Origin of the sequence: Streptomyces sp. CB02056 (genome assembly GCF_001905545.1) — a bacterium.
GTDB lineage: Bacteria > Actinomycetota > Actinomycetes > Streptomycetales > Streptomycetaceae > Kitasatospora.
In genome coordinates this window covers 56,921-114,591 of sequence record NZ_LIPD01000020.1, presented here as the reverse complement: position 1 = coordinate 114,591, position 57,671 = coordinate 56,921, and the positions used below count along the sequence as shown (strand labels likewise).

At 73.9% G+C, this 57,671-nt stretch carries 33 protein-coding genes (2 of these 33 running past the window's edge); 14 read left to right on the top strand and 19 right to left on the bottom strand.

The features are described 5' to 3' along the window. Nucleotides 1-838: the 5' portion of a non-ribosomal peptide synthetase gene (locus AMK13_RS36630; RefSeq protein WP_074005880.1), read on the bottom strand. The gene continues 1,082 nt to the left of window position 1, outside the view; 838 of the gene's 1,920 nt are visible here — the first part of the coding sequence; its start codon is at nt 836-838; the stop codon falls past the left edge of the window. A gap of 796 nt (nt 839-1,634) precedes the next feature. Here AMK13_RS36630 and AMK13_RS36625 point away from each other — a divergent pair. Both AMK13_RS36625 and AMK13_RS36620 read left to right on the top strand, forming a co-directional pair. Further along, entirely contained in the window at nt 1,635-2,969 is a 1,335-nt protein-coding gene (locus AMK13_RS36625) for a hypothetical protein (RefSeq protein WP_074005879.1), read from the top strand. 88 nt (nt 2,970-3,057) lie between these two features. After that, entirely contained in the window at nt 3,058-4,254 is a 1,197-nt protein-coding gene (locus AMK13_RS36620) for an argininosuccinate synthase-related protein (RefSeq protein ID WP_074005878.1), read from the top strand. 79 nt (nt 4,255-4,333) lie between these two features. Here the strand turns inward: AMK13_RS36620 and AMK13_RS36615 are convergent, their stop codons facing one another. Beyond that, complete coding sequence (locus tag AMK13_RS36615) at nt 4,334-5,254, bottom strand: ROK family protein (protein ID WP_074005877.1); 921 nt, start codon at nt 5,252-5,254, stop codon at nt 4,334-4,336. A 121-nt stretch (nt 5,255-5,375) separates the two neighbouring features. On the opposite strand from AMK13_RS36615, the gene dcd reads away from it, so the two are divergent. The 7 genes from dcd to AMK13_RS36580 all read left to right on the top strand — a co-directional run bounded on the left by dcd (nt 5,376) and on the right by AMK13_RS36580 (nt 11,579). Beyond that, nucleotides 5,376-5,903: a dCTP deaminase gene (dcd, locus tag AMK13_RS36610; RefSeq protein ID WP_074005876.1), complete on the top strand. Its 528-nt coding sequence runs from the start codon at nt 5,376-5,378 to the stop codon at nt 5,901-5,903. Further along, the gene (locus AMK13_RS42550) at nt 5,900-6,424 is read left to right on the top strand and encodes a dCTP deaminase (RefSeq protein ID WP_049649173.1); all 525 of its coding nucleotides are present in this window, start codon (nt 5,900-5,902) and stop codon (nt 6,422-6,424) included. The genes dcd and AMK13_RS42550 overlap by 4 nt, the downstream gene beginning before the upstream one ends. Then, nucleotides 6,421-7,518, top strand: a complete 1,098-nt coding sequence (locus AMK13_RS36600) for a glycosyltransferase family 4 protein (protein WP_107418959.1) — start codon at nt 6,421-6,423, stop codon at nt 7,516-7,518. Before AMK13_RS42550 ends, AMK13_RS36600 begins: the two co-directional genes overlap by 4 nt. Continuing rightward, nucleotides 7,515-8,036: an HIT family protein gene (locus AMK13_RS36595; RefSeq protein ID WP_079272842.1), complete on the top strand. Its 522-nt coding sequence runs from the start codon at nt 7,515-7,517 to the stop codon at nt 8,034-8,036. The genes AMK13_RS36600 and AMK13_RS36595 overlap by 4 nt, the downstream gene beginning before the upstream one ends. Before the next feature lie 51 nt (nt 8,037-8,087). After that, complete coding sequence (locus AMK13_RS36590) at nt 8,088-9,407, top strand: MFS transporter (protein WP_074005875.1); 1,320 nt, start codon at nt 8,088-8,090, stop codon at nt 9,405-9,407. After that, the gene (locus AMK13_RS36585) at nt 9,404-10,144 is read left to right on the top strand and encodes a class I SAM-dependent methyltransferase (RefSeq protein ID WP_074005874.1); all 741 of its coding nucleotides are present in this window, start codon (nt 9,404-9,406) and stop codon (nt 10,142-10,144) included. The genes AMK13_RS36590 and AMK13_RS36585 overlap by 4 nt, the downstream gene beginning before the upstream one ends. An 88-nt stretch (nt 10,145-10,232) precedes the next feature. Continuing rightward, on the top strand, nt 10,233-11,579 hold the full coding sequence (locus AMK13_RS36580; RefSeq protein ID WP_074005873.1) for a hypothetical protein: 1,347 nt from the start codon (nt 10,233-10,235) through the stop codon (nt 11,577-11,579). A 102-nt stretch (nt 11,580-11,681) separates the two neighbouring features. On the opposite strand, the gene AMK13_RS36575 is transcribed toward AMK13_RS36580, so the two are convergent. Next, nucleotides 11,682-12,449: a hypothetical protein gene (locus AMK13_RS36575; protein ID WP_198959503.1), complete on the bottom strand. Its 768-nt coding sequence runs from the start codon at nt 12,447-12,449 to the stop codon at nt 11,682-11,684. 252 nt (nt 12,450-12,701) lie between these two features. Between AMK13_RS36575 and AMK13_RS36570 the strand changes: the two genes are divergently transcribed. Together AMK13_RS36570 and AMK13_RS36565 are read left to right on the top strand one after the other, a co-directional pair. Further along, a complete protein-coding gene (locus tag AMK13_RS36570) occupies nt 12,702-13,214 on the top strand; it encodes a SigE family RNA polymerase sigma factor (RefSeq protein ID WP_049649167.1) in 513 nt (170 codons plus the stop codon). Continuing rightward, nucleotides 13,207-14,049, top strand: a complete 843-nt coding sequence (locus AMK13_RS36565) for a hypothetical protein (RefSeq protein WP_074005872.1) — start codon at nt 13,207-13,209, stop codon at nt 14,047-14,049. The genes AMK13_RS36570 and AMK13_RS36565 overlap by 8 nt, the downstream gene beginning before the upstream one ends. Nucleotides 14,050-14,065: 16 nt before the next feature. Here AMK13_RS36565 and AMK13_RS36560 read toward each other — a convergent pair whose 3' ends face one another. The 7 genes from AMK13_RS36560 to AMK13_RS36535 all read right to left on the bottom strand — a co-directional run bounded on the left by AMK13_RS36560 (nt 14,066) and on the right by AMK13_RS36535 (nt 19,740). Continuing rightward, nucleotides 14,066-14,515 (bottom strand): GNAT family N-acetyltransferase, encoded by a 450-nt coding sequence (locus AMK13_RS36560; RefSeq protein ID WP_241853190.1) that lies wholly within the window; start codon nt 14,513-14,515, stop codon nt 14,066-14,068. Nucleotides 14,516-14,663: 148 nt separating this feature from the next. Beyond that, nucleotides 14,664-14,795: a DUF6126 family protein gene (locus tag AMK13_RS45525; RefSeq protein WP_220450012.1), complete on the bottom strand. Its 132-nt coding sequence runs from the start codon at nt 14,793-14,795 to the stop codon at nt 14,664-14,666. A gap of 73 nt (nt 14,796-14,868) precedes the next feature. Continuing rightward, complete coding sequence (locus AMK13_RS36555; RefSeq protein WP_079272852.1) at nt 14,869-16,512, bottom strand: SulP family inorganic anion transporter; 1,644 nt, start codon at nt 16,510-16,512, stop codon at nt 14,869-14,871. A gap of 80 nt (nt 16,513-16,592) precedes the next feature. Then, on the bottom strand, nt 16,593-16,949 hold the full coding sequence (locus tag AMK13_RS36550) for an ArsR/SmtB family transcription factor (protein WP_074005869.1): 357 nt from the start codon (nt 16,947-16,949) through the stop codon (nt 16,593-16,595). 2 nt (nt 16,950-16,951) lie between these two features. Continuing rightward, complete coding sequence (locus AMK13_RS36545) at nt 16,952-17,143, bottom strand: hypothetical protein (protein ID WP_074005868.1); 192 nt, start codon at nt 17,141-17,143, stop codon at nt 16,952-16,954. A gap of 225 nt (nt 17,144-17,368) precedes the next feature. Beyond that, nucleotides 17,369-19,345: a heavy metal translocating P-type ATPase gene (locus AMK13_RS36540; protein ID WP_074005867.1), complete on the bottom strand. Its 1,977-nt coding sequence runs from the start codon at nt 19,343-19,345 to the stop codon at nt 17,369-17,371. Continuing rightward, on the bottom strand, nt 19,342-19,740 hold the full coding sequence (locus tag AMK13_RS36535) for an ArsR/SmtB family transcription factor (protein ID WP_074005866.1): 399 nt from the start codon (nt 19,738-19,740) through the stop codon (nt 19,342-19,344). Before AMK13_RS36535 ends, AMK13_RS36540 begins: the two co-directional genes overlap by 4 nt. 532 nt (nt 19,741-20,272) lie before the next feature. Between AMK13_RS36535 and AMK13_RS36530 the strand changes: the two genes are divergently transcribed. Both AMK13_RS36530 and AMK13_RS36525 read left to right on the top strand, forming a co-directional pair. Further along, on the top strand, nt 20,273-20,629 hold the full coding sequence (locus tag AMK13_RS36530; RefSeq protein WP_049649160.1) for a beta/gamma crystallin domain-containing protein: 357 nt from the start codon (nt 20,273-20,275) through the stop codon (nt 20,627-20,629). Nucleotides 20,630-20,897: 268 nt separating this feature from the next. Further along, nucleotides 20,898-21,368: a hypothetical protein gene (locus AMK13_RS36525; protein WP_074005865.1), complete on the top strand. Its 471-nt coding sequence runs from the start codon at nt 20,898-20,900 to the stop codon at nt 21,366-21,368. Between the two features lie 93 nt (nt 21,369-21,461). Here AMK13_RS36525 and AMK13_RS46185 read toward each other — a convergent pair whose 3' ends face one another. The 9 genes from AMK13_RS46185 to AMK13_RS36480 all read right to left on the bottom strand — a co-directional run bounded on the left by AMK13_RS46185 (nt 21,462) and on the right by AMK13_RS36480 (nt 57,417). Next, nucleotides 21,462-25,535 carry a DUF7507 domain-containing protein gene (locus AMK13_RS46185; RefSeq protein WP_143204716.1) on the bottom strand — a complete coding sequence of 1,358 codons (4,074 nt, stop codon included), beginning with the start codon at nt 25,533-25,535 and terminating at the stop codon, nt 21,462-21,464. A 389-nt stretch (nt 25,536-25,924) separates the two neighbouring features. Continuing rightward, nucleotides 25,925-26,125 (bottom strand): hypothetical protein, encoded by a 201-nt coding sequence (locus AMK13_RS36515; RefSeq protein WP_049649157.1) that lies wholly within the window; start codon nt 26,123-26,125, stop codon nt 25,925-25,927. Nucleotides 26,126-26,133: 8 nt separating this feature from the next. Further along, a complete protein-coding gene (locus AMK13_RS36510) occupies nt 26,134-26,883 on the bottom strand; it encodes an SRPBCC family protein (RefSeq protein WP_074005863.1) in 750 nt (249 codons plus the stop codon). 49 nt (nt 26,884-26,932) lie between these two features. Beyond that, a complete protein-coding gene (locus tag AMK13_RS36505) occupies nt 26,933-28,216 on the bottom strand; it encodes a cytochrome P450 (protein ID WP_241853189.1) in 1,284 nt (427 codons plus the stop codon). Nucleotides 28,217-28,227: 11 nt separating this feature from the next. Beyond that, nucleotides 28,228-28,443: an MbtH family protein gene (locus tag AMK13_RS36500; protein ID WP_074005862.1), complete on the bottom strand. Its 216-nt coding sequence runs from the start codon at nt 28,441-28,443 to the stop codon at nt 28,228-28,230. Between the two features lie 3 nt (nt 28,444-28,446). Continuing rightward, complete coding sequence (locus AMK13_RS36495; RefSeq protein WP_074005861.1) at nt 28,447-52,380, bottom strand: non-ribosomal peptide synthetase; 23,934 nt, start codon at nt 52,378-52,380, stop codon at nt 28,447-28,449. 209 nt (nt 52,381-52,589) lie between these two features. Beyond that, the gene (locus AMK13_RS36490; protein ID WP_241853188.1) at nt 52,590-54,887 is read right to left on the bottom strand and encodes an ABC transporter ATP-binding protein/permease; all 2,298 of its coding nucleotides are present in this window, start codon (nt 54,885-54,887) and stop codon (nt 52,590-52,592) included. Nucleotides 54,888-55,077: 190 nt separating this feature from the next. Beyond that, complete coding sequence (locus AMK13_RS36485) at nt 55,078-55,413, bottom strand: DUF5132 domain-containing protein (protein ID WP_074005859.1); 336 nt, start codon at nt 55,411-55,413, stop codon at nt 55,078-55,080. A gap of 303 nt (nt 55,414-55,716) precedes the next feature. After that, on the bottom strand, nt 55,717-57,417 hold the full coding sequence (locus AMK13_RS36480; protein ID WP_074005858.1) for a DUF885 domain-containing protein: 1,701 nt from the start codon (nt 57,415-57,417) through the stop codon (nt 55,717-55,719). 225 nt (nt 57,418-57,642) lie between these two features. Between AMK13_RS36480 and AMK13_RS36475 the strand changes: the two genes are divergently transcribed. After that, nucleotides 57,643-57,671: the start of an ABC transporter substrate-binding protein gene (locus AMK13_RS36475; RefSeq protein WP_074005857.1), read on the top strand. Its footprint extends 1,555 nt past the window's final position; only the first 29 of its 1,584 coding nucleotides appear in the window; the start codon lies at nt 57,643-57,645; the stop codon falls past the right edge of the window.

Genomic DNA, 57,671 nt, shown 5'->3' with positions numbered 1-57,671 from the left:
CCCGGATGGAGTCCCCGCCGAACAGGAGGGTGTGCACCCCGGAGAGGTCGGCGAGGTGCGCCGGCTCCAGCAGCCGGAAGACGGGGCTGGTCAGGTGCAGGACGGAGACGGCGTCCCGGTGGACCCGGCGGCAGAGGGCGGTCAGGTCGGTGCCGCCGAAGCTGTAGACGACGCAGGTCGCGCCGTTGAGCAGGGGCCCCCAGATCTCGAAGGTGGAGGCGTCGAAGGACAGCGTGGCGAGGGCGGCGACCCGGTCGTCCGGCGCGATGGACACGTAGTCCTGATCGGTCACCAGGTGGACGACGCTCCGGTGCGGAACCAGGACGCCCTTGGGTGTTCCGGTGGATCCGGAGGTGTAGATGACGTTGGCGAGCTCCGGCCGGCCGACGACGGGCGGGTTCCCGGAGGGGTGGTGGGCCGGGTCCTCGTCGAGCAGGACGACGGTCGCCCGGCCCGCGGGGAGCCGGTCGGCGAGCCGGCGCTGGGTCACCAGCACCGGGGCGGCGGTGTCCCGGAGCATGAACGCCAGCCGCTCGGCGGGGTATCCGGCGTCGAGCGGGACGTACGCACCGCCCGCCTTCAGGATGCCCAGCAGCCCGACGATCATCGCCGCGGAGCGTTCGACGCAGATGCCCACGAGCGTGTCGGGCCCGACGCCCGCCTCGCGCAGCCGCCACGCCAGCCGGTTCGCGCGGGCGTTCAGCTCGCGGTAGCTCAGCTGCCCGTCGTCCGCGACCACGGCCGTCCGGTCCGGGGCGAGCTCCGCATGGTGTTCGAACAGGGCGTGCACGGTGGCCCCCGGCTCGTCCCCGGTCGGTCCGTTGTTCCGCTGGATCACTGGCTGACTCCGTCCTCTCGTGCGCTGACCGGGTCGATGGACACGGCGCCGCGTAATGCGTGTTGATGGGACCGACGCCGACGCCGCGCGGGTGGGCGGGAATCCCGGCGGCCGACGGGTCGCGCGGGTTCCCGTGAAGGTCCGGGTCGGCCGGGACGGAATTGTCAGGTGTCCTCACTCCGGCCGGGCCGGGAGGCGGAAAGGGCCGACCGCGGCGCGTCCGGGAATTCCGTCGGATCCCGTTTTCCGCCGCACCGGGCAAGTGCCGGAACCTCCAGGAGCCTAAGCAATCGGAAGAGGTCCCGCCACCCTCTTCCGGGGAATACCGGCAATCATGCGCTATGTCCGATCCGGCCCCGCTTGCCCAGATCGCCGGAGACACGCCCGGTTGTCCGATGGTCCGTCACATGCCCTCCGGGGAAGCCCTGTCGAGCGCGCTGGAGGATCCGACTCCACTTGTGATCCGATGTGAAAATAGACGGCCAAAACGGGTCAAATAGGGACGCCGGCACCGCGAGATGCAATGTGCCATTGCACATCAACTGCTTGTCATGGACTATGGATCAAGAACCACGACGCCATGGTTCCGGAGCCGACCGGGGGGTTCGCGTATCCGTCGGAGCGTGACGGATACGCGGAACGGGACGCATTCCGCGCATCCCCGCAGGCATTCCCCCGGTCATTCGCGCCCGAGGCCCCGGCGAATTCGCCGAAGCGGCGGCATCAGGTGGGGCATTGCCACTGAATCGATGCACGAACATCGTGGGCTGGACCCGCCCCGTTCCAAAGGAGACCCGTGTCTGAGAACCGATCCTCGGCCCTGATCGTCGGAGCGGACCCGTACCTGATCCGGGCCGCGCTCCGCAACGGAATCGAGCCCGTCGTGGTGCACGGCCCCGGCCTGCGCGACTGGGGGTTCATCGGAATTCCGGACGGGGTCGAGACCGTCTTCGCCGAGGACACCTCCAGCGTGGAGAGCGTGCTGCTCGCGCTGCACCGGGCCGGCCTCGCCGACCGGGACTTCCACTGCGTCCACACCGGGGACGAGTTCGCCCTGGTCACCGTGGCGGCCCTGGGCGAGGTCCTGGGCGCCCCGGTCGCCGTGGACCCGGACACCGCCGTGCGGTTCCGGGACAAGTGGCTGCAGAAGGAGGCGCTCGCCGCGGCCGGCATCGAGGTCACCCGGTCCCGCCTGATCGAGGACGTCCACCACCTGGATCCGGCGAGCGTCGAGGACTTCGACAAGGCGGTCCTCAAGCCGGTCGCCGGTGCCGGCACCCGGAACACCTCGGTCGTCGAGGGCCGCGCCGGGCTGATCGCCCGGTGTGCCGAGCTCCGGCGCGCCGGCATGCCCCAACGGACCTTCGTCCTGGAGGAGTTCGTTGCGGGCGACGAGTGGATCGCCGACGGCGTGGTCTTCGACGGAGAGCTGCGGTTCCTCAGCGTCAGCACGTACGGCGAGCCCTGCCTGAGCACGGTGGACTTCAACCGGGCGCTCCAGGTCGAGGTGTTCGACCCCGTCACCGACGCCTCCGCCTACGACCTCGCACGCTCGGTCGTGGAACCAGCCCTGCGCGCGCTCGGCCTGCGGCGCGGCACCTTCCACATGGAGCTCTTCCACCAGCCGGACACCGGGAAGCTGGTATTCGGCGAGTGCGCGGCCCGGACCGGCGGACTGCTCCAACCCGAGCTGGTCGAAGCCAAGTTCGGCGTCGACCTGGCGCTCGCCGGGCTGCGCTGCGCGGCCGGGACCGACCCCCGGATCGAGCCCTCGGTGCGGCCCGACACGATCGGCTCCACCTACCTCAACAACCGTCCCGGCGTCCTGGTCGGCTATCCGACCCCGGCCGAGGTGCGCGCCCTGCCCGGGGTCGAGTACCTGCGGCTCGAACTCCCCTACGGCTTCCGCATGGCGGACGTGCTCGCGAGCACCACCGAGGCCGTCGGCCAGGTCGTGCTGAGCGGCCGCACCCGGGAGGAGTTCCGCGAACGCCGCGACTCCCTGACCGCGTGGTTCGACGAGCGGCTGCTGGTCGTGCCCGCGCACGCGAGCTACCCCGAACTGCGCCGGTGGCAGAAGGAGAACTGGCCGGAATCCGCTTCCTCCTTCGGCACCTACTCGGACGACTGAGGCCGCCCGCCGCCCGGGCCGCGGACCTCACCCGCGGGACGGCCGCCGCACGCGCAGAACCACTTCCCCCACCGCGTCTCGAAGGACCATGATGCAAAGCCGCCACCGCTTGATCCGCTCCTTCCGTCAACTCACCACCGATGCCCTGCCGGCGGAAGCCCCCGTCGTCACGCTCTTCAGCGGAGGGCTCGACAGCAGCTTCCTCCTGCTGCGGCTGAAGAACGCCGGGTTCCGGAACGTCCACGCGTTGAGCGTGGACCTCGGCGAGGACGAGACCAGCGAACAGAAACAGCAGATCGCCGACGAGCTGGGTGTCCGGCTGCACGTCGTGGACGGCCGTGGAGCCTTCGCCGACGAGTTCGTGCGGGCGGCCATCGTCAGCCAGGCGGTCTACCTGGGGACCCACCCGGTGAGTTCGACCCTGAGCCGCCCGCTGATCGCCCGGTTCGCCGCCGAACTGGCGGCGGAGCTCGGGGCGGCGGCCGTCCTGCACACCGCCAACCGCTCCCAGAACACCATGCGCAGACTCAACGGCGCCCTGGAACTGCTCGGCTTCGACGGCGCCTACGGCAGCCCGTACGACCTCGACCCGGTGGGCCGGGAGGTCAAGATCCAGGAGCTGAAGGAGGCCGGCCTCGCCCGGATGAGCGAGCGCGTCGTGAGCGGCGACTCGAACCTCTGGTGCCGCGAGTTCGAGTCCGGGCTCCTGGACGACCCCGAGCAGCACGCGGTGCCGGAGCAGCTGTTCCGGTGGAGCGCGCGCCGACCTGCGGTCACCGAGGACGGCGTCGAGGTCCGGTTCGAGGGGGGCACGCCGGTGGCGGTCGACGGCACCCGCCTGCCGCTGGTGCCGCTGATCGACCAGCTGAACCGGCGGGTCGGCGCCTTCGGCCTCGGGCGGTACAGCGGCCTGGAGCACCTCGCCGGCGGCGAGAAGGTGCTGGAGATCCGGGAGATGCCGGCCGCGTGGCTCCTGCTGCGCAGCTACCGGCACCTCGAGTCGGCGGTGCTCTCGGCCGAGACGATCCGCGAGAAGATGCACCTCGAACAGCTGTGGGTGCGGGAGGCGCTGGAGGGCCGCTGGTTCGGCGAACTGCGGGCGGCCACCCAGTCGTTCATGGACTTCTGCGCCCGGCCGGTGACGGGCTCGGTGCGCTGGCGGCTCACGCCCGGCGGGGCCGAGACCCGGGCCATCGAGGCCGACCGGCCGGTCTACCTGCGCGATCGGGAGAGCTGGGAGCAGCAGTCCGTGAGGGCGGAGCTCGCCGTGCTGGCGGGGGCCTGATGCGCGGCCCGTACCGTCCCGTACCCGCGCCGTCGGCCCGCTGCGGGAGCGGCGGGCCGACGGCGGGGGGCGAAGGACGTCAGCCGCCGAGGAGGTCCCAGGCCAGCAGGCCGGCGCCGAGGCAGCCCGCCGTCTCCCCGAGTGCCGCCGGCACGATCTCCGGCATCCGCTCGAAGGCGAGCCGCTTCCCGACCGCCGCGCGCAGCGGTTCGAACAGGGTGTCCCCGGCCTCGGCCAGCCCGCCTCCGATGATCACGGTGCCCGGGTCGAGCAGGGTGAGGCAGGTGACGAGACCGTCGGCGAGCGCGGCCAGGGCGTCGTCCCAGACCGTCCGGGCGCGGCTGTCGCCGGCCTCCAGCGCCCGGACGCAGTCCGCCGCGTCGGCGGCCGGTCGGCCCGAGGCCGCGGCCCAGGCCCGTCCGACGGCCGAGGCCGAGGCGTACTGCTCCAGACAGCCGCGCCGGCCGCAGGGGCAGGCGGCGCCTCCGGGCCGGACCACGATGTGGCCGATCTCGCCGCCGGCGCCGTGGGCGCCCGCCTCGATCCGTCCGCCGAGGGCGATCGCGCCCGCGATGCCGGTGCCGATGGCCAGGAAGAGGAACTGTTCGGTGCCCCGGCCGGCGCCGATCCGCTGCTCGGCGAGTCCTCCGGTGCGGACGTCGTGGCCGAAGGCGACCGGCACGCCGCCCAGGCGGTCGGCCAGCAGCGCGCCGAGCGGGAGGTCGTGCCAACCGAGGTTGGCCGCGAACACGACGGTGCCCGTGCCGACGTCGACGATGCCGGGCACGGCGACGCCCACCGCGGCCGCGGGCCGGCCGAAGCGGCGCTCGCCGTGGGCGCGCATTTCGGCGGCCGCCTCGAGCACCGATTCCACGACGGTGTCGGTGCCGCGTTCGCGAGGGGTTTCCCGGCGGGCCTGGTGAAGTAATTCTCCGCTGCTTCCGATCAGGGCGGACTTGATTCCGGTACCGCCCACATCAAGGGCTATGACGTGTTTCATGGGGGATGAGTATGGAGCATGCTCGGACGAGCTGGCAAACGTCCTGGAAAACGACCCGTAAAAGCCTCGTCGGTGCGCGCCCGCCGTTTTGTCCGGCAGGCCGGAAGAGTGGGAGCCTCCTGTGATCCTGACGGGACCAGAAATCGTTGAATCCGCCCGCGACGGCAGGATTTCCATATCCCCGTTCAACCGGGACCAGGTGAACCCGAACAGCTACAACGTCTGCCTCGGGGAGACGCTGATCACCTACACGGACAGCGTCATCGACGCGTACCGGCCCAACCGGACCGACGCCACCAAGATCGACTCCAGCGGCTTCGTGCTGGAGCCCGACCAGCTCTACCTGGGGCACACCGTGGAGGAGGTCGGATCCGACGTCTTCGTGCCCCTGCTCTTCGGGCGCTCCTCGGTCGGCCGGCTCGGGCTCTTCGTGGAGATCACCGCCCCGATCGGGGACATCGGCTTCCACGGCCAGTGGACCCTCATGCTGTCCGCGGTCCGACCGCTGCGGGTGTATCCCGGGATGAAGATCGGGCAGATCATGTTCTTCGACACGCTCGGCGATATCGAGCCCTATTCCGGGAAGTACCAGGGCGCGGTCGGTCCTCAGGAATCGCGCTACTGGCGGGACAAGTTGGGGCAGCTGTGATCCTCACCCGGGCGGAAATAGCCAGGTCGATCGACTCCGGTGACATCGTCATAGAGCCGTTCGACCCCCGAAGGATTTCCCCGAACGCCTACGACTGGCGACTCGGCGACACCATCCGGGTGTGCGAGTCCGAACTCGACGCGGCGCATTCCACCGAGTTCGAGGAGCGCACCATCCCGCCGGACGGCATGGTGCTGCTGCCGGGCAGGCTCTACCTCGGGGTCACCCACGAGCGCACCCATTCCGAGCGCTTCGCGCAGATGATCAACGGTGACCGCACGGTGGGCGCGCTGGGCGTCTGGGTGCACGTCTCGGCACCGCTCGGCCACGTCGGCCACGCCATCCGATGGACGCTCGAGATCCGCGTCGTGCGCCCGGTGCGGATCTATCCGGGGATGACCTTCGGGAAGATCATCTTCCTCAAGACCCTCGGCGCGGAGGCCAGTTACCAGAACATGGGCCGGAAGTACACCCGGACCAGCGGCATCGACACATCGCGACTGTACGAGGAGCTCGCGTGAACGTCCTCACCGGGATCGACCTCCCCCCGGACAGCCCCGGCGGCAGCGTCGAGCTGCTGCGCGACCTGTACGGCGGGCCGGAACCGCTCATCCCCGCCGACGTCTTCATGCTCGCCCCGGAGGACCGGCAGGCGCCCGACACCTCCGGTTCACCGGCCCTGCTCGCGGTGCCGGGCAAGACGGTGTCGGGGCCGGCGTTCTGGGCCTACGTGGACCGGCTCGGCGCCGCCGTCCGGGACAGGTACCCCGCCGCCGACCACGACGTGCTGCACCTCCAGCACCTGGCCTTCGGCGCGACGGCCGCCCTGCAGCAGGTCTTTCCCGACCGGCCGAGCATCGCGCTGGTGCACGGCACCGACCTGCTGTTCGCCGAGGACCACCCGACCCAGGCCGCCGTCCTGCGGGAGACCGCGGCATCGGCCGACGCGATCGTCGTCCCCACCCGGGCGATGGCGGACCGGCTGCGCCGGATCGCCCCGGTCCCGTCGGACCGGATCGTCCACATCCCCTGGGGCGTCCCCGACCGGCTGCTGGCCGGCCGGCCCACCGGGCCGGGCCACCGCGCGGAGCGCGAAGCGGGCGTCCTGCGGGTGCTCTACGCGGGTCGGCTCACCGCCGAGAAGGCCACCTCCGGCCTGATCGCGGCGGTGGCCTCGCTCCCCGGGGTGGAGCTCTCCGTGGCCGCTCCCCCGGCGGAGTTCGCGGCCCTGGCCGCACGCTCCGACCTGTCGCGGGTGCGCCGCCTCGGCTGGCTGTCCCGGGAGGACCTGTGGCGCGCGTTCGGCGGACACGACCTCCTGATCGTCCCCTCGCTCCGGCTGGAGGCGTTCGGGCTGGTGACCATCGAGGCGCAGGCGTGCGGCCTGCCGGTCGCCTACCAGCCCGTGCCGGGCCTGACCGAGGTGCTCGGCCGCTCCGCGCTCCCGGTCGACTTCGGGGACTTCACGGCGCTGCGGGGCCGCATCGAGGAGTTCCTCCGCTCGCCGGAGCGGCTGGACGACCTGGCCGCGGCCGGCCTGGTCAACAGCGGGCGCTTCCCGCTGTCGCGGACCGCCGGCGACCTGGCCGAACTCTCCCGCCGGGTCGCGCGATGACGCCCCGGCCGACCACCGCGGCCCCTGCGCCCACCGCGCCCACCGCCGGGCCGGAGCGGGACCGGGGCGACGGCCCGCGGTCCGCGGACTGCGTGTTCTGCGCCATCGTCGGGGGCCGGCTGCCCGCCGCCGTCGTCCACGAGGACGAGCGGACCATCGCCTTCCTCGACATCACCGCGGTCATGGACGGGCACACCCTGGTGATCCCCAAGCGCCACGCCGCCGACCTCTGGGAGATCACCCCGGAGGACGCCGCCGCCGTGATGGCCACCGTCCACCTGATGGCCGGGCGGATCCGGGACGTGCTGGCGCCGGACGGCCTGACGCTGTTCCAGGCGAACCGGGACGCGGGCTGGCAGGACGTGTTCCACCTGCACGTCCACCTGGTGCCCCGGGCGGCCGGGGACCATCTCCACCGCCCCTGGAAGGCCGACCCGGTGCCGCTGGAGCGGCTCGCCGCCACCCGCGCCCGCCTCTCGGCACCGTCCCCCGACCGCCCGGACCGGACCGCGGTGTGACGGCTCCCCGACCAGCTCGATCCCGTCGGGCCAGAACGTGAAAGGCCTTGTGTGCGCGCCGACCTCTCCATCCTCCGAGACCGTTCCTTCCTGCTGCTGTTCTCCGCCCGGTCCGTCTCCCTGCTGGGTGACGCCATCGCACCGGTGGCGCTCGCCTTCGCCGTCCTCGGAATGCCGGACGGCTCGGGTTCGACCCTCGGGATCGTGGCCGCCGCCCGGATCGCCGCCCAGGTCGCGTTCCTGCTGTACGGCGGTGTCCTGGCCGACCGGCTGCCGCGGCACCGGGTCATGGTCGGGGCGGACCTGACCGCGGGTCTCGCCCAGGGAGCGGTCGCGGTCCTGGTGCTGACCGGGACGGACTCCCTGGCGGGCCTGGTCGTCCTGTCGATGGTCAGCGGCGCCGCCAGCGCGCTGTTCACCCCGGCGTCCCGGAGCGTCACGGTGCAGCTCGTGCCCGCCGAGAAGATCCAGTCCGCCAACGCGCTGGTCCAGCTGTCGATGAACGCGGGCAGCATCGGCGGCGCGGCGCTCGCGGGCGTGCTGGTCGTCCTGCTCGGCGCCGGCTGGGCACTGGTGGTGGACGCGGCGACGTTCCTGGTGTCCGCGGTGCTCCTCGCCGGAGTCCGGCTGACCGGCACGGCGGACCAGCCGTCGCCCACGGAGGAAGGCATCTTCTCGCAACTCCGGCACGGGTGGCGGGAGTTCACCGAACGGACCTGGCTGTGGGCGGCGGTGGCACAACTCGCGCTGGTGAACGTGTGCATCGGCGCCGGCTTCATCGTGCTGGGACCGGTCGAGGCCGAGGCGCACCTCGGCGGCGCCTCCGGATGGGCCGCCGTCCTCACCGCGCAGGCGGTCGGCTTCGTGGCGGGCAGCCTGCTGGCCATCCGGCTGCGGCCCCGCCGGCCCCTGCGGGCCGCGGTGCTGTTCACCCTGGGGATCGTGCCGTCCCTGGTCGCGCTGGCCTGCGCCGCGCCGGTCGCCGTCACCGCCGGCGCGATGTTCGTCACCGGCCTGTGCATGAGCCTCAACGACGTCACCTTCCTCACGGCACTGCAGAAGCACGTGCCGGAGGAGTCGATGTCCCGGGTGATGTCCTACGACGCCTTCGGCTCGTTCGTCTTCCTCCCGCTCGGCCTGGCGGTCGCCGCCCCGATCGCGGACCGGGTCGGCAGCGGCGCCGTCTTCCTGGGCGCGGCCTGCCTGGTCGCCGCGACCGCGGGCGTCGTGCTGGCCGTCCCGGGGGTCCGCACCCTGCCGTCCGAGCCGCAGGCCGCGGCGGGGGCGGGGGCGGAGGCGGGGGCAGACCGTCCGCAACAGGCTTCGGCATCAGTGCCGGCATCCGTCCGTACGACCAAGGAGGACCAATGACCGACGACACCCGGCAGCAGGGCACGCACGGTTCCGTGGCGGCACCGGAAGCCGCCGGGCCACCGCGCGACACGCTCCAGGAGACCTTCGCCCGGATCTACGCCAGCGGAGCCTGGACCCTGACCGAGGACAGCGGGGCCGACGACGACGAATCCCGCTCCGGCCTCGGGTCGAACCTGGCCCAGACGGCCGCGCTGCGTGCCGAACTGCCGTCCCTGCTCGCCGAGCTCGGCGTCCGGAGCCTGCTCGACGCGCCGTGCGGGGACTTCTTCTGGATGTCCAGGGTCGACCTGGGCGTCGACCGCTACCTCGGTGCCGACATCGTCCCCGCGGTGGTCGAGCGCAACCGGGCGCGCTTCGCCCGCGCCGACCGCGAGTTCCGGGTCCTCGACCTCACCCGCGACCCGCTGCCGGAGGTCGACCTGGTCTTCTCCCGCGACTGCCTGGTGCACCTCGGAGACGACGACGTCCACCGCGCGCTGGACAACATCCGGCGCAGCGGCTCGACCTACCTGGCGACGACCACCTTCACCGGGCGGGCCGGGAACGAGGCCGCCACCGAAGCGGGCGGCTGGCGTCCGCTCAACCTCCGGCGGGCCCCGTTCCTGCTGCCCGAGCCCTTCCGGGTGCTCGACGAGCAGTGCACCGAGGTCTACGTCACCGAGGAGGACGGCAGGCGGGTCGAGCACCGCTTCGCCGACAAGTCGATCGGGGTGTGGCGGATCGCCGACCTCTAGACCCGCCGTCCCGGTCCACCCTTCCGACCCGTCTTCCCGGTCCGCCCCCGGACCGCCGCCCCCTCAGCCCCACAACGAAGGAGAAGCCTTGCCCCAGGACCAGCCCTCGGCCCTGATCGTCGGCACGGACCCGTACGCGATGCGCGCCTGCCTCCGGAACGGCATCACGCCGTACGTGGTGCACGGCCCGCACCTGGCGGACTGGGGCTACCTGAAGCTCCCGGACGGGGCCGTGGGGATCTTCGCCGAGGACCCGACGAGCATCGAGAGCGTCCTCCTCGCCCTGCGCCGGACCGGCGCCGCCGAGCGGGAGTTCCGCTTCCTCCAGACCTCCGACGAGGAGGCCCTGGTCACCGTCGCGGCACTCGCCCGGGTCCTGGACCTCCCGACGGCCGTGGCCGCGGACATCGCCCCGAACTTCCGGGACAAGTGGCTGCAGAAGCGGGCCGTCGCGGCGGCCGGCCTGGACGTCGGCGCCTCGCAGGTCATCGAGGACATCCACCACCTGGATCCGTCCGCCCTCGCGGACTTCGACAAGGCGGTGCTCAAGCCCATCGCCGGGGCGGGCACCCGGAACACCTCGGTCGTCCGGGGGCTGTCCGAGCTGATCGACACCTGCGCCGAGTACCGGCGCCGGGGCGTTCCGCAACGCACCTTCGTCCTGGAGGAGTTCACGCCGGGCGAGGAGTGGATGGCGGACGGCGTGGTCTTCGACGGCGAACTCCGGTTCCTCAGCGTGGGCACCTACGCGGAGCCGTGCCTGACCGCCGTCGACGCCAACCGGGTGCTCCAGCTGGAACGCTTCGACCCGACCGAGGACGCGGACGCCTTCGCCCTGGCGCGGCCGGTCGTGACGGAGGCGCTGCGGGCCCTCGGCCTGCGGCGCGGGGTGTTCCACATGGAGCTGTTCCGCCGGCCCGACACCGGCGGGCTCGTGTTCGGCGAGTGCGCCGCCCGCACCGGCGGCGGGCTGATCTCCGAAGCGGTGGCGTTCAAGTTCGGCGTGGACCTGGGCGAAGCCGCCATCCGGTGCGCGGAGGGGATCGAGCCGGCGATCGAGCCGGCCGTCCGCCCGGAGAGCGTCAGCACCCTCTTCCTCGCCAACCGGCCCGGCGTCCTGGTCGGCTATCCCTCACTGGAGCAGATCCGGGCCCTGCCCGGTGTCGAGCACGTGCGGCTGGACCTCCCGTACGGCTTCCGGACGGGGGACACGGTGCAGGACACCACCCAGGGGGTCGGGCAGGTCATGCTGAGCGGGCGCACCCGGGAGGAGGTGCGCAGCCGGCGCGAGTTCCTGACCCGGTGGTTCGACGAGCGCCTGGTGGTCGTGCCCGCCCACGCGACGTACCCGGAACTGCGGAGCTGGCAGCGGGCCAACTGGCCGGAGACCGCCTCGGACTTCCGCACCTACGCGGAGCCCGAGCGGCAGCGCTGACCCGCTCGGCCCGGTTCGAAAGGCAGTGAGCCGGCTCCTCCGCGGAGGAGCCGGCTCACTGCCCCTGCGGCGGTCGCAACGGCCGACCGCCCGGAGTGTCGCCTACGGGTGGGTGTTCTTGACCGTGGGCTGCGTCTTCTGGTTGTAGATCTCCTTGCCGTCCGCGTTGTAGGCGTGGACGTAGGGAGCCGGGGGGAAGGCGTTCGCGTCGGAGCCGGTGGAGATGGCAGCCGTGTAGGCGAACGCGCCGCCCGCCATGACGGCCGGGTACTCCGTCGCGTCGTCGCCGTAGCTGATGGTGACCTTGGCGACGTCGGCGGTGTAGTGCCCGGCGCCCAGCGAGAGGACCTGCCCGGCACCGGCCGGCGTGCTGAAGCTGTCGAAGAACTCGACCAGGTGACCGGTGCCCCACAGGCGGTCGTTGATGAACGTCGCGGGCGAGGACATGCTGGTGCCCTTGTCGCCCTTCGACTCGCACTGCACGTACTGGCCGGCGGAGTCGACGGCGATGACCACGCCGTCGGTGTCCGACGAGGCGACGGGAGCGCGGACCCCGATCACCGCCTGGTACTGCGAAGCCTCGGAGCCCAGGCAGGAGGCCAGGATCCCGGCGACGGTCCCGGCGTCGATCGGGGTCGTCGTCGTGCTGGTGACGGTGGAGGCCGCCGGGGTGGCAGTCGCTCCGGTCGCGGCCGAGCCGCTGCCGGAGGCCGGGGCGGCCGGCGCGGCAGGGGCGGCCGGCGCGGCGGCGGGCTTGCTCTGGGCCGTGGGGGTGGCCGTGGGGGTGCCGGTCGCGGCGGTGGCCATTCCCCCCGCGGTCGCGATGGCCGCGGCGGTGGCGGTGATGATCATGATCGGGCGGATACGCATGAATCCGTGTCCCTTCCTGCGGGCGTCCGGTTGATGCCCGCGCCCCTGTACGCCTCCCGACGCCCGAGCGGTCGCATCCCGCGCGTGTGATCCAGGTCATAGGCCGTCGATGTAACCCTGGGACGGCGCTCGTGCGTACAGGGCGGGAGGCTCCACCCAGGACGCACGGCTGACCCGCCGTGGCCGAGGAGTGCTCCCTCGCGCACCGCCCGTGCCGCGAGCTGACGGACAGCCCCGGAGGAGAGGCCCTTGATGACGCCACAGGAGTTCGACGCGTTCTACGCGGCGTCCTTCTCCCGCCTCACCGGGCAGCTCTACGCGATAACCGGCAACTGGTCCGAAGCCCAGGACGTGGTCCAGGAGGCCTTCATCCGCGCCTGGGACCGCAGGCGCACCTTCGACCCCGGCAACGCCCCGGAGGCATGGATCCGGACCACGGCCCGGCGGCTGGCCCACTCCCGCTGGCGGCGCCTCGCCCGGGGCCTGCACCTGGCCGGACACCACCACCGCCACGAACCGTCCACCGTCGAGCCGCCCACCGAGGAGCACCTGATGCTGGTCACCGCGCTCCGCGACCTACCCGAAGCACAGCGGATCGCCCTGGTCCTGCACCACATGTGCGACCTCTCCATCGAGCAGGTCTCCGCCGAGACCGGCGCCGGCATCAGCACCGTCAAGAGCCGCCTCGCCCGCGGCCGGACCGCGCTCGCGGCCAGACTCTCCGACCGGACCCCGACCAGCGAGGAAGGAAAGCTCCGTGTCTGACCCCGTCCACGACAGCCTCGACGACCGGCTGCGGCTGCTCGGCACGCAGATGCCGGCACCGACTCTGCCCGCTGCGGAGATCCGCAGACGCGCCGACCGGCGCCGCCACCGTCGACACGCCCTCGGCGCGACCGCGGCCTGCGCCGCGGCGGCCCTGTGCCTGACCCTCCCGTCCGTGCTGAACCCGCCGGGGCCACAACACCCACCGGCACCACAGCAGGGGCCGGCCGCCACAGGCACCCCCTCCGTGCCGGCCTCCCCCCACCCCCCGGCGGCGTTCACCGTCACCAGCACGACGACGACTCCGATCGAGGCCGGGGCCGTCGCCGAGATCCTGGGCTCCTGCCTGGGCTCCGAGGCGTCGCAGTACCAGGCGGTGATCGCGGTCCGCGCTCCCGCCGCCTCCTCGGACACCGACGGCGTGGTCGTCGCCGTCGACTCCGCCGGCCAGTACGTGCAGTGCGAGTCGAAGGGCCGGACCGGGCACAGCATCTCCCTCCCCCCGACGTTCATCAACGACCGTCTGTGGGGCGCCGGCCACCTGGTCGAGTTCTTCGACAGCTTCAACGCCCCGACCGGTGCCGGGCAGGTCCTCTCACTGGGCGCCGGGCACTACACCGCCGACGTCGCCAAGGTCACCATCAGCTACGGCGACGACCCGACGCAGTACCCGGCCGTCATGGCGGGCGGCGCGTTCGCCTACACGGCTGCCATCTCCACCGGCCCCGACGCGAACGCCTTCCCCCCGACCCCCTACGTCCACGCCTACAACGCGGACGGCAAGGAGATCTACAACCAGAAGACGCAGCCCACGGCCAAGGACACCCACCCGTAGGCGATGCCCCAGGACCTCAGCCGAGCCGCTTGAGCATCTTGACCGAGGTCGTCTCGTAGCCGAGCGACTCGTAGAGGCCGCGCGCGCCCGTGTTGAACCCGAAGACGCTGAGCCCGAGGGTATGGGCGCCCTGCGCCCGGGCGTACTCCTCGCCGAGGAGCATGGCCCTTCGCCCGAGGCCCAGCCCGCGCTTGTCGGCGTCGATCGCGATGTCCCAGACCCACCAGGAGCCGGCGTCCTCGCTCGTGTCCGGTCCGATCCAGAGGTGGCCGACGGTGGCCCCGGCGGCATCGACCACGTCGAAGACCGCGTGCCCGGGGCTCGGTGCACCGGAGGGGAAGTAGCGGGCCATGCTGTCGGCCGCGTGACGGCCGGCCTCCTCGGGCGTCTGCCCCGCAGCGACGAGGTCCTTGGCGTACTCGGCCCGGCTGCGATCGAGCCAGGCGGGCAGGAGTCGGGCGTCCATGGGGCGGAGGGTCGTAGACATCGGGCCAGCCTGCCACACTGCCGGCGCTGGAGCACTCCCGTTCCCGTCCAGGCGTTGCGACGAACCGTCAGCAGCGCGAACCCTGCCCGATGTGGCAGCAGTTCGGGGGCGGCGACCGGACGGGGGGTCAGTGGCGGTTGCCGAGGGCGAAGAGCAGGATGACGAAGCCGGCGAACAGGTGGGTGCCCAGGATGTAGATCCCGGCGCGGATGAGCATGGCCTTGCGCCGCTTCTTCTCGTCACCGGTGGCGCTGCTCATGGTCGGTGCTCCTGGGGTCGGGTCGTGGGGCGGTCGTGGCGGGGCCTCGGGCGGATGCGCGGGCGCCGGGCGGTCATCGGTCCGTTCCCTTTCGTGCCGTGGCCTCCGCCAGGACTCCGGTGGTCCGCAGCTCGGTGCGGGCACGGGCGATGGCGTCGGAAGTCTGGGCGAAGACCCTCCCCTGCCGCTGGAGGGTGTCCAGGACGCCGAGGGCGTCCAGGGTCCGCCGGTGGCCGTCCGGCACCCCCGCGGCCAGGACGAGGATGCCGCGCCGTTCCAGCGTGCCGATCGCGTCGCCCAGCGCCAGGGCGCCCGTGGAGTCGATCGCGGTGACGTGGGACAGGCGCAGGATGACGGCCTTGACGTCGGTGGTCTCGGCGAGTTGGAGCAGGAAGCGGTGTGCGGCCGCGAAGAACACCGGCCCGTCTATCCGGTAGGCGACGATGTGCTCGGCGAGCAGCGCCCGCTCCTCCTCGTGGTGGTCGGCCGGGGCCAGGCCGTCGTGCAGCGGCACCTGCTGGAGCCGCGCGGAGCGCGCGACCTGGCGCAGGGCCAGGATCCCGGCGACGGCCAGGCCGACGACGACGGCCGTGACCAGGTCGAAGGCCAGGGTCGCGGCGGCGGTGAGCGCCAGAACGGCGGCCTCGCCGCGTCCGCTGCGGGCCAGCGCCCGCAGTGAGGCCACCTCGACCATCCGGACCGCGGTGGCGATCAGGACGCCCGCGAGCGCGGCCAGCGGGATGCCCTCGACGAGCGGAGCGGCGGCGAACACGACCACCGCGAGCACGGCGGCGTGCACCAGGGCGGCGAGCCGGGAGACGGCGCCGGAGCGGACGTTGACGGCGGTACGGGCGATCGCGCCGGTGGCGGCGACGCCACCGAACAGCGGGGCGACCAGGTTGGCCACTCCCTGGCCGAACAACTCCCGGTCGCTGTCGTGCCGTTCGGAAGCACTCATCGCGTCCGCGGCGGTCGCCGACATCAGCGACTCCAGCGCCGCCAGCGCGGCGACCGCGAGGGCGGCGGTGAGCAGGTGCGGCACCGCGCCGGGGTCGAGGAAGCCCAGCGACGGCAGCGGCAGACCGGCCGGGAGGTGGCCGATGGTCGCCACGTCCAGGTGGGCGAGGTCGGCCACCGCGGTCGCGGCGGCGACGGCGAGCAGCGAGAACGGGATGCCGGGGCGCAGCCGTGCGCCGACGAGCATCACCGCGGCGACGGCGAGCGCCACGGCGGGCGCGGCCGGGTGCGGGTGGCGGGCGAAGTCGGCGAGGGCCTGTCCGGCGACGGCCACGACGTTCTCGGCGTCGCCCTTGGTGACGCCGAGGGCGGCGGGCACCTGCTGGAGTCCGATCACGCCGGCGATGCCGAGGGTGAAGCCCTCGACGACCGGCGCGGGGACGTAGGCCATGAAACGGCCGGCCCCGCCGAGGGCGAGGGCGACCAGCAGCAGGCCGGCGATCAGGCCGACGGTGAGGACGCCGGAGGTGCCGTACCGGTGCACGATCGGCACCAGGACCACGGTCATGGCGCCGGTCGGTCCGCTGACCTGGAGGTTGGAGCCGCCGAACACCGCGGCCAGCGCCCCGGCGACCACGGCGGTGGCCAGCCCGGCCTCGGCCCCCGCGCCGGAGGCGACGCCGAAGCCCAGCGCGAGCGGCAGCGCGACGATCGCCACCGTCAGACCGGCCACCAGGTCCTTGCGCGGCGAGCGCCCCATGGCGGCGAGGGCCGCGCGGTTCGGCAGGACGGCCCGGACCCGCCCGGCGGCCCGGCCCACGAGGGTGGTCCGCGTGGCGCTCACGCCGTCTGCTCCGCCGCGTCCGGAAGCCCGGCCGAGCGCAGCTCGGCGAGCAGCGTCCCCTGGTCGGCGATCATCTCGGTGAGGATGCGGCGCGCGGCCCGCAGCAGCTCCGCGACGTCCGGCGTGCTCAGTGCGTAGACCACGGTGTTGCCCTCGCGGGTGGCCGTGACCAGGTTGCTGCGGCGCAGGACGGAGAGCTGCTGGGAGAGGCTGGACGGCTCGATCTCGATCGAGGCGAGCAGCTCGCGCACCGGACGCGGACCGTCCTGGAGCAGTTCCAGCACGCGGATGCGCGCCGGGTGGCCGAGCGTGCGGAAGAACTCCGCCTTCGCCTGGTAGAGCGGGACGGCCATGCTCAGTCCTCTTCCTGTTCCTCGGCGGTGTGCTCGATCTCGATGCCGTGCTGGGCGGCGATCCGCAGCAGCTGTGTGACGCGTCCGGCGTACGCCTGCGCGCTGTCCTCGTCACCAGCCGCCCGGGCGCCGGCCCGCTGCCGGCGGGCCTCGTCGAGCTGCTCGCGAAGCTCCTGGTCGAATACGTCGCTCATGCGCCCCTCCTCGCCGCCGGCGCTGCCGCGCGCGACCGCATCTCTGCCGAGTACAGGGCAGCATCATCTATGCACTTGAAGAATTCTTCAAGTTGCGACTACTGCACATCGATCTCCACCCGGCCCGGGGACGCGGTGTTCGACAGCGGCCCCGGCCGCTCCACGCGCCGTCGGCGGCGGAGCGTGGAGCGGCCGGGGCCGGCGGACCGTGCTACGGGCGAGGGGTCAGGCGACGGCTCCGGCCGGGGCGGGCGCGCTCGCGCGGTGCGGGGTCGAAGTCGGGGCCGGGGGCAGCGGCTTGGTGCGTCCGGCCCGCACGCCGTTGCCGATGATGACGATCTCGGCGAGCTCGTGGACCGCGACGACGGCGGCGAGGCCGAGGACGCCGAGGAGGGCGAGCGGCATCAGACCGACGATGACCGCCAGGGACAGGCCGACGTTCTGGAGCATGATCCGCCGTGCGCGGCGGGCGTGGTCCAGGGCCTGGGGCAGGTGGCGCAGGTCCTCGCCCATGAGCGCGACGTCGGCGGTCTCGATGGCGACGTCGGTGCCCATCGCCCCCATGGCGATGCCGAGGTCGGCGGTGGCCAGGGCGGGGGCGTCGTTGACGCCGTCGCCGACCATCGCGGTCGGGCGGAGGGTGCGGAGCCCGGCGATGATGCGGGCCTTGTCCTCGGGGCGCAGGTCCGCGTGCACGGTGTCGATGCCGGCCTCGGCGGCGAGGGCCCGGGCGGTGCGCTCGTTGTCGCCGGTCAGCATCACCACGGTCAGGCCGCGGGCACGGAGGCGGTCGACGACCTCGCGGGCCTCGGGGCGCAGTTCGTCGCGTACGGCGATCGCGCCGATCACCGTCGCGTCGTCCTCGACGAGGACGGCGGTGGCGCCGGAGTCCTGCATCGCGGTGACGGCTTCGGCCAGCGGGCCGGGCTCGATCCAGCCGGGGCGCCCGAGCCGGACGGGGCGGCCGTCCAGGCGGCCGGTGAGGCCGGCGCCGGTGACCGCCTCGACGTCGGTGGCGGCGGGCACGCCGGGGGCGGCGGCCAGGACGGCCTCGGCCAGGGGGTGTTCGCTGCGGGCCTCCAGCGCGGCGGCCACCGCGAGGACGGTGTCGCGGCTGTGGCCGTCCAGGGTGGCGACGCGGACGACGGTGGGCCGGTTGCGGGTGAGGGTGCCGGTCTTGTCGAGGGCGACGGCGCGTACGGCGCCGAGGGCTTCGAGGGCGGCTCCGCCCTTGACCAGGACGCCGAGCCTGCCGGCCGCACCGACGGCGGCGACCACGGTGACGGGTACGGAGATGGCGAGTGCGCACGGGGAGGCGGCGACCAGGACGACCAGGGCCCGCTCGATCCAGGTGGCCGGATCGCCCAGCAGGGAGCCGACGAGGGCGATGAGGGCGGCGGCGACCATGATGCCGGGCACCAGGGGCTTGGCGATCCGGTCGGCGAGGCGCTGGCCGGCGCCCTTGCGGGCCTGTTCGGCCTCCACGATCCGGACGATCCGGGCCAGCGAGTTGTCCTCGGCCGTGCTGGTGACCTCGACCTCCAGCACGCCAGTGCCGTTGATCGCGCCCGCGTACACCTCGCTGCCCGGACCGGCCTCGACGGGGACGGACTCACCGGTGATGGCGGAGACGTCCAGGGCGGTGCGGCCGGCGCGGACGGTGCCGTCGGTGGCGATCCGCTCGCCGGGCCTGACCACCATCGTGTCGCCGATGCGCAGTTCGGCCGGAGCGACGGTCCGCTCGGTGCCGTCGCGCAGCACGGTCGCCCGTTCGGGCACCAGGTTCAGCAGGGCGCGCAGGCCCCGGCGGGTGCGGGCCAGGGACCAGGCCTCCAGGCCCTCGCTGACGGAGTAGAGGAAGGCCAGCATGGCGGCCTCGCCGACCTCGCCGAGGAGGACCCCGCCCACGGCGGCGATCGTCATCAGCGTGCCGACCCCGACCTTGCCCTTGGCCAGGCGGCGCAGCGTGGCGGGTACGAAGGTCCAGGCGCCGACGACGAGGGCGAGTGCGTTCAGCGCGGTCACCGCGGTCACCGCGGTGTCGGACGCGCCGGACCAGCCGACGATCAGTCCGGCCAGCAGCAGGACGCCGGCCACGGCGGCGGCCCGCAGCTCGCCGACCTCCCAGAGCTTCTCCGGTTCGCGCTCCTCCCCTCCCTCCACGGTCTCCCTGTCGTCGCCGCAGCCGCAGGCGTCGCTCATCGGCCGGCCCCGGTGCTGTCCGGGGCGGGCGCCGCCGGGGTGCCGTAGATCGGGCAGAGGTCGACGGCCTCGCCGGTCGCGGCGAGCAACTGCTCGGCCGAGGCCAGCAGGTCCAGCAGTTCCGGGCGGGCCAGGAAGTACAGGGAGGCCCGGCCCTGGGGGCGGGAGTCGACCAGGCCGCAGTCCCGCAGGCAGGCCAGGTGCGCCGAGACCGTGGACTGGGCCAGGCCCACGCAGCCGACCAGGTCCACGACCTTGGCCTCGCCCCGGGCCAGGCGCAGCAGGATCGCGAGGCGGGCCGGGTCGCCGAGCGAGCGGAACAGGGCCACCGCTGCCGAGGGCGCGCCGCACGAGGTGGTGGCCGGGGACCCGGCCGCCGGGCTATTCATCGTCATGGAGCGATGATAGCTGTCGATGCCGATGTCATCGCTCCAGACGGGCTGTCGCGGCCCGGTTCGACCGCGACCGCATCCGGGAGCGGACGCCGGAGAGACAGGTCGTCGCCGTCGCCACGGGCGGCCACGGCGGCCGCTTGGGGCGCGGGGACGCCGTCCACGCCCTCCCCCGGCACCGCACGACACGTCCTGCGCGAACCCGCCAGCCCCACCCCCCTCTCCCAGCCAGGCGTCCCCCGACACCCGTCGCGCGCGGTCGGCTGTCCGACCATCACCCCACGTCAGCACAGCACTTAGGCGACCCTCGGTCGACGGCCCGTCCGCCCGGCCCCGGAACCACTCGCGACCCACCAGAACACCACACCCCACGTCTCGCCGAAAACACGGAGGGAAATGTCCGAGAACACGTGAGGTCAGGCTTCGTTCGATTGACCGTCACAAAAGCGGTCTGGATACTGATCGAGCACGACGCAACCGAAACTCGTTGCGAAGCGGTCTCCGATTCGACATTTCATCCGACTGAGGAGAATCCATGATCTCGAAAGCCAAGAAGGTCGTGAGCTCGATGGCGATGGCCTTCGCCGCGGCCGCCACGCTCACCGTGGCCGTGCCGTCCGGCAACGCCTTCGCCATCGACCACGTCCAGTGCGACGGGAGCCGCAACGACTTCCTGAAGATCTGGTCGCACCTCGACGGCCGTGACAGCGTCGACTGCTACGCGAACGGGGGGTCGATCGGCTTCGGCGGGTGGTGGGTCGACCGGATCTCCACCGGGAACAACGACCTGGTCTACTCCGACGCCAACGGCGACTCGGTGCGGATCAACCGCTGGACCGACATCTCCTTCCCGAACCGCCCGCCGCGAGTCAACTCCATCCAGATCCTCTGACGAACCGGCGGAGCGCGCCCCGAACAGAAATTCGCCCGACCGAATCACCGGGAATTCCCACAGTGCTTCGATCGCCACCGAATCTTCTGTGACGTGAATTTGCTCCACCCCGGCTCACCGGCGCCGGCCACCCCCTCCAGGGGCTGGCCGGCGCCGGCATGCTGCGCCACGGCTGCCCGCCGAGCCCCGAACTCCGCAGGGGAAACCAGGTGCGGCAGCGCGGCCCTGCCTGGCATCATGGCGCCCATGATCACGTGTCGAAAGGCCGATGCCGCGTAGACGGCCCCGCGCACTGCGCGCCGAACGACCGGCCTCCCGCGTCTCGGGGCCGACCCCTCCGCTCCGGATCCACGGACTCTCCGACAGGGCGAGCCTGGCCGTCCACCGGGTCGAGCGCCTGAGCGACAGCTTCTACCTCCACGCGGGCGCCACCGACCGGGCGCTGCGGCGGTACCGCGAGTTCCTGCGCCCGCCGGGACGGCGTCCGCTGTACCCGCAGGAGTCGCATTGCCCGTGCCCGGGATGTTCCTTCGACGACGTCAGACACGCACGCGACGTGCTGGAGGAAGCCCTGGAGCGACTGCCGGAACGGGCCCGTGCCGAGCTCGGCCGACTCGTGAAGGCCCTGGACACGGTGTTCTTGCACCGTACCCTCCCCGACCCGTTCGCGGACCGGCGCCAGTGGCGCACGGAGTTCTGGTGGTACCGCCGCCTGGCCGATCGGTCGGAGTGGGGGTGACGGGTAGCGGTTCTCCGGTGCCCGCCGGGACGACGAAAGGCGGTGGTCCCCGGAGCACGGGCTCCGGGGACCACCGCCGGTCAGGCTGTCGTGCTAGCCGCGACGACGGGTGCGGCGTGTCGCGAGCGTCAGGCCGCCGCCCAGGAGCAGGAGGCTCCCGGCCAGCTCGGCGAGCCGGGTGTCGGTGCCGGTGCCGGTGTTCGGCAGGTGCCCGTGTGCCTCCTTCGTGGTCACCGTGGTGGTGGACGGCGGGGAGGTCACCGGCGGGCCGGACGGCGGAGTACCCGTCGCCGTCGCCGTGTTGGTGACCTTCCCTCGGTCGATGTCCGCCTGGGTGACCGTGTAGGCGGCCGTGCAGGTGACCGACGCCCCGGGGGCGAGCGAGGCCGCACCCGCCGGGCAGGTCACCACCGGCGGCGTCCCGGCGCCCGAGAACGCCGTCTCGTTCACCGTCACGTTCGTCAGCGTCACGTTCCCGGTGTTCGTCACCAGGTACGCGTAGTCGACCGTCTGTCCGACCGCCGAAACCGTCGTCGGGGACGCCGACTTCGCGATGGTGAGCGCCGGCTCAGGGGTGTTCGGGACGGTGGTCGAGGACGGCGGGGAGGTGACCGGCGGGCCGGACGGCGGAGTACCGGTCGCCGTCGCGGTGTTGGTGATGCTGCCCGCGTTGATGTCCGCCTGCGTCACCGTGTACTCGGCCGTGCAGGTCAGCGACGCCCCGGGGGCGAGCGAGGCCGCAGCGGGCGGGCAGGAGACCACCGGCGGCGTACCGGCGCCCGAGAACGCCGTCTCGTTCACCGTCACGTCCGTCAGCGTCACGTTCCCGGTGTTCGTCACCAGGTACGCGTAGCGCAGCACCTGGCCCACCCCGGTCAGCGCCGTCGCGTCCACCGACTTGACGACGGTGAGCGCCGGTGCGGGCGTGACCGTGACGGTCACGGTGGACGGCGGGGAGGTGACCGGCGGGCCGGACGGCGGCGTGCCCGTCGCCGTCGCCGTGTCGGTGATCTTCCCGCTCCGTAGGTCGCTCTGGGTGACCGTGTAGCTGGCCGTGCAGGTGACCGACGTGCCAGGAGCGAGCGAGGCCGCAGCGGGTGGGCAGGTCACCACCGGCGGCGTCCCGGAACCGGAGAACGCCGTCTCGTTCACCGTGACATTCGTCAGCGTCACGTTCCCGGTGTTCGTCACCAGGAAGCTGTAGTCCACGACCTGCCCGACCGCCGAAACCGTCGTCGGCGACGCCGACTTCACGATCGTGAGGGCCGGCTCGGGGGTGTTCGGGACGCTGGTCGAGGACGGCGGGGAGGTGACCGGCGGGCCGGACGGCGGAGTGCCCGTCGCGGTCGCCGTGTTGGTGATCTTCCCTCGGTCGATGTCCGCCTGGGTGACCGTGTAGCTGGCCGTGCAGGTGACCGACGCACCAGGAGCGAGCGAGGCCGCAGCGGGCGGGCAGCTCACCACCGGCGGCGTCCCGGAACCGGAGAACGCCGTCTCGTTCACCGTGACGTTCGCCAGCGTCACGTTCCCGGTGTTCGTCACCAGGTACATGTAGTGCAGCACCTGGCCCGCCGCCGTCAGATCCGTCGCGTCGACCGACTTGACGATGGTGAGGGCCGGGTTGGCGGTGGCCGTGACGGTCGCGTTGGACGGCGGGGAGGTGACCGGCGGGCCGGACGGCGGCGTACCCGTCGCCGTCGCCGTGTTGGTGACCTTCCCTCGGTCGATGTCCGCCTGGGTGACCGTGTAGCTCGCCGTGCAGGTGACCGACGCGCCGGGGGCGAGCGAGGCCGCACCCGGCGGACAGGCCGCCACAAGCGGCCCCCCGGAACCGGAGAACGCCGTCTCGTTCACCGTCACGTCCGTCAGCGTCACGTTCCCGGTGTTCGTCACCAGGAAGCTGTAGTCCACGACCTGACCGACCGCCGAAACCGTCGTCGGGGAGGCCGACTTCGCGATGGTGAGCGCGGGCGTCGCCGGGACCGGGGTGTTCGTGAAGGTGCAGAGCACCATCGGGCTGTTCTTGTCCTCCACCGTCGCCGGGAACGGCAGGTTGAAGGTGGTCACCCCGCTGCCCGAGGCGACCGGGGCGTTGCCGTTGGCCGTGTCGACGCAGTCGTAGGTGGTGGTGTAGTCGGAGAGGCTTCCGGAGGCCGCGGTCTCGGTGAGGGTGTAGGTGGTGCCGGACAGCGCGATGACCGGGCCTGCGGGGGGCGACTGGACGCCCGTGCTGGTGCCGGTCGTGGTGGCGGTGTTGCCCTGGGTGATGCCACCGCCGGTGATCTCCAGGGTGAACTGGTCGTTGGACGTGGTCGACTCGGCGAAGCGGCCGACGATGTCCTTCTGCAGGGTCAGGGTCGGGTTGGTGGAGCAGGCGCCGAGGTCCACGGAGAGGAAGGCGTTGTTGGTGTACGGCGTGGGACCGGCCGTGACCGCGCCGGTGTTCGGGTTGAGCCGCTCCAGGTAGGTGGTGGTCCCCGAGGTGAATTCGATGTAGAGGTTGCCGACGTTGTCGAAGGCCGCCCCGTTGAAGGACCTGTCCGTCGGGTTGTCCAGGGTGCTCAGCGTCGTGCTGGTCAGCGGCACACCGGTGGCCGACCCCGTGGTGGGGATCGGTGCGGAGACCCGGCCGATGGCGGCGTCGGTCCCGACGGAGGAGAGGATGTAGAGGTTGCCGCCCGCGTCGAAGGTGATGTCGCCGTTGGGGCCGGAGGTGCCGGTGACCGGCAGGTCGAACGTGCCGATCACGCCGGGGATCGCGGTGTTGGTGGTGGTGTTGAACCCGTAGAGGGTGGCCACGCCGGGCGTGGTCGCGGTACCGGGCTCGAAGCTGGCGTAGTAGTAGATGCCGTTGACCGGGTTCACCGCGCCGGCGACGAAGGAGTCGCTGGTGGGACCGGCGGATCCGGTGTAGACGGTCCAGGCGCCGGTGGCCGCGTTGTAGCCGTACACGTTCACGGACCCGCTGACGGCCGGCGTCTGGTCGACCACGTAGGCGGCGGTGCCGCCGTCCGTGATGCCGAGGGCGTTCGTGAAGCCGGACCCGGCGGGGAGCGTGCTCACCGTCGTGGCGGTCACGCTGGCGCCGCCGACGGTGCCGGAGGCCAGGGCCAGCAGGGTGCCCGTACCGGCGCCCGAGGAGCCGCGCTGGACGGCGTAGATCGTGTTGCCGCTGCAGTCCAAGGGGGTGCCGGGTGCCCTGGGGGCGTGGCCGGCCGGGGCCGTGCCCGACGGGGGGACGCTCTCAGCGGACGCTGCGGCCGACGGGGGCTCGGGGGCGCTCGCGGCGGACGGCACCGCGGACGGCGAGGCGGACGGGGCCTGCGAGGCGTTGCCCTGGACGGGGGCGGCCTTCGCCGAGGCGGCGTCCGGGGCCTGCCACTCCAGCACCACGAGGCCGTTGCCGCCGTCACGTCCGTCGCGTCCGTCATGTCCGTCGCGGTCGCCGGGCTTCACCGGGGCGGCGGGGTGAGCGAAGCCGCCGAAGCCCGCCCCGGCGACGTACTGGCGCTCGGTCAGGTGGGAGACCAGGCCCGCCGGAACGTCGCCGCCCCCGGAGCCGACGGCCGCGCCGCCCGCGCTCGGGGAGGTGCCGCCGTCGGCCGCCAGCAGGGTGCGGGCCGAGGCGTGCGGCTCGTCGGCCAGGACGCTGGAGGCGCCGCCGCCGAGGGCCGTCCGAGCCGCCGGGGAGCTCGGGTCCTCGGAGTGCGCCCGCCCGCCCTGGCCGGGCACCACCGTCAGCCGCTGCCCCGGCGTCACGTCCAGCAGAGCCGTCGCGAAGGCGCCGGCGGCCCCCGGTCGGCTCCGGTGGTCGGCGCCGGCCGTTCCCGCGGGGCTGTCCGCTTCGGCGGCCGCGCCCGCACCCCAGGCCTTCGCCCGGACGGAGGTGACGCCGGGGGGAACGGTGAAGTCCTGGCCGCCACCGGTGTGGGTGAAGGCGAGGCAGTCGGTGTAGCCCGGGTCGGGCGGGCAGGCCTGGGCGGCGTGCGCGGCGGGGGCGGCCATCAGCGGGACGAGCGACAGCGGTGCCAGCGTCAGCACCGCTGCCAGCGCTCCGGACCAGCCGCGCCGCTTCGACGCGGCACGGTTCGACGGACGAGCCGGGACGGTACTGCCCCGCACCCCGAAGGCCGGGGCCAGGCCCCGGCGACGTCTGACTTTGGGCATCGAGGACTCTCCAGGGTGTGCACAGGACTCTGGATGACGGAGTGAACACGCCATTGGGCGACGGGACGACTATGCCGTCTCCACCATCCGGGTCGGTCCGGCACGCTGGGGAGGTCATCCCGGCGGCCCACACGAACGGTCCGACCACCGCGCTCGACACCCGTCGCGCGCCCCCTGCACCGGGTTCGACCGACCGTGACGACCTCGACCCGAGCCAGTGCCAAGCCTGTTGACGCATCGTCATATGAACTAACCGCGTCGAGCGGAGTCGGCCCGCACCCGCGCCGGCGAGGGCGGTCCGGCCGGTGAGCGCCGCCGGACGCGGCGAGGCCGGTGCCATCCGGGAGCGGCGGCTCCCGGACAGCACCGGCCTCACGGTGCGGGAAGAGCTACCAACGGCGGCGCGGCGCCGGAGGGTTGAGCTTGGCGGCGAGCGCCGAGAGGAAGGTCGGGAGCTTGTCGACCATGGCCTTGGGGACCGGGGTGGTCTCGACGCTGCCGGTTCGCACGTCCTCGACGAGCAGCGTGTACGTGCCGTTCTCCTCGACGAGTTCGGCGGCGAAGAGCAGTGTCCTGGTGGAGGTTTCCATCGGGGTTCCTAGGCTTGGGTGTCGTTGAGCCAGGCGGTCCACGCCGCGGTGGCCCGCTGCTCGTCGGCGTCCTCGGCGAACAGGTGGTGGCCGAGCCAGATCGGCACGTTCCAGGTGCTGCCGTTGAAGAACCGGTAGAGCGCGTCCGGGCCGCGCAGGCCGACGAAGTCGGGGCTGAGCCAGTCCACGACCACCTCCTCCGGGCCGCCGTCCGTACCGGGGACGTCGATCCGCAGGCGGTCGCCGACGGCCGCGTCGGCGGCGAGGCCCAGGCGCAGCCGCAGGGCGGCGAAGTCGGCCGGGTCGGCGGTGGGTTCGGGGCGCGGGGCCCTGACGTAGACGGCGGGGCGGCCGGCGAAGTGCCGCAGGTACTCGGCGAGGCCGTGCTGGTAGAAGTCGACGTGCTTCTCGGCCGCGTCCGACTTGGCGTCCCACATCCAGGCCTCGTCGACGACGCCCGTGTGCACCCAGTGGATGCCCATCCGCAGGTGGCTCGTTCCGCCGTCGGCGGGCTCGATGTGGTAGCTGAGCGTGTTGGAGAACCCGCCGTCCTGGGTCGCCCGGACGGCGAACCGCCGCGGCGGCTCCCACGCCACGACGGTGGAGTCGCCCCGGCTGGCCTTTCCGCCGACGCGCGGCTCGACCTCCATCGGGTACAGCCAGCCGAGGTTGCCGGCGCCGGTGGCGACCGCGTCCCAGACCTGTTCGGGCGTGGCGGGCAGGTCCTGTTCCCGGCGGACCTCGAACTCTCGGGCCATGGTCGGTACTCCTTCGTCGTCGTTCATGGTCAGTGGTCGTCGTTCATGGTCAGTAGGTGACCGGGAGGGCGCTCAGCCGCCGTTGCAGCGGGTTGGGCCGCCAGTCCAGCGCCGCCTCGTCGGCCAGCCGCAGCCCGGGCAGCCGGCGCACCAGCGTGCCGATCGCCACCTCGGCCTGGAGCTTGGCCAGCGGGCCGCCGAGGCAGAAGTGCGGGCCGTGGCCGAAGGTCAGGTGCCGGTTGCCGGGGCGGGTGAGGTCGAGCCGGTCGGGGTCCTCGAAGCGGTCCGGGTCGCGGTTGGCCGCGGCGAGGAACAGGTACGCCAGTTCGCCCTCGCGCAGCTTCCGTCCGCCGATCTCCAGGTCCTCCGCGACGACCCGGACGATCGCCTGGGTCACCGTGTCGTAGCGGGCGAGCTCCTCGACGGCGCCGCGGATCAGCCCCGGATCCGCCCGCAGCCGGGCCAGTTGGTCCGGGTGGCGCAGCAGGGCGAGGACGCCGTTGTTGATCAGGTTGGCGGTGGTCTCGTCGCCGGCGGTGATCAGGACGAAGCAGGTGGACAGCAGTTCGGAGTCGGTGAGCCGCTCGTCCTGCGCCTGGGTGGCGACCAGGGCGCTGATCAGGTCGTCGCCCGGCGCGCGCCGGCGCTCCCGGATGAGCCCGGACAGGTACTCCTCGTACTGGTCGATCGCCGCCTCGGACTTGTCGATGTCCTCGGTGAGCCGGCCGAAGCGGCGGAACCAGCCCTTGACCCGCGGCCGGTCCTCCTCCGGGATGCCGAAGAGCTCGCAGACGACGGACATCGGCAGCGGGGCGGCGACCGCCTCGATCAGGTCCATGCTCCGCCCGGCCGCGACCGCCTCGTCGACGAGGCGGTCGACGATGCCCTGGACGCCGTCGCGCAGCGCTTCGACCCGGCGGGCGGTGAAGGCCCGGTTGGCCAGCTTGCGCAGCCGGCTGTGGTCCGGCGGATCGGTGTTGGTCATCACCCGGCCGAGCCGGTCGGTGAGCCGGCTCAGGGCCTTCAGGTCGCCGCCGAGCGCGCTGTAGGCCCGCGTCATCCGGTCGCGGTCGTTGGACAGCCGCAGGTCGCCCAGGGCCGCCTCGATGTCGGCGTACCGGGTGAGGTACCAGATGCCCTGGTCGCTGCGGTGGACGGGGCTCTCGCGCCGCATGCGGGCGTAGAGGGGGTACGGGTCCCGCCGGGCCTCGGGGGTGAGCAGGTCCGCGGCGTAGTCGTGGGGCGGGACGAGGTCTTGGGACAGGACGAGGTCGTGGGCCGGGGCGAGGCCCGCCGCGGGGCGGGCCTCGTCCGTGGTGTCGGTCGGGTTCACTACGGGCCGCGCTACTTCCGGGTGTCCATGGCGTCGGCGAGGCTCCTGGGCCGCATGTCGGTCCAGGACTTCTCGACGTACTCCAGGCAGGCGGCGTTGGTGTCGGGGCCGTGGACGACGGTCCAGCCGTCGGGGACGTCCGCGAACTGGGGCCAGAGCGAGTGCTGGTTCTCCTCGTTGACGAGCACGAGGAAGGTGCCGTCCTGGTCGTCGAAGGGGTTGGTCATGGGTCAGTCCTCCTGGTGGGAAAGGGTGGTGGTGCCGTCGGTGTCACCGACGGCCTCGGTGATCCTGGCGGCCAGGACCGGTCCGATCTGGGCCAGCGAGCCGGCCTGGGTCATCCGGTCGTGCCGGGTGGTGATCTCGTGGGACTCGATCCGGCCGGTGACGTAGGGGCGCCAGGTCTCGGGCCCGGCGTTGTCCTCGGCGCGGTCGATCGTGGAGTTGAACAGCAGCAGGTCCCCGTCGAAGCCGCCGGGGACGAAGTCGACCGCCAGCTTCGAGTTGTTGATCATGATCTCGACGATCACCTCGACCTGCCGCTCGGTCAGGCCGGCCAGCGCGCTGCCCCGGCGATTCAGCACCTCGGCGACCTCGGCGTAGGTGATCTCCCGGTCGCCCAGCTCGTCCGGGTCGACGTCGAGCACGCCGACGAGCACGTCCCGCACGGTGGGCACCGGAGCCACCTCGAACCGCACCTCCTTCACCGGGTAGGCGTCGAGGATCGCCAGCAGTGCGGTCCGTTCGCCGCGCGACTGCAGCTCGCAGGCGAGCGCGTGGGCGATCAGCCCGCCGGCGGACCAGCCGAGCAGCAGGTACGGGCCCTCCGGCTGGATCTTCTGGATCTGGTCGGCGTAGTCCGCCGCCATCTCCTCGTAGGAGGCCGGCAGGGGTTCGGGCCGGCCGAGGCCGCGCGCCTGGATGGCGTAGACCGGGTGCTGCGGGCCGAGGTGGTTCAGCAGTCCGCTGTACGACCAGCTGATGCCGCCGCCGGGGTGGACGCAGAACAGCGGCGTCCCGGTCCCGGTCGAGCGCAGCGGCAGCACCACGTCCAACGCGTCCTCGGGGTCGTCCATGAGCAGGCGCTCGGTGAGACCGGCCACGGTCGGCGCCTCGAACAGCATCCGCAGGCCCAGCTCCAGGCCGAGGGTCTCGCGGACCCGGGAGGCCAGCCTGGCGGCCAGCAGCGAGTGCCCGCCCAGGTCGAAGAAGTTGTCGTCGATGCCCACCTGCTCCCGGCCGAGCACCTCGGCGACGAGGCCGCACAGCAGCTGCTCCTGCGGCGTCCGGGGGCCGCGCCCGGCGGTCGAGGACCCGTACTCGGGGGCCGGCAGGGCGGCCCGGTCGAGCTTGCCGTTGGCGGTCAGCGGCAGCGCGTCCACGGTGACGAACGCCGCCGGCACCATGTAGTCGGGCAGGTCGCGGCGCAGCCGGCCGGACAGCTCGCCCGCCTCGGGCGCCCCCTCCGGGGCGGGCACCAGGTAGGCGACCAGCCGCTTGTCCCCCGGCCGGTCCTCGCGGGCGACGACGGCCGCCTGGGCGACGCCCGGGCAGCCCGCCAGGACGGCCTCGATCTCGCCGGGCTCGATCCGCAGGCCGCGCAGCTTGACCTGGTGGTCGGCGCGTCCGGCGAAGTCCAGCGTGCCGTCGGTCCGCCAGGAGGCGAGGTCGCCGGTGCGGTACATCCGGCTGCCGGACGGCCCGTACGGGTCGGCGGTGAAGCGCTCCGCCGTCAGGCCGGCCCGTCCGAGGTAGCCGCGGGCCACGCCCGTCCCCGCGAGGTACAGCTCGCCGACCATGCCGGTCGGCGCCGGGCGCAGCCGCTCGTCGAGCACGTAGGCGCGCATGTTCGCCATCGGCCGGCCGATCGGCACGGTCGCGGCGTGTTCGGGGAGGTCGTCCACCGGGTGCCGGGTGGCCAGGGTGGTGGCCTCGGTGGGCCCGTAGCCGTTGACCACCTCGATGCCGGGGCAGGCCTCCCGCACCCGGGCGACGGCGGCCGGGGAGACCACGTCGCCGCCGGTCCACACCTCGCGGACTCCGGCGAGCAGGCCCGGGCGCTCCTCGGCGACCAGGCGGAACAGTCCGGCCGTGAGCCACAGTCCGGTCACCCCGTGCGCGGTGATGGTGTGCTGGAGCAGGTCGAGGTCGAGCTGCTCCGGCGGCGCCACGACGACCCGGCCGCCGTTGAGCAGCGGCACCCACAGTTCGTAGGTGGAGAGGTCGAAGGCCGTCGGGGAGTGCATCAGCACCCGCGCGTGTCCGCCGCCCCGCCACTCGGGGGTGAGCGCGAGGCCCACCACGTCGCGGTGGGTGACGGCCACCCCCTTCGGCCGGCCGGTCGAGCCGGAGGTGTACATGATGTACGCCAACTGCTCCGGCGCACAGGGGACTTCGACGTCGGAAGGATCGGCGGCCGCGGACCGCTCCAGTGCGGTGAGCACCTCCCGGGTGAGCACCAGGGCGGCCCCGCTCTCCCGCAGGATCAGGTCGACCCGGGAGGAGGGGAAGCGCGGGTCGAGCGGCACGTAGGCGCCGCCGGCCTTGATGATCGCCAGGATCGCCACGACCAGCTCCGCCGAGCGGTCCAGCATGACCGCGACCGGCGTCTCCGGCCGTACGCCCTGGCGGATCAGCGCCCGCGCCAGGCGGGCGGCCCGCTGGTCGAGCTGCGCGTAGCTCAGCTCGGTGCCGCCCGCGACGACCGCGACCGCCTCCGGGGTGGCCCGCACCTGGCGGGCGAACAGCTCCGGCACCGCGGCCTCCGGCAGCTCGGCCGCGACGCCGGTGGACCCGGCGAGCAGTCGGCGGCGCTCCTCGGCGGGCATGATGTCGATCCGGCTGATCGGCCGGTCCGGGTCGGCGACCGCCGCGCGCAGCAGCCGGGCCAGGCGCTCGAACAGCAGCTCCACGGTGGGCGCGTCGAACAGGTCGGTGGCGTACTCCACCGCGCCGACCAGGCCGTCGGGGACGCCGTCCGGGCCGAACCGCTCGGCCAGGCTGAAGGTCAGGTCGACCCGGGAGGTGCCGGTCGGCGCCGCCAGGTGGCCGGTCTCCAGCCCCGGCAGCGCGAACTCGCCGACCGGCGCGTTCTGCAGGGCCAGCATGATCTGGAACAGCGGGTGGTGGGCCAGCGACCGCGCGGGGTTGACCACCTCGACCAGGTACTCGAACGGCACGTCCTGGTGGTCGTACGCGCCGAGCGCCTTCTGCCGGACCCGGCCGAGCAGTTCGGCGAAGGACGGGTCGCCGCCGGTGTCGGTGCGCAGCACCAGGGTGTTGACGAAGAACCCCACCAGCTCGTCCAGCGCCTGGTCGGTCCGGCCTGCGATCGGGCTGCCGACCGGGATGTCCGTGCCGGCGCCGAGCCGGGTGAGCAGGGCCGCGAGTCCGGCCTGGAGCACCATGAACATGCTGGCGCCGCGCGCGGCGGCCAGGTCCCGCAGGGCCTGGTGCAGTTCGGCGTCGAGCCGGACCGCGACCCCGTCGCCGCGCTGGGAGGCCACCGGCGGCCGCGGCCGGTCGGCGGGCAGTTGCAGTTGCTGCGGGACGCCGGCCAGCTCCTCCTTCCAGTAGGCCAGTTGCCGGGCGAACAGGCTGTCCGGGTCGGCGGCGTCACCGAGCAGGTCGCGCTGCCAGGCGCTGTAGTCGGCGTACTGCACCGGCAGCGGGGACCACCGCGGGGCCTCGCCGCGGCAGCGGGCCGCGTAGGCCGCGGCGAGGTCACCGGAGAGCGGGCCCATCGACCAGCCGTCGGCGGCGATGTGGTGCACCACGACCAGCAGGGCGTGCCGGTCGGGGGCGAGGGCGTACAGCTCCGCCCGGACCGGCGGCTCCGCGGCCAGGTCGAAGCCGCACCCGGCCGTCTCCGCCAGGCGCCCGGCCAGGGCGCTCTCGTCGATCTCCACCACCGGCAGTGCGGGGCGCGTCTGCTCGGCGCTCAGCACGACCTGGTACGGCACGCCGTCCGTCTCGCGGAACACCGTCCGCAGGCTCTCGTGCCGGGCCACCACGTCCGCGAGCGCGGCGTGCAGGGCCGGGCGGTCCAGCTCGCCGGTCAGGCTGAGCGCGAGCGGCATGTTGTAGGTGGCGCTCGGCCCGTCCATCCGGTGCAGGAACCAGAGACGGCGCTGGGCGAAGGAGAGCGGCACCCGGTCGGGGCGGGCCTGGGCGGTCAGTGCGGGCCGAGCCGCTCCGGAGCCGTCCAGGCGGGCGGCCAGCCCGGCCACGGTGGGGGTCTCGAACAGCGTCCGGACCTCCAGCTCCGCGCCGAGGGTCGCCCGGACCCGGGAGGCCAGTCGGGTCGCCAGCAGGGAGTGCCCGCCGAGGTCGAAGAAGCCGTCGTCGACGCCGACCGCGGGCAGGCCCAGCACCTCGGCGAACAGCTCGGCGAGGAGCTGCTCCTGCGGGGTGCGCGGCGCCCGTCCGACCGCGACCGGGCCGAGGTCGGGGGCGGGCAGAGCACGGCGGTCGAGCTTGCCGTTGGCCGTCAGGGGCAGCGCCTCCAGCGCCACGAACGCCGAGGGGACCAGGTAGTCGGGCAGCCGGTCCCGCAGCCAGTCGCGGAGTTCACCCAGGAGGGCGCTGGTGCCCCGGTTGCCGGTCGGGCGGTTGGTCAGCGAGGACAGCTGCGCACCCGTGGCCCGGGCCGGCCGGTACGCCTCGACCGGGGAGCCGTGGAGCGCCCGGGGGTCGGTGAAGACGACGTCCACGGCGTCCGCCGCGGCGGCCGACCAGGTGACGGCCGTCGAGCGGCCGAACTCCGAGCCGAGGGCGTGGAAGTCCTCCGGATCGGGGAGGCCGCCGTCCTCCGGGGCGTGCAGGCGTTCCAGCAGCTCGGCGAGCGAGCCGTCGCCGTCCTGCACCGCCCGGGCCAGTGCGGCCTCCCGCGCCACCCGGCGGTTCGGCACCCCGGTGATCCGCAGCGCTCCGAGGGGCGACTGGCCGAGCAGCTCGCGCAGTTCGGCCGGACCGGCGACCTGCCGGCCCCAGGCCAACTCGACGGACCGCTCCGGGGCCGCCGGGGTGACCGGCGGCTTGTGCAGCGTCACGTCGTAGCGGTAGCGGGTCAGCTCGTTGTGGTGGCGGCCGCGCTTGACCTCGACGACCGCCGTGCCGATGTCCGTACCGTGCTCCCGCAGGGCGGTGAAGAAGTCCGGGTCGACCAGGAGCTCCTTCTCCACCCGCAGGGCCTGCTCCACCGTGCGGCGCACCGAAGCGAGGTCCGCACCTTCGCCGACCCGGTGGAGCTGGACGGCGGTGGCCAGTGGACGCAGCAGCCGCAGGTTGCGGACGTCGCCGACGAAGAGCGCGCCGCCGGGGGCCAGCAGCCCCATCAACTTCCCGATCACGTCGGCGAGGTAGTCGGCGGACGGGAAGTACTGCACCACCGAGTTGATCACGATGGTGTCGAACTCCCCGGCCGGGAGCCCGTCGGTGTCGTGCGCCGGGCGGGTCTGCAGGACGACCCGGTCGGCCAGCTCCTTCTGGCCGGCCACCTGGGCGGCCAGCGCGTCGATCGCGGTGGCGGAGAAGTCGGTCGCGAAGTACGTCTCGCAGTGCGGTGCGACCTGCGAGAGCAGCAGACCGGTCCCGACGCCGACCTCCAGCACCCGGCGGGGGCGCAGGGCCAGGATGCGGGAGACGGTCGCGTCCCGCCACTCCCGCATCTGCTCGACCGGGATCGGGCTGGCGTCGTAACTGCTGTTCCAGCCCACGAAGTTCTGGCCGAAACCGGCGTCCTCGGGAACGATCGGCAGGGCGTCGTAGATGTCCTGCCACTCGCCCACGTGGTCCGCTTCCAGGGCGCTGTCGCGGGCCTCCTCCTGGCGGGGGACGACGTAGCCGATGAGCCGGTCGTCCTGGGCGAGGACAGCGGCCCGGGCGACGGCGGGGTGCTCGGCCAGCGCCGTCTCGACCTCGCCGGGCTCGACCCGGAAGCCGCGCACCTTCACCTGCTCGTCGGCCCGGCCGACGTACTCCAACTGCTCGTCACCGAGCCAGCGGACCAGGTCGCCGGTGCGGTACATCCGCTCCCCCGGCTCGAACGGGCAGGCCACGAACCGCCCTGCCGTCAGCCCCGGCCGGTCGAGGTAGCCGCGCGCCAGACCCGCGCCCGCGACGTACAGCTCGCCGGGCACGCCGGGCGGCACCGGCCGCAGCCGGTCGTCCAGCACGTACACCCGGGCGTTGGCGATCGGCCGGCCGATCGGCGGCACACCCGAACCCGCAGACAGCGGGTCGCTCATGGTCGCGCAGACCGTGGTCTCGGTCGGACCGTACGCGTTGATCATCCGCCGGCCCGGCGCCCAGCGCGCCACCAGCTCCGGCGGGCACGCCTCCCCCGCCACCACCAGCGTCGACACCGCCACCGAGCCCTCCGGCACGGCGGCCAGGACGGACGGCGGCACGGTCACATGGGTGACCGCGAGGCCCGGGTCGGCCAGCGCGGCGACCGGGTCCCCCGCCGGGGGCAGCACCAGGGCCGCACCGCGCAGCAGGGCGGTGTAGATCTCCGACACCGACGCGTCGAAGCTCGGCGAGGCGAACTGCAGCACCCGGCTGCCGGGTTCGATCGCGAACCGCTCGATCTGGGCCGCGACCAGGCTCGCCACCCCGGCGTGGCTCACCACGACACCCTTGGGACGGCCGGTCGAACCTGAGGTGTAGATCACGTACGCCGGATTCCGGACGTCGAGGGCGACCTCCGGGTCGGTCTCCGGCCCGGCGCCCCCGGCCACCATGGCGGGGTCGTCGACCAGCAGCGCCGGGCGGGCGTCCGCCAGCATGAAGTCGATCCGCGCCCGCGGGTACGCCGGGTCCACCGGCAGGTACGCGGCGCCCGCCTTCAGCACGCCGAGGACGGCGACCACGGCTTCCACCGAGCGCGGCAGCGCCACCGCCACCAGTTGCTCCGGGCCCACCCCCTGGGAGATCAGCGCGTGCGCGAACCTGTTGGCCCGGGCGTTCAATTGACGGTACGTCAACTCGACGTCGCCCCGGACGAGGGCGACCGCGTCCGGCGTCGCCGACACCTGCGCCGCGAAGGCCTGCGGCACCGGAACCGCGGCCACCTCACGGGCGGTCGCGTTGCCGCGCTCCAGCAGCCGGTGCCGCTCCTCGCCGTCGAGGAGGTCGACCGCGCCGATCGACCGGTCCGGGTCGGCGGTGACGGCCTCCAGCAGGAGCGTCCAGCGCCGTACCAGGGCCTCGACCGTCGAGCGGTCGAACAGGTCGGTGGCGTACTCCGCCGCGCCGACGATCCCGGCCGGGCTCCCGTCCGGACCGAACTGCTCGACGAGGCTCACCCCGAGGTCGAACTTGGCCGTTCCGGTGGCCACCGCGTAGGTGGCCACCTCCAGGCCCGGCAGCGAGAACCGGCCCATCGGGGCGTTCTGCACGGCCAGGATGGTCTGGAACAGCGGGTGGTGCGACAGCGACCGGGACGGGTTCAGCACCTCCACCAGGTGCTCGAACGGCACGTCCTGGTGGGCGTACGCCGACAGCGCCGCCTCCCGCACCCGCCCGAGCAGTTCGGTGAAGCTCGGATCACCACTGGTGTCCGTCCGCAGCACCAGCGTGTTCACGAAGAACCCGACCAGCTCGTCCAGCGCCTCGTCGGTACGACCCGCGATCGGCGAACCGATCGGGATGTCCGTGCCCGCGCCCAGCCGGGTGTACAGCGCCGCCAGCGCCGCCTGCAGCACCATGAACAGGCTGGTGCCGGTGGTCCGCGCCAACTCGGTCAGCGCGGCGTGCAGTTCGGGGCTCAGCTCCAGGCCGACGTGGTCCCCGTGCCAGCCGGCGACGGCCGGCCGCGGCCGGTCGGCGGGCAGTTGGAGCAGCTCCGGCAGGTCGGACAGCTGGCGCTTCCAGTAGTCGAGCTGCTCGGCGAACCGGCTCTGCGGGTCGGCGGCGTCGCCGAGCAGGTCGCGCTGCCAGAGCGTGTAGTCGGCGTACTGCACCGGCAGCTCCGACCAGCCGGGCGCGCGGCCCGTGCTCCGGGCGGCGTACGCCTCGGCGAGGTCGCGGGCCAGTGGGCCGGTGGACCAGCCGTCACCGGCGATGTGGTGCATCACCAGCAGCAGCACGTGCTCGTCCGGCGCGACCGCGAACAGCTCCGCCCGCAGCGGCGGCTCCGCCGCCAGGTCGAAGGGCCGCCGGGCGAACTCGGCGAGCCGGCCGTGCAGTTCGTCCTGCGGGACCTCGGTCAGCCCGGCCCGGGGCCGGGCCTCGGCCGGGTCCAGGACCCGCTGGCACGGGACGCCGGCCACCTCCGGGAAGACCGTCCGCAGGCTCTCGTGCCGGGCCGCCACGTCGGCCAGCGCCTCGTCCAGCGCCGCCCGGTCGAGCGTCCCGGTCAGCCGGAGGGCCAGCGGGATGTGGTAGGTCGCGGCCGCGCCGTCCATCCGGTGCAGGAACCAGAGCCGGCGCTGGGCGAAGGACAGCGGCACGGCCTCCGGCCGCTCCCGTACAACCAGCGTCGGGCGGGCGCTGCCCGCCTCGGCCAGCGCCCCGGCCAGACCCGCCACCGTGGACGTCTGGAACAGCGTGCGCAGCCCCAGCTCCACGCCGAGCACCGAGCGCACCCTGGCGGCCAGCCGGGTGGCGAGCAGGGAGTGCCCGCCGAGGTCGAAGAAGTCCTCGTCGACCCCGACCTGCGGCCGGCCCAGCACCTCGGCGAACAGCTCGCAGAGGATCTGCTCCTGCGGGGTGCGCGGCGCCCGGCCCGCCGCCGTGGGCACGGACTCGGGCGCGGGCAGCGCCGCCCGGTCCAGCTTCCCGTTCGGCGTCAGCGGCAGCGCCTCCAGCAGCACGAAGGCGGACGGGACCAGGTAGTCCGGCAGGCGCTCGCGCAGGTGCGCCGCGAGCTCCGCCGGACGGGCGGAAGCGCCGGGCCTCGGAACCACGTAGCCGACGAGGCGCTCGTCCCGGGCCAGGACCGCGGACTGCGCGACGGCGGGGTGCCCGGCCAGGGCCGCCTCGATCTCGCCGAGTTCGATCCGGAAGCCGCGCACCTTCACCTGGTCGTCGGCCCGGCCGACGTACTCCAGCTCACCGTCGGCGCGCCGAAGCACCAGGTCTCCGGTGCGGTACATCCGCTCCCCCGACTCGAACGGGCAGGCCACGAACCGCCCGGCCGTCAGCCCCGGCCGGTCCAGGTAACCCCGGGCCAGACCCGGACCGGCGACGTACAACTCCCCCTGCACACCCGGCGGCACCAGGCGCAGCCGGTCGTCCAGCACGTAGACCCGGAAGCCCGCGACCGCACGGCCGATCGGCGGCACGCCGGAGCCCGGCGCCAGCGGGTCGCTCATGGTCGCGCAGACCGTGGTCTCGGTCGGGCCGTACGCGTTGATCATCCGTCGGCCGGGCGCCCAGCGCGCCACCAGCTCCGGCGGGCACGCCTCCCCCGCCACCACCAGGGTGCCGGCCGTGACCTCGGCGCCGTCCACCGCTGCCAGGGCCGAGGGCGGCAGGGTCACATGGGTGACGCCGAGCCGGCGGTCCGTCAGCGACTCCAGCGGCGCGTCAGCCGAGGCCAGGACGAGGGCGGCGCCGCTGAGCAGGGCGCTGCAGACGTCCCAGAACGAGGCGTCGAAGCTGGGCGAGGCGAACTGCAGCACCCTGCTGCCCGGCCCGACGCCGAGGCGCTCGACCTGCGCCGCCGCCAGGCCCGCCACACCGCCGTGGCTGACCACGACGCCCTTGGGGCGCCCGGTCGAGCCCGAGGTGTAGATCACGTAGGCCGGGTGCCGGACGTCGAGAACGACCTCCGAGTCGGTCTCCGGCCCGTCGCCCTCGGCCACCATCGCGGGGTCGTCGACCACCAGCACCGGCCGGGCGTCCGCCAGCATGAGGTCGATCCGCGCCCGCGGGTACGCCGGGTCCACCGGCAGGTACGCGGCCCCGGCCTTCAGCACACCGAGGACCGCCACCACCGACTCCACCGAGCGCGGCAACGCCACCGCCACCAGCTGCTCCGGGCCCACCCCCCGCGCGATCAGCGCGTGCGCGAACCGGTTCGCCCGGGCGTTCAGCTCCCGGTACGTCAACTCGGCCTCGCCGCAGACCAGCGCGACCGCGTCCGGCGCCGCCGCCACCCGCGCCGCGAACAGCTCCGGCAGACTCGCCCCGGCCGCCCCGCCGTCGACGGCGGGCAGCAGCTCGCGCCGCTCCTCGGCCGACAGCAGGTCGACCGCGCCGATCGGCCGCTCGGGTGCGGCGGCCACCGCGGCCAGCAGCCTGGTCCAGCGGGCGACCAGGGCCTCGACCGTCGAGCGGTCGAACAGGTCGGTGCTGTACTCCACCGCGCCGCTGAGCCCGGCCGGCGCGCCGTCGGGCCCGTGCTCCTCCGCGAACCCGAAGGTCAGGTCGAGCCGCGCGGTCCCGGTGAGGACGTTCACCCCGGAGACCCGGACGCCCGGCAGTTCGAAGTCGCCGCCCGGCGCGTTCTGCACGACCAGCCCGGTCTGGTACAGCGGGTGGTGGGAGAGCGAGCGGGACGGGTTCAGCGCCTCCACCAGGTGCTCGAACGGCACGTCCTGGTGCGCGTACGCCGACAGCGCCGTCTCCCGGACCCGGCCGAGCAGTTCGGTGAAGCTCGGATCGCCGCTGGTGTCCGTCCGCAGCACCAGGGTGTTGATGAAGAACCCGACCAGCTCGTCCAGCGCCTCGTCGGTCCGGCCCGCGATCGGCGAACCGATCGGGATGTCCGTGCCCGCGCCGAGCCGCGTGTACAGCGCCGCCAGCGCGGCCTGCAGCACCATGAACAGGGTCGCACCCGAGCGTCGCGCCAACTCCACGAGTGCCGCGTGCAGTTCGGCGTCGAGCCGGACGTCCAGCAGGTCGCCGCCGTACGACATGGCGGCCGGGCGCGACCGGTCCGCGGGCAACGGGAGCTGCTCGGGCAGCCCGGCCAGCGCCTCCTTCCAGTAGGCGACCTGGCGGGCGAACAGGCTGTCGGCGTCGTGCTCGTCGCCGAGGATCTCGTGCTGCCACAGGGTGTAGTCGCCGTACGTCACCGGCAGCGGCGGCCAGTCCGGCGCGCCGCCGCCCTGGCGGGTGGTGTAGGCGGTGGCCAGGTCGCGGGCCAGCGGGCCCATGGACCAGCCGTCCCCGACGATGTGGTGCATCACCAGCAGCAGCACGTGCTCCTCCGGCGCGACCGCGAACAGCTCGGCCCGCAGCGGCACTTCCGAGGTCAGGTCGAAGCCGCGCACCGCGGCCTCGCGCAGCAGCGCGGGCACCTCCGCCTCGCCGGCCGCGCGGACGGTCAGCGGGACGGCGGCCTCGGTGCTGTCCAGCACGCGCTGGAACGGGATTCCGGCGGTCTGCGGGAACACCGTGCGCAGCGTCTCGTGCCGGGCCACCACGTCGGCGAGCGCGGCGCTCAGCGCGGCCCGGTCGAGGCGGCCGGACAGCCGCAGGGCCAGCGGCATGTGGTACGTGGCGCTGGGCGCCCCGAACTGCTGGAGGAACCAGAGCCGGCGCTGGGCGAAGGACAGCGGCATCGATTCCTGCCGCGGCCGGGGCACCAGGGCCTGCCGCGCGGTGCCGGCGTCGTGTAGCCCGGCCGCCAGCCCGGCGGGTGTCGGGGTCCGGAACAGGCTGCGCAGCTCCAGCTCGACCCCGAGGGTCGCCCGGACCCGGGACACCAGCCGGGTGGCGAGCAGCGAGTGCCCGCCCAGCGCGAAGAAGTCCTCGTCGACCCCGACCCGGGCCAGGCCCAGCACCTCGGCGAACAGCTCGCACAGGATCTGCTCCTGCGGCGTGCGCGGCGCCCGGCCCGTCTCCCTGGCCGTGGCCTCGGGCGCGGGCAGCGCCGCCCGGTCCAGCTTCCCGTTCGGCGTCAGCGGCAGCGCGTCGAGCAGCATGAACGCGGACGGCACCAGGTAGTCCGGCACCCGGCCGCGCAGGTACGCCGTCAGCGCCGCCGCGGTCGCCCCGCTCCCGGCCGCCGGGACGACGTACGCGACGATCCGGTCCTCGCGGGCGAGCACCGCGACCTGGGCGACGCCCGGGTGGGCGGTCAGCTCGGCCTCGATCTCGCCGGGTTCGACCCGGAAGCCGCGGACCTTCACCTGGTGGTCGACCCGGCCGGCGAACTCCAGCTCCCCGTCGGCCCGCCAGCGCACCAGGTCGCCGGTGCGGTACATCCGGCTGCCCGCCGGACCGTACGGGTCGGCGACGAAGCGTCCGGCGGTGAGCCCGGGCCGGTTCAGGTAGCCGCGGGCCAGGCCCGCCCCGGCCAGGTACAGCTCGCCCAGCACCCCGGGGGCGACCGGACGCAGGGCCGAATCCAGCACGTAGACCCGGCAGTTGGCGATCGGACGGCCGATCGGCACCGGCAGCGGGCAGTCCGCCGGGTCGGCCGGCAGCGGGTAGGCGGTGATCACATGGGTCTCGGCGGGGCCGTAGTGGTTGTGCAGCACCCGGCCGAGCCGACGGCCCTGGAAGCGGCGCACCGCACCGCTCAGGCGCATCGCCTCACCGGCCTGGGCGACCAGCCGCAGGTGCGGCAGCTCCAGCCCGGCCTCCTCGGCGGCCTCGGCGAGCGCCTCGACCACCAGGTTGGGCGCGAACAGCTCCTCGACCCCGTGCCGGTCCAGCCAGTGGGCGAACAGCTCGGCGCTGCGGCGCTGCTCCTCCGTCGGCACCACCAGGGTCTTGCCGTACAGCAGCGCGGAGAGCACCTCCTGCACCGAGACGTCGAAGCTGATCGCGGTGAACTGCGCGGTGCGCGTGCCGGGTTCGCCGCCGACGGCCTCGTGGTGCCACTCCAGCAGGTTCAGCAGCCCGGCGGCGGGCATCACCACGGCCTTGGGCCGGCCGGTGGAACCCGAGGTGTAGATGACGTAGGCCGGGTGCCGTGCGTCCACGGTGACGACGGGGTCGGTCTCCGGGTGGTCCCCGTCCGGTGTGACGGCCGCGGGGTCGTCGAGCACGACGGTCGGCCGGGCGTCCTCCAGCATGTACGCGATGCGGGCGGCCGGGTAGTCCGGGTCGACCGGCAGGTACGCCGCGCCCGTCTTGAGGACCGCGAGGACGGCGACCACCAGCTCGGCCGAGCGCGGCAGCCGCAGGGCGACGGTCTGCTCCGGCCCGACGCCCCTCGCGATCAGCGCGTGCGCCAGCCGGTTGGCCCGGGCGTTCAGCTCGCCGTACGTCAGCACGGTGGACTCGAACACCACGGCCGGGGCCTCCGGGGTCGCCCGGACCCGCGCCTCGAACAGGGCGGGCAGGCTCTCGACGGGCACCGGGCGGGCGGTGTCGTTACGCACGACCAGCAGCTCGTGCCGCTCCTCGGCGGCGAGGACGTCGATCCGGCTCAGCGGCCGGTCCGGATCGGCGACCACCGCCGCCAGCAGCCGCAGCCACCGGGCGAGCAGCGTCTCCACCGTGGCGTGGTCGAACAGGTCGGTGCTGTACTCGACCCGCCCGACGATGCCCTCGGCCGGCCCGCCGGTGCCGCCGTGCTCCAGCAGGTGGAACCCGAGGTCGAACATCGCGGTGGGCGTGCGCACCAGGAGGATCTCGGAGTCCAGACCGTCCAGCGCGAACTCGGTGCGGGGCACGTTCTGCAGCGCGAGCAGCACCTGGAACAGCGGCTGCCGGGCGAGCGACCGGGCCGGGTTGAGGGCCTCGACGACGTGCTCGAACGGCAGGTCCTGGTGGGCGTACGCGCCGAGCGCGCCCTCCCGGACCCGGCCGAGCAGCTCGGCGAAGGTCGGGTCACCGCTGGTGTCGGTGCGCAGCACCAGGGTGTTGACGAAGAAGCCGACGAGGTCGTCCAGCGCCTGGTCGGTCCGGCCGGCGATCAGGCTGCCGACCGGGATGTCGTCGCCCGCGCCGAGCTTGTCCAGCAGCGAGGCCAGGGCGGCCTGCAGCACCATGTAGACGCTGGCGCCGTGCTCCCGGCCCAGCCGGACCAGTCCGGCGTGCAGTTCGGCGTCCAGTTCGACGTCGAGGTGTCCGCCGGCGTAGGAGGGGGTCGCGGGGCGGTGGCGGTCGGCGGGGAGCCGGAGCTGCTCCGGCAGGCCGGCCAGTGTCCGCGTCCAGTGGTCCGCCTGGCGGGCGAACAGGCTGTCCGGGTCCGCCGCGTCGCCGAGCAGGTCGCGCTGCCAGAGCGTGTAGTCGGCGTACTGCACGGGCAGCGGCGCCCACCGCGGCTCCTCGCCCCGGCGGCGGGCGGCGTACGCGGTGGCCAGGTCGGCCGCCAGCGGGCCCAGCGACCAGCCGTCACCGGCGATGTGGTGCATCACCAGGAGCAGCACGTGCTCCTCCGCCGAGAGCCCGAACACCTCGGCGCGCAGCGGCGGTTCGGCCGCGAGGTCGAATCCGCGCGCCGCTGCCGCCGCCAGCCGTTCCGGCAGGGCCGGTTCGTCGACCGGGGTGACCGACAGCGTCGGGCGTGCCGCTCCGGCGGGCAGCACCTGCTGGTGGGGAACCCCGTCCACGGCCGGGAAGACGGTGCGCAGGGTCTCGTGCCGGGCACTGACGTCGCCCAGCGCCGCCTCCAGCGCCGCCAGGTCCAGCGGTCCCGAGAGCCGCCACGCGAGCGGCATGTTGTAGACGGAGTCGGCGCCCTCCAGCTGGCGCAGGAACCACAGCCTCCGCTGGGCGGACGACAGCGGCACCAGCGCGGGCCGCTCCGCCCGCTCCAGGGCGAGCCGGGCCCGGCCGGCCCCGCCGAGCCCGGCGGCCAGCCCGGCCACCGTCGGCGTCTCGAAGAGGGCGCGCAGCTCCAGTTCCACCCCGAGGGCGGCCCGCGCCCGGGCGACCAGCCGGGTGGCGAGCAGGGAGTGCCCGCCGAGGTCGAAGAAGTCGTCGTCGGCCCCGACCTCGGCCACGCCCAGCATCTCGGCGAACAGCTCCGCGAGGACCTGCTCCTGCGGGGTGCGCGGCGCGCGGCCGGTCGTCGGCGCGGTGTGGACGGGTGCGGGCAGCGCGCGCCGGTCCAGCTTGCCGGTGGCGGTCAGCGGCAGGCTCTCCAGGGCGACGAAGGCGGTCGGGACCATGTACTCCGGCAGTCGCTCGCGCAGGTGTGCCCGCAGCTCCTCCGACCGGAGTTCCGCCCCGGTGACGGCCACCGGGTAGGCGACCAGCCGCGCGTCCCCGGCCCGGTCCTCCCGGACGGTCACGGCGACCTGGGCGACCTGCGGGTGCTCCGCCAACGCCGCCTCGACCTCGCCGAGTTCGATCCGGAAGCCGCGCACCTTCACCTGGTCGTCGGTCCGGCCGAGGAACTCCATGTTCCGGTCGGCGCCCCAGCGGACCAGGTCGCCGGTGCGGTACATGCGCGTGCCGGTCGGACCGAACGGGTCCGCCACGAAGCGGCCGGCGGTGAGGCCCGGCCGGTTCAGGTAGCCGCGGGCCAGGCCCGCCCCGGCGAGGTACAGCTCGCCCGCCACGCCCGCGGGCACCGGGCGCAGCGTGCTGTCGAGGACGTACAGCCGGAGGCCCCCGAGCGGCCGGCCGATCACCGGGCGCGGACTCGATCCCAGCGGTGCGACGACGGCGTCCACCGTGCATTCGGACGGCCCGTAGTAGTTCAGGCAGGACACGCCCTCGACGGCCCGCAGCCGCTCCCACAGTCGGTCCGGAACGGCCTCCCCGCCCATCGAGACCACCGAGGGACGGCGCTCCGGGTCGTCCAGGAGTCCCCGGGCGACGAGCTCGTGCAGGTAGGACGGGGTGGCGTTGACGTAGTCCAGCCCGGCGCGCCTGACGTAGTCGACGAAGGCGTCCGGGTCGGACCAGGTCGCCTCGTCCAGGACGTGCAGTTCGTGGCCCGCGTACAGGCTGGACAGCTGGTCGCAGGAGGCGTCGAAGGACACCGAGGTGGTCAGCCCGATGCGCAGCCGCTCCTTCGTCCCCCGGGGGAACAGCAGCGGACGCTGGCTGACGAAGAGGTTGAGCAGGCCGCCGTGGGTCGACAACACGCCCTTGGGCCTGCCGGTGGAACCGGAGGTGTAGATCACGTAGGCCGGGTGCCCCGGGTCGATGGCGACCAGCGGGTCCGTCGCCGGGCAGTCGGCCACCAGGGCGGCCGTCGCCGGGTCGTCGAGCACCAGCCACCCGGCCGGACCGGCCTCCGGCAGCCCGTCCCGGGTCCGGGCGTCGGTCACCACCAGGACCGGGCCGGCGTCGTCCAGCATGTGCCCTATCCGCGCGGCCGGGTACTCGGGATCGACCGGGACGTAGGCCGCCCCGGTCCGCAGCACGGCGAGGATCGCCACGACCAGTTCGGCCGACCTCGGCAGGGCGACCGCCACCAAGCGCTCCGGCCCCGCGCCCCGGGCGATCAGGGCGTGCGCCAGCCGGTTCGCCCGCGCGTCCAGCTCCTCGTACGTCAGCGATCCGTCCCCGCTCACCAGCGCCACCTGGTCCGGCGTCGCCCGCACCTGCGCCCGGAACAGCTCCGGCACGCTCGCGGCCGGGAGCTCCACCTCCGGTCCGGTGCCCAGGGCCGCCAGGTCGCCGTGCTCCTCGGCGGAGAGCAGGCCGTACCGGCTGAGCCGCCGCCGCGGGTCGGCGACCACGGCGCGGAGCAGCCGCTCCAGGCGCCCGAACATGGTCTCGACGGTGGCCGGGTCGTAGAGGTCGCCGGCGTACTCGACGAGCCCGTCGATCCCCTCCGGGGAACCGTCCGGCGCCTGCCGCTCGGACAGGGTGAAGATCAGGTCGAGCTTGGCGGTGGTCGTCGTCAACGGCATGTCGTCGACGTGCAGTCCGGGCGGCGCGAAGTCGGCCCGGGGCGCGTTCTGCAGCACCAGCATGACCTGGAACAGCGGGTGGTGCGCCAGCGAGCGCACCGGGTTGAGGGCTTCGACCAGGTGCTCGAACGGCAGGTCCTGGTGGGCGTACCCGGCCAGCGAGGTGTCCCGGACCCGGTCCAGCAGTTCGGCGAAGGTCGGATCGCCCGAGGTGTCGGTGCGGAAGACCAGGGTGTTGACGAAGTAGCCGACCAGCTCGTCCAGCGCCTGGTCGGTCCGGCCGGCGACCGGGCTGCCGACCGGGATGTCGTCGCCCGCGCCGAGCTTGCTCAGCAGCGCCGCCAGGCCGGCCTGGAGGACCATGAAGAGACTGGTGCCGTGCTCGCGGGCGAGCGCGCGCAGCGCACGGTGCAGTTCGGCGTCCAGTCCGGCGTGCACGAAGCCGCCCCGGTGCGAGGCGACGGCCGGGCGGGGCCGGTCGGCGGGCAGCTGGATCCGCTCCGGGAGGCCGGCCAACTGCCCTGTCCAGTAGGCCGCCTGGCGGGCGAACGGACTGTCCGGGTCGGTGGAGTCGCCGAGCAGCTCGTGCTGCCACAGGGTGTAGTCGGCGTACTGGACCGGCAGGCCCTCCCACCGCGGTGCCTCGCCGCGGCAGCGCGCCGCGTAGGCGGCGGTCAGGTCCTGCGTGAGCGGGCCCAGCGACCAGCCGTCACCCGCGATGTGGTGGAGCACCAACTGGAACACGTGCTCGTCCGGCGCCAGTTCGAACAGCTCGACCCGCAGCGGCGCGTCGGCCGCCAGGTCGAACGGCCGGTCCTTCGCCGCCGCCATCAGGGTGGGCAGCCCGGCCTCCGTGGCTCGGCTCACGAGCAGCCGCGGGCGGGCCGCCACGACGTCCAGCACCCGCTGGTGCGGGACGCCGTCGACGGCCGGGAAGACGGTCCGCAGGCTCTCGTGCCGTCCGACCACGTCTGCCAGGGCTGCCTCCAGGGCCCGCCGGTCCAGCTCCCCGGACAGCCGCCAGGCCAGCGCGATGTGGTAGTTCGCGCCGGCGCCCTCCAGCTGGTGCAGGAACCAGAGCCGCCGCTGCGCGAAGGACAGCGGGACCGCCTCGGGGCGCTCGCGCCGCACCAGGGCGGTCTGCGCCGGTCCGGCCGCCACCAGGGCGGCGGCCAGAGCGGCCGGGGTCGGCGCCTCGAACAGGGTGCGCAGCGGCATCTCCACGCCGAGCGTCGCGCGGATCCGGGCGGCCAGACGGGTGGCGAGCAGGGAGTGCCCGCCGAGGTCGAAGAAACCGTCCTCGACGCCGGCCGACGCCACGCCCAGGACCTCGGCGAACAGCTCGCAGAGCACCTGCTCCTGCGGGGTGCGCGGGGCGCGGCCGGCCGACGCCGGGGCGAGGTCGGGGGCGGGCAGGGCCCGGTGGTCCAGCTTGCCGTTGGCGGTCAGCGGCAGCGCGTCCAGCACGACGAAGGCCGAGGGCACCATGTGCTCCGGCAGCCGCTCGGCGAGGTGCTCGCGCAGCTCGGCCGGGCGCGGTTCGGCGCCCGGGGCCGGCACCAGGTAGGCGACCAGCCGGGTGTCGTCGGCGCGGTCCTGCCGGGCGAGGACGGCGACCTGGGCGACGCCGGGGTGTGCGGCCAGCGCCGCCTCGATCTCGCCGAGTTCGATCCGGAAGCCGCGCACCTTCACCTGCTGGTCGGCCCGGCCGACATAGCTCAGAGCGCCGTCGGCGGCCCGGCGCACCACGTCACCGCTGCGGTACATCCGCGACCCGGCCGGTCCGAACGGGTCCGCCACGAACCGCCCGGCGGTCAGGCCGGGCCGGTTCAGGTAGCCGCGCGCCAGGCCGGGGCCCGCGACGTACAGCTCGCCGGGCACGCCCGGGGCCACCGGCCGCAGGCCGTCGTCGAGCACGTACGTCCGCAGGTCCGGGAGGGCCGCGCCGATCCCGCCGGCGCCGGTGCCGGCGGGGTCGAGCGCGGCGTACGTGACGTGCACGGTGGTCTCGGTGATGCCGTACATGTTGACCAGCCGCGGCGCGTCCTCCGGGTGCCGCTCGTACCAGCTCGCCAGCCGGACGTGCTCCAGTGCCTCGCCACCGAAAACGACGGTGCGCAGGGCGAGTTCACGCGGCTGCTCGGCGTCCGCCTGCATCAGCTGGTAGAAGGCGGACGGCGTCTGGTTGAGGACGGTCACCCGCTCGCGGGCGAGGAGTTCCAGGAACCGGCCGGGCGAGCGGCTGGTCTCGTGGTCCACGACCACGAGGCGGCCGCCGTGCAGCAGCGGGCCCCACAGCTCCCAGACGGAGAAGTCGAAGGCGTAGGAGTGGAAGAGCGTCCAGACGTCCTCGGCGGTGAAGCCGAACAGCTCCTCCGTCGTCCGGAACAGGCGCACCACGTTGCGGTGCGGGACCACGACGCCCTTGGGGTTGCCGGTGGAGCCGGAGGTGTGGATGACGTAGGCGGCGTGGCCGGGGTCGACGGCGACCCCCGGGTCGGTGTCCGGCCGCCCGTCCAGGTCGGCGGAGTCCAGCAGCAGCCGGTCCAGGTGGTCCGCCCCCGGCAGCTCGCCGACGGCGCTCGTGGTGACGAGCAGCGCGGGCCGGGTGTCCTGGAGCAGGTAGGAGATCCGGGCCGCCGGGTACGTCGGGTCCACCGGCACGTAGGCGCCGCCGGCCTTGAGCACCGCGAGGACGGCCACGACCAGGTCCGCCGAGCGCGGCAGGGCCAGGGCCACCAGCTGCTCCGGGCCCACGCCCCGCTCGATCAGCGCGTGCGCGAGCCGGTTGGCTCGGGCGTTCAACTCGCCGTAGGAGAAGGTTGCTTCACCGTCCGTGAGGGCGACGGCGGCCGGGTCGGCCCGGACCTGCCGCTCGAAGAGCGCGGTCAGGCTGCTGCCCGGCGCGTCCTCCTCCTCGGTACGGGCCGGGAGCAGCGCGCGGAGCTCGTCGGCGGACAGCACGTCCACCCGGCCGATCCGTCGGCCCGGGTCGGCGACGACGGCGCGCAGCAGCCGCAGCCACCGGTCGACGATGCCCGCCGCGGTGGCCTCGTCGAACAGGTCGGTGCTGTACTCCAGGACGCCCGAGAGGCCCTCGGGCTGTTCGGCCAGGATGAAGGTCAGGTCGCACTTGGCCGTCCCGGTGTGCACCAGGTCGGTCGTCACCCGCAGCCCGGGCAGGTCGACGGTGTCGAGCGGCGCGTTCTGCAGGGCGAGCATGGTCTGGAACAGCGGGTGGTGCGCCAGGGTCCGGGTGGGGTTCAGCGCCTCCACCAGGTGCTCGAACGGCACGTCCTGGTGCGCGTACGCGGCCAGCGCGTCGGAGCGCACCCGGCCCAGCAGTTCGGTGAAGGACGGGTCTCCGGAGAGGTCGGTGCGCAGCACCAGGGTGTTGACGAAGAAGCCGACCAGGTCGTCCAGGGCCTCGTCGGTGCGGCCGGCGATCGGGGTGCCGATCGGGACGTCGCTGCCCGCGCCGAGCTTGCCGAGGAGGGCGGCCAGCCCGGCCTGGAGCACCATGAAGAGGCTGGCACCGCCGTCGCGGGCGAGCTCGCGCAGGCCCTGGTGCAGCTCGGCGTCGATCCGCACCGGCAGGTGGGCGCCCCGGTAGGACATCACCGCCGGGCGGGACCGGTCGAAGGGCAGCTCCACCTGCTCGGGCAGGTCCGCCAACCGCTCACGCCAGTAGGCGAGCTGGCCGCTCAGCAGGCTGTCCGGGTCGGCGCCGTCGCCGAGCAGCTCCCGCTGCCAGAGGGCGTAGTCGGCGTACTGGACGGGCAGTGGCGACCACTGCGGCTTCGCACCCCCGGTGCGGGCCGCGTAGGCGGTCCGCAGGTCCCGCAGGAGCGGCCCCGCAGACCAGCCGTCACCGGCGATGTGGTGCACCACCAGCAGCAGCACGTGTTCCTCGTCGCCGAGCCGGAAGAGCTCGGCGCGCAGCGGCGGCTCCTCGGCGAGCTCGAAGCCGTACCGCGCCGCCTCTCCCAGCAGGTCCGGCAGCTCGCGCTCGCCGGCCTCGGTGACCCGCAGCCGCGGCCGGGCCTCGTCGGCCTCCAGCACCCGCTGGCACGGCACGCCGTCGACCACCGGGAAGACGGTGCGCAGGCTCTCGTGCCGCTCGACCAGGTCCGCCAGGGCGGCGTCCAGGGCCCGCTGGTCGAGGGTTCCGCCGAGCCGCAGCGCCAGCGGGATGTTGTACGTGGCGCTCGGGCCCTCCATGCGGTGCAGGAACCACAGCCGGCGCTGCGCGAAGGACAGCGGGACGGCCGCGGGCCGCTCGCGCCGCCCGAGCGCCGGGCGGGCCCGGCCCGCGACGTCCACCGCCGCGGCCAGTCCCGCCACCGTCGGCGCGTCGAACAGGTCGCGCAGCCCCAGCTCCACGCCCAGCACCGACCGGGCCCGGGCGACCAGCCGGGTGGCCAGCAGGGAGTGCCCGCCGAGGTCGAAGAAGTCGTCGTCGGCGCCGGCCTCCGGTACGCCGAGCACCTCGGCGAACAGCCCGGCGAGCAGCTGCTCGGTCGCGGTGCGCGGGGCCCGGCCCCGGTCCGCGGGCTGCCGGTCGGGCGCGGGGAGGGCCCGCCGGTCGAGCTTGCCGTTCGGCGTCAGGGGCAGGGCGTCCAGCAGCACGAAGGCCGAGGGCACCATGTGCTTGGGCAGCCGCTCCCGGAGGTGTTCGCGCAGGGCGGTGTCGGTGACCGTGGCGCCGGGCTCGGCGACGGCGTAGGCGACCAGCCGGGGCTCGTCCTCGGTGCGCACCACGGCGGCGGCCCCGGCGACCAGCGGGTGCTCGGCGAGGACGGCCTCGACCTCGCCGAGCTCCACCCGGAAGCCGCGGACCTTGACCTGGTCGTCGGTGCGCCCGAGGAACTCCAGCTGCCCCTCGGCGTTCCAGCGCACCAGGTCGCCGGTGCGGTACATGCGCGAGCCGGCCGGACCGTACGGATCGGCGACGAACCGCCCGGCGGTGAGGCCCGGCCGGTTCAGGTAGCCGCGGGCCAGGCCGGGCCCGGCGATGTACAGCTCGCCGGGCGTGCCGGCCGGCAGCGGCCGCAGGGCGCCGTCGAGCACGTGGAGCCGGACGTTGGTGGCGGGCCGGCCGATGACCGGGAGCGGGCTCGACCCCACGGAGGCGACCACCGGGTTGACGGTGCACTCGGACGGTCCGTAGAGGTTGAGGCAGGACACCCCGTCCGCCGCCCGCAGGTCCGCCCACAGCCGCTCCGGGACGGCCTCGCCGCCGGCCGCGACCAGCGCCGGGCGCCGGTTCCCGTCGGCCAGGAGCCCGTGGGCGACCAGGACCTGGAGGTAGGACGGGGTGGCCTCGACGTAGTCCAGCCCGTGGCGTGCCGCGTAGCCGACGAAGGCGTCGGGATCGGTCCAGGTCTCGTGGTCCAGGACGTGCAGCTCGTGGCCCGTGAACAGGGCGAGCAGCTGGTTCCACGAGGCGTCGAAGGACACCGACGTGGTCAGGGCCACCCGCCGCCGCGGCCGGTCACCCGTCACCGGCGGGAGGTGGACCTGCCGGAGGTCGGTGAGCAGGTTGAGCAGGCCGCCGTGGGTCGGCGCCACGCCCTTGGGCCGGCCGGTGGAGCCGGAGGTGTGGATGACGTACGCCGGGTGGCCCGGGTCGACGGCCGCCATCGGGTCGGCCGGCGACTGGTCGTTCACCAGGTCGGCCGTCGCCGGGTCGTCGAGCACCAGCCGGTCGACGGAGCCCTCCCCCGGCAGCCGCCCCGCGCTGCGGGTGTCGGTCACCACCAGGGCCGGGCGGGCGTCGTCGAGCAGGTGGGCGATCCGGGCGGCGGGGTACTCGGGATCGACCGGGACGTAGGCCGCCCCGGTCTTCAGCACCGCGAGGATCGCCACGACCAGTTCGGCCGACCTCGGCAGCGCCACCGCCACTAACCGCTCCGGCCCGGCGCCCCGGGCGATCAGGGCGTGCGCCAGACGGTTCGCCCGCGCGTCCAGCTCCGCGTAGGTCAGCGACGCTTCCGGCCCCACCACCGCGACGGCGTCCGGCGTGGCCCGCGCGTGCTTGCGGAACAGCTCCGGCAGGGTCTCGGCCGGGAGTTCCGCCGTCGGCCCGGTACCGAGGGCGGCCACCTCGCGGTGCTCCTCGGCGGTGAGCAGATCGATCCGGCTCAGCGGCTCGCCCGGGTCGCAGTCCGCGACGGCGTCGAGCAGGGCGATCAGCCGCCGCTGGTGGGCGGCGAGGTCGTCCGCGCCGTACGCCTCGGGCGAGCCGTGCAGCCTGAGCAGCGGCGGGTTGCCGTCCCGGTAGTCGAACACCCAGACGGCCAGGTCGCTGGTCGACCCCGACACGAAGTGGTGCACGGAGGCGGGGTGCCCGGCGAAGGTCGGCCGGGAGTTGAACGCCATGATGTTGACGATCAGCGGGAACGCCGTCCCGATGCTGCCGGGGGCCCCGAGGTCCCGCAGCAGGTCCTCGCTCCGGTACCGCTCGTGCGCGACGGCCGCCTCGACCTCCCGCGCCGCCTGGGCGACGAGGTCGCCCCACGGCATGTCCGGTCGTACGGTCAGCCGCAGGGGCACCACGTTGGACATCGTGCCGGGCACCGCCGTCAGGTCGCGGTCGGCGGACCGGCGGGCCGTGACGGGGAGGGCGAGCACCACGTCCCGCGTTCCGGTCAGCCGGTGCGCGTAGAGCGCCGCCGCCGCGACCACCAGGCGGGACCAGCGGACGCCGGTCCTCGCCGCCGCGGCGCGCAGCGCGTCCGGGCGCCGCAGTTCCCGCTCCTCGGCCAGCCGGAGCGCGCGGTCCGGGTCGGTCGGGGCCGTGCGGGTCAGCCGGGTCGGTTCCGGCCGGTCGGCGAATCGTTCCGTCCAGTAGTCGCGGTCGGCGGTGAAGTCCGCCGACGCGCGGTAGGCGGCGTCGCTGTCGACCAGGTCCCGCAGCGGGCCGAACGGGGACGGCGGCACCGGGCAGCCGTCGGCCAGCGCCGAGTACACCTCGCCGACCCGCCCGCGGACCATGGAGCTGCTGATCGCGTCCAGCACCACGTGGTGGTAGTTCAGGTACCAGAGGTACTCGGTCGGCGACAGCCTGACCAGCGCGTGCCCGAACAGCGGGTCGCGCGCGAGGTCCAGCGGGCGCAGCAGGTCCCGCTCCATCCACTCCAGGGCCGCCGCACGGGGCTCGGGCTCCTCGCTGAGGTCCAGGTGGGCCGGTGCCCAGTCCCAGGTCTCGCGGAGGACCTGGCGCGGGCCCTCGCCGTCGTCGACGAAGGTCACGTGCAGGGCGTCGACCTCGTCGACCACCCGGCGCAGCGCCGTCTCGAACAGCCCGGCGTCGACCGGCCCGTGGATCTCCAGGCACTCGCCGACGCGGTAGCCGGGGATCGGTGTCCGGGAGCGCTGTTCGGCGAGCCAGATCTCGCGCTGGGCCCCGGTCAGGGGAAGGACGTCGCCGTCGCGACGGGACATGGGAAGACCTCCGGAAGAGTGTGGGCGGGCAGGCGCGCAGGACGCGCCGACTGCGGTGGCGTCACGCTGTCGGCGGGCGGAGCGGCCTGGTCGGTGGCATCACGCTGTCGGCGAGCGGAGCGGCCTGGTCGGTGGCATCACGCTGTCGGCGAGCGGAGCGGCCTGGTCGGTGGCGTCACGCTGTCGGCGAGCGGAGCGGCCTGGTGCGGTCAGGCGGCGAGTTCGCCGGCCTGGAGTTGCCAGAGGGATGCGTAGAGTCCGTGCCGGGCGATGAGTTCGTCGTGGGTGCCCTGTTCGGCCACGACGCCGCCCTTGTCCATGACGTAGATCCGGTCCGCGTGGCGGACGGTGGAGAGCCGGTGAGCGATCACGACCATCGTGCGGTCGGCCGCGAAGACCCGGAGCGTGCGCTGGATGGCGGCCTCGGTCTCGTTGTCGACGGCCGAGGTGGCCTCGTCGAGGACGACGACCGGCGCGTCCTTGAGGATCGCCCGGGCCAGGGCGATCCGCTGCCGCTGGCCGCCCGAGAGGGCGGCGCCGCGTTCGCCGATCACCGTGTCGTAGCCGTCCGGCAGCGTCGCGATGAAGGTGTGGGCCTCGGCCATCGTGGCCGCCTCCACCAGGGCCTCGTCCGAGGCGCCGAAACTGCCGTAGCGGATGTTGTCGGCGATGGTGCCGTCGAAGAGGAAGGCGTCCTGGGCGACGAACCCGATCGCGTGGCGCAGGTCGCGCCGGCGCAGGTCGCGCACGTCCCGACCGTCGAGCAGCACGCTGCCGGACTCCGCGTCCTGGAACCGCATCAGCAGCTTGGCGACGGTCGTCTTGCCGGAGCCGGTCGCGCCGACGAGGGCGGTGACCCGCCCGGCGGGGATGGTCAGCGAGAGGTCCTCCAGGACCGGCGGCCGTCCGGGGTAGGCGAAGGTCACGCCGTCGAGGACGATCTCGCCCTTCACCGTCGCGACGTCGAGCGCTTCCCCGGTGCCCTCGGTCTCGGCGGGCAGGGCCTCCAGCCGGTGGACCCGGTCGTAGGCGGCGAGCGTGCGCTGGTACTGGTCGACGATGCCGCCGAGCCGGTTCATCCGCAGCATCACCATCTGCGGCAGCCCGATCAGCGGGCTGAACACCTCGAACCGCAGGGTGCCGTCGAGCACCGAGCGGCCGCCGAGCAGCAGGGTGCCGGCCATCGAACTCGTCGTGCAGACCCGGACGACCTCGGCGTGCCGGATCGTGCCCCGGTCGGTCTGCCGGTTGCTCTCCTGGGCTTCCCCGCTGAGCCGGTCGATGCGCTCGGCCTCGTAGTCCTCGGTGCAGAAGCTCTTGACGGTGGCGCCGGCCTCCAGGGTGTTCACCAGCTGGCTGTGCAGCCTGGCCCGGCGCTCGCCGGAGACGGCGTAGTCGGTCGCGGCCCTGTCCTGGTAGCGGAGCGACAGCCAGGCGATGACCGGGATCGGCAGGAACGCGATCCAGGCGATTTGCGGGGCCAGCAGCAGGAACGCCGGCACCAACAGGGCCAGGCTGGTGCCCAGTTGCAGCACGTCGTTGGCCGAGGTGGCGAAGAAGCTGCCCAGCTGCCGGACGTCGTCGGTGAGCACGCCGGCGATCCGGCTGGTCCGCTCGCCTTCCAGCTGCCCCAGTTCGAGGTGCTGCACATGGGCGTAGGTGCGGCTCCGCCAGTCGTGCTCGATGTCCTGGCCGAGCCCGCGCCACTGGAGGTTCGAGGCGTACGAGAGGCCTGCCACGGCGGCGCAGGCGACGGTCACCAGCCCTGCCAGGCCCCAGAGTTGGGAGGTGGCGGTGGTCAGCCCGAAGCGGACCAGCGGCGCGGCCTCGCCCTTGATGAGGACCAGGGCGGTCCAGCCGAGGAAGGTGCCGAGCGCCATCTCCGAGACCTGGCAGGCGACCGAGAGCGCGGAGGCCCGGTAGAGGCGCCGGCGGTGCGGCCCGACGACCTCCCGCAGCGGGTGCCGGCCGGTGCCGGACCCGGACAGCTCCCTGGTCCGCTCGACCGCTCGGCGCCATGCCGTCCGGACGACGGCGACCGTCGCGACGGCGACCCCGCCGAGCGCCACCAGCTGCCTGCTCAGCGCCGACCCGCGGATCAGCGCGAGGCCGGCCGCCGCCCCGCCGCCCACGGCGAGGACGGGTCGCAGGACGGGAACGCGGTCCGGCCGCGTCCCCGGTCCGGCGGCGGGCCGGGCCGCCGCCGGCGGGGCGGTCCTGACCGGACCCTCCGCGACCCGGGCGACCACCCGGCGCAGGATCCGGCCGACATCCGCGGCAGGCAGCAGCGGTTCGTGCCGGACGAGGACACCACCGGTGATCGGGTTCGCCTGCGCCTCGGTGATCCCGGGGACGCGACGCAGAGCCGCCGCGAGGACTTCGGCCGTCCTCGGCCGTCCGAGGACCAGCTTGACGTCCCAGCGCTGGCGGCCCGGAATGACCGAGCGCGGGCTCACGTCCGGATCCACGGAGCGGAATCCGGCCGCGGCACCCAGCAGAGATGGCATGTGTACGATCACCTGTTTGCAGAGGTCGCGAACGATCCGCCATCGGGCATGACGGAACACCGCGACGGAGCGGAATTCTGAACGGGCGGCCGATGCGGCCGGAAGGCCCTCGGCCGACCGCCGCGTGGACACGGCGCGCGAGTTCGGTCGCGGTGCGCGTCCAGGCGGCGGGTCAGGACATGATGGTGCGTCAGTGTGCCTTTCCGGCACCGGCGTTCGCGCGAATCTTCGGCGCCCTCGCCTCGGCGTCGCCCGGGGCGGTCGCCCCGGCCTTCTCTTCGAACGGGGCAGTGGCCTCCGCGGCGCGGTGGCCCTCACCGGAGGCGACCTGGGCCGCCACCACGTCGGCGGCCACCTCGGCCGCGAGGTCGTGGATGTTCTCGCCGGCCTCGTGGGCGGCCTTCTTCACCTCCATGACGATGCCGACGGACGTCTTGACGACACCGCGCACCAGTGGCTTGAGGAGGCGCTTGGCCAGCGGCGCGACGACGAGACCGATCAGGAACGGCGGAACTACGGGCGGCATGGTGTTCCCATCTCTCTACGCAGACGGATGACAGGGGATCCGGGCGCTTCGGACTCCGGAGCGCACACAGCAGAACGGACGGACGTACCCGCCTCGCGGGATGACCGGTTCCCCTCGCGGATTTCCCGCGGAACCGAAACTCCTCGCCGATGGGGTCCACCGCCCGATCCTCCGTCACCGTAGTCGAGTCGAGCTCACCAAAACCAAATGCTCCCAAGGGGATTCACTCGTGCGAGTGCAATCTGAACATAACCCAGAACGATCGCTTGTATGTACGCCAAGCAATTTGTCAGATAGTAATATTTATTGATCGGCTACGACCTTCAGCTCCCGCGTGACCCGCCGGCGCAGGGCGGGGAACGGCAGCGCGCCACCTCCCAGCACCGCCTCGTGGAAGGCCCGCACGTCGAACCCGGCACCCCGGCCGGCCTCCGCCTCCGCCCGCAGCCGGACGAACTCCAGGTAGCCCGCGCGGTAGGAGAGCGCCTGCCCCGGCAGATCCGTCGAGTACCGCAACAGGTCCGAGGCGATCTGGCCGTCCTCCTCCGTGGAGTTGGCGCGCATGAAGTCCCGCGCCCCCGCCAGGTCCATCGTCCCGAGGTTGAGCCCGGTGTCGACGACCAGCCGCTGCGCGGTGAACCGCTCCTGCGCGAGACGCCCGTACGCGTCCCACGGGTCCTCGTAGAGGCCCATCTCCCAGCCGAGCCCCGCCGCGTACTCGGCCCAGCCCTCGTTGAACGCGCCGAACTCCGCCGCCTCGCGGCGCAGTCGCGGCAGCGCGGCGTCCTCCGCCTGCCGGGCGAGGTGGAAGTGGTGCCCGGGCGCCAGCTCGTGGTAGATCAGGGAGGCCGAGCCGATCAGGGACCGCCGGTCCAGGTCCGAGCCGTTGTAGCGGTAGCGCCCGACCGCACTGGCCGCGGTCGGGGCCTCGTAGTACCCGAAGGTCATCCCCGGCTCCAGCGCCGGATCCAACCGGGCCAGCCCGTACGGGGCGGTCGGCAAGGTGGCGAACCACTGCGGCAGCCGCGGCTCCAGCCGGTCGAGGTGGCCGCGGAACCGGGCCTCGACCTCCTCGGGCGTCCGGGCGTACAACCGGGACTCGGTCCGCAGCCGCTCGTGGAACCCGGCCTCGGTGCCGTGGAAGCCGAGGGCCTCGCGCACCTCCCGCATCCGCTCGGCCAGTTCGCGGCACTGGTCGCGGCCGAGCTCGTGCAGCCGCTCGGGCCCGGTGTCGCTCCCGGTGTGGGTCCGGACGAAGTCCCGGTAGGCCTCCTCGCCGCCCTCGTAGTGCGCCCACCCGACGTCCCGCGGCGCCCCTCCCGGGTACGCCGGGTCGTCGACGCACCCGAGCAGCCGGTCGAAGGCCGGCGCCAACTCCGCCTCCACCAGCCGCCGGACACCGTCCCGGAGGCGTCCGCGCCCGGCCGGCCCGAGCCCACCGAGCCGGTCGTCCGCCACCGTGACCCGACGCCCGGCGGAGGACCGCAGGCCCTCGACCGTGGCCCGCACCCCGGCCAGGGCCGGCGCCGGCACCCGGAAGCCGCGCGCGGCCTGGCCGGCCACCTTGTCACCGATCGAGCCGACCACCCGCGCGAGGTCGTGCACCAGCGCCACGTACCGTTCACCGTCGGCTGGTTCGGCGAAGCGGAAGGCGCCCAGGACGGCATCGACGTACAGCGACAGCGGGAAGAGCCGGTACGGCGTGGCGGCGGGCGTCAGCCAGTACCACCGGTGGACGCGCAACTCCTGTTCCGCCAGCGCCACGAGGACGGCCGCGGTGTCGGCATCGGCACCGGACAGCTCCGCGCCGTCGAGCGGCCGCATCCGCTCCAGCACGCCGGCCGCGAACCGCTCCCGCTCCGCGGACTCGGCGAGCGACGCCCCCGGCAGCGCCTCGACCGGGAGCCCCTGGCGGACCCGCAGCAACGGCTCCCGCTCCAGCAGGAACTCCCAGTAGCGGTCCGCCAGGTGGCCGACCTCACGGCCCGGCTCGTTCGTCGTCATGTCGACACAGTGTGGCGACGACGGACCGCCAGGTCACCCGGCCGACGGCCTACAGGCCCCGACACCCCTCGAAAGAGTGAACCAGGGGCACTCCGCCGCCGAGCCCCGCGCCCCGGCGCCCACCGCTCCCCACAAGGCGGGAGCACTGCGCCCCTTGAATCGAACACGCCTTTCCCCCAGGTGAGTTGACTCGCCATCGCCAAGGCCCGGTGGCACCATGACGCCATGCTCCGTCGCCCCCCGCCGGCCGCCCT

Bases quoted from the DNA above. Each gene is read 5' to 3' on its own strand.
- AMK13_RS36620 (WP_074005878.1), top strand. From the start codon at position 3,058: ATGATGCAAAGCCGCCACCGCTTGATCCGCTCCTTCCGTCAACTCACC.
- AMK13_RS36615 (WP_074005877.1), bottom strand. From the start codon at position 5,254: ATGAAACACGTCATAGCCCTTGATGTGGGCGGTACCGGAATCAAGTCC.
- AMK13_RS36595 (WP_079272842.1), top strand. From the start codon at position 7,515: ATGACGCCCCGGCCGACCACCGCGGCCCCTGCGCCCACCGCGCCCACC.
- AMK13_RS36585 (WP_074005874.1), top strand. From the start codon at position 9,404: ATGACCGACGACACCCGGCAGCAGGGCACGCACGGTTCCGTGGCGGCA.
- AMK13_RS36575 (WP_198959503.1), bottom strand. From the start codon at position 12,449: ATGCGTATCCGCCCGATCATGATCATCACCGCCACCGCCGCGGCCATC.
- AMK13_RS36570 (WP_049649167.1), top strand. From the start codon at position 12,702: ATGACGCCACAGGAGTTCGACGCGTTCTACGCGGCGTCCTTCTCCCGC.
- AMK13_RS36560 (WP_241853190.1), bottom strand. From the start codon at position 14,515: ATGGACGCCCGACTCCTGCCCGCCTGGCTCGATCGCAGCCGGGCCGAG.
- AMK13_RS45525 (WP_220450012.1), bottom strand. From the start codon at position 14,795: ATGAGCAGCGCCACCGGTGACGAGAAGAAGCGGCGCAAGGCCATGCTC.
- AMK13_RS36555 (WP_079272852.1), bottom strand. From the start codon at position 16,512: ATGGGGCGCTCGCCGCGCAAGGACCTGGTGGCCGGTCTGACGGTGGCG.
- AMK13_RS36550 (WP_074005869.1), bottom strand. From the start codon at position 16,949: ATGGCCGTCCCGCTCTACCAGGCGAAGGCGGAGTTCTTCCGCACGCTC.
- AMK13_RS36545 (WP_074005868.1), bottom strand. From the start codon at position 17,143: ATGAGCGACGTATTCGACCAGGAGCTTCGCGAGCAGCTCGACGAGGCC.
- AMK13_RS36540 (WP_074005867.1), bottom strand. From the start codon at position 19,345: ATGAGCGACGCCTGCGGCTGCGGCGACGACAGGGAGACCGTGGAGGGA.
- AMK13_RS36535 (WP_074005866.1), bottom strand. From the start codon at position 19,740: ATGACGATGAATAGCCCGGCGGCCGGGTCCCCGGCCACCACCTCGTGC.
- AMK13_RS36530 (WP_049649160.1), top strand. From the start codon at position 20,273: ATGATCTCGAAAGCCAAGAAGGTCGTGAGCTCGATGGCGATGGCCTTC.
- AMK13_RS36525 (WP_074005865.1), top strand. From the start codon at position 20,898: ATGCCGCGTAGACGGCCCCGCGCACTGCGCGCCGAACGACCGGCCTCC.
- AMK13_RS46185 (WP_143204716.1), bottom strand. From the start codon at position 25,535: ATGCCCAAAGTCAGACGTCGCCGGGGCCTGGCCCCGGCCTTCGGGGTG.
- AMK13_RS36515 (WP_049649157.1), bottom strand. From the start codon at position 26,125: ATGGAAACCTCCACCAGGACACTGCTCTTCGCCGCCGAACTCGTCGAG.
- AMK13_RS36510 (WP_074005863.1), bottom strand. From the start codon at position 26,883: ATGGCCCGAGAGTTCGAGGTCCGCCGGGAACAGGACCTGCCCGCCACG.
- AMK13_RS36500 (WP_074005862.1), bottom strand. From the start codon at position 28,443: ATGACCAACCCCTTCGACGACCAGGACGGCACCTTCCTCGTGCTCGTC.
- AMK13_RS36495 (WP_074005861.1), bottom strand. From the start codon at position 52,380: ATGTCCCGTCGCGACGGCGACGTCCTTCCCCTGACCGGGGCCCAGCGC.
- AMK13_RS36490 (WP_241853188.1), bottom strand. From the start codon at position 54,887: ATGCCATCTCTGCTGGGTGCCGCGGCCGGATTCCGCTCCGTGGATCCG.
- AMK13_RS36485 (WP_074005859.1), bottom strand. From the start codon at position 55,413: ATGCCGCCCGTAGTTCCGCCGTTCCTGATCGGTCTCGTCGTCGCGCCG.
- AMK13_RS36480 (WP_074005858.1), bottom strand. From the start codon at position 57,417: ATGACGACGAACGAGCCGGGCCGTGAGGTCGGCCACCTGGCGGACCGC.